Raw genomic sequence first — 56,407 nt, forward strand, 5'->3', positions numbered from 1 at the left:
GCGGGAGAGGGGTTGGGGGAGAGGGCACGGCGGTTCAATTTGCGGCAGATGGCAAGCAGAACCTCACTACCCTCTCCCCCGGCCCCTCTCCCATTTCATGGGAGAGGGGAGCGAACAATCTGCGAACGCCACCGATCACATCTGCAGGCACAGATACTTGATTTCGAGGTATTCGTCGATGCCATGGCGCGAGCCTTCGCGGCCAACGCCAGACTGCTTGATACCGCCGAACGGCGCAACCTCATTCGAGATCAGGCCCGTGTTCAGCCCCACCATGCCGTACTCCAGCGCTTCCGCGGTGCGCCAGGCACGTGCGATGTCACGCGTATAGAGATAGGCGGCCAGGCCATACTCGGTGGCATTGGCGGCGGCAACGGCCTCGTCATCGTGCCTGAAGCGGAACAGCGGCGCTACCGGCCCGAAGATTTCCTCGCGCGCCATGCGCATCTCGGCTGTGGCGTCGGCGATTACGGTCGGCGTGTAGTACGTGCCGCCAAGCGGATGCCTGCCGCCACCGGTCAGCACGCGCCCGCCCTTGGACGTCGCATCGTCGACCAGCGAACTGACCTTCTCGATCGCCGCATCCTCGATCAGCGGGCCGACCACCACGCCGGCCTCCAGGCCGTTGCCCACGCGAAGCTGGCCGGTGCGTTCGGCAAACTTCGCGGCGAACGCGTCGTAGATGCCATCCTGGATGTAGAAACGGTTCGCGCAGACGCAGGTCTGGCCGCCGTTGCGATATTTGGCGACGATGGCGCCTTCCACCGCGGCATCGACATCGGCATCGTCGAACACGATGAACGGCGCATTGCCGCCAAGCTCCAGCGACAGCCGCTTCACGGTCGGCGCCGACTGCGCCATCAGAATGCGGCCAACCTCGGTCGACCCCGTGAACGAGAGCTTGCGCACGATCGGGCTGGAAGTCAGCACGCCGCCAATCGTCTTTGCATCGCCCGTGATGACCTGCAGCACGCCCGGGGGAATGCCGGCCCGATGCGCGAGTTCGGCCAGCGCGAAGGCCGACAGCGGGGTCAGTTCGGCGGGCTTGATCACGATCGAGCAACCCGCTGCCAGGGCCGGGGCCACCTTGCGCGTGATCATCGCGGCGGGGAAGTTCCACGGGGTGATGGCGGCGCACACGCCAACTGGCTGGCGCAGCGTCACCAGGCGCTTGTCGGCGGCAGGCGTGGCCAGCACTTCACCGTCCACGCGCTTGGCTTCCTCCGCAAACCATTCGATGAAGCTTGCGGCATAGGTGATCTCGCCCTTGGCTTCCGCCACCGGCTTGCCTTGCTCGCGCGTCATCAGGTAGGCCAGGTCGTCCGTGTTGGCCAGCATCAGGTCAAACCAGCGGCGCAGGATATTGGCGCGCTCCTTGCCGGTTTTGGCTGCCCAGCCTTTCTGGGCCTTCTCTGCGGCGGCAATGGCGCGCTCCGTTTCCGCGGCGCCGAGATCGGCAACTTTGGCGATGATTTCGCCGGTGGCCGGGTCAGCAACATCGAATGTTGCGCCAGAATCGGCGCCGATCCATTGGCCATCGACATAGGCCTGCTGCCTGAAGAGCGAAGCGTCCTTGAGTTGCATGGCGAAATCCTCCGGTTGATTTCCTTGAGATAATGTCGTTCAATAGATTGAACGTTATTCGGTATGCTGAACGGTGACGGTATCTTACGCCCATGACGGGGAGACTGCCAGTGGGCCAGAACCGTTCCGATACAATCGCGCCCATGCCAAAAACAGCCTATGCCAGAGCCGCTTCCGATGCACCAGATGCTCCCGACGCCGCACCGGTGATCAAGTCCACCTCGCCGGCCGTCGTGCGCGCGGTCCAGGTGCTGGACGCCATTGCGACAGCGGCGGAACCGCTGAGCCTGGCCGACCTGACCCGGCTGATCGGGGCGCCCAAGAGTTCGCTGCACGGCATGTGCGACACGCTCGTCCAGTTGCAACTGCTGAAGCGCCTGCCCGGTGGGGCAATGGCGCTTGGGCCGCATGTGATGAGTTGGGCCAACGCGTTCCTGTCGCAGACACAGATTGCCGAGGAATTCCGAACGCTGTGGGACCAGAGCGATGCGTTCCATGACGCTACGGTCACGCTGTCGATGCTCGATGGCGCGGAGGTCGTCTACCTGGCCTGCCAGAATGGCGATCTCCCGCTCGGCGTGACGTTTCGCATCGGCATGCGGCTGCCCGCACCTTATACGGCCACGGGCAAGGCCATGCTCAGTACCGTGCCGACCGCCGAAGTCCGGCACCTGTTCTCCACGGGCATGCCGGCGCCGCTTACGCGCGCGAGCGTGCCCACGGCGCAAGCGCTGATCGATGAACTCGATCAGGTACGAAGCCTTGGGTATTCGATCGACAACGGGCAGATGCGTGACGGGATGACGTGCTTCGGCGCGCCCGTGTTCGACGCCACGCGCGCACGCGCGGTGGGGGCGATTGCAGTGAGCTACCTGACCAGCGAGATCGATGCGCCCACCGGCGAACGCATCGGCACGCAGGTGCGCGCGCTGGCCGATGAACTTTCATCGCGGCTTGGCGCAGGCCGCACGCGCCAAACGCAGGGTTGAGATCCTCAGGACCTCCATCGTCGCGCTTTCATTTCGTTTGCGCCCAGTCAAAGGCCTACTATCGTCGTATCGCTAGCATCCGGAAACTCCTTTTCCGGATCCGATGCGATGACTCAAGCTCCGGCGGCGCACGCGCGCCGTCCTCAACTGGTGGCGCCGGCCGGCTCGCTGGCAGCGTTGCGCACGGCACTGCAGCACGGCGCCGATGCGGTCTACCTCGGTCTGCGCGATGCCACCAACGCGCGTAATTTCGGCGGTCTGAACTTCAGCGAGGACGATATCCGTACCGGCGTCGCGGAGGCCCACGCACGTGGCGCCGAAGTGCTGTTCGCCATCAATACGTTCGCGCAGATGGGTCACGTCGATCAGTGGCGACGGGCCGTCGATGCGGCCGCCGCACTGGGCGCCGATGCGGTCATCATGGCCGACCCCGGCCTGATCGCCTATGCCGCGCAACGCCACCCGTCGCTGCGCATCCACCTGTCCGTGCAGGGCTCTGCCACCCACGCCGACGCCATCGAACTGATGCGCGAGCAGTTCGGCATTCGCCGCGTGGTGCTGCCGCGCGTGCTCACGGTGACGCAGATCGCGAAGCTCGCCCGCCAGACCGATATCGAACTGGAAGTATTCGGGTTTGGCAGTCTCTGTGTGATGGCGGAAGGCCGCTGCCTGCTGTCATCCTACGCCACCGGTGATTCGCCGAACAACAAGGGCGTCTGCTCGCCAGCCCATGCGGTGCGCTGGGACGAACACGATGGCACGATGCACGCGCGGCTCTCCGGCATCCTGATCGACAGCTACGGCCCCGGCGAGCCGGCTGGCTATCCAACGCTCTGCAAGGGCCGCTTCACGGTTGAAGGCGAGCGCGGCTACGTGCTCGAGGAACCAACCAGCCTCAACGCCATTTCGCTGCTTCCCACGCTGATCGATATCGGCATAGCGGCCATCAAGATCGAAGGCCGCCAGCGCAGTCCGCGCTACGTGGCCGATGTGGTCGGCGTGCTCCGCGCGGCCATCGACGACGCGTGCCGAGACCCGAAACGCTTTGCGCCGCGCCAGGAATGGCAGGCCGCACTGGGGCGGCATGCCGAAGGTGATCAAGTCACGCAAGGCGCCTACGAGCGCCCCTGGCGGTAGGAAACCGTTTCAGAACGATTCTGGCGTCGTTGCGCGGCCTGGCCGTACCACTTGTACTGTCTGCGGCCGCGCGTCTAGCCAGAACCGCTTCGCTTCGTTCTGAATCGGTTTCCAAGAGTCGCTGAAATCCATAAGCCGGAACCTCACATGGCAATGTCCACACACCAAACTCCTTCGTTCCGCATTTCCCTTGGTCCCTTGCTCTACTACTGGCCGCGAGCGACCGTGATGCAGTTCTATGCGACGGTTGCGGACAGTGCCGTCGATCGCGTTTACCTTGGCGAGGCAGTCTGCACGCGCCGCCACGAAATGCGGCACGCCGACTGGCTCGATATTGCGCAGATGCTGCGTGAAGCGGGCAAGCAGGTTGTGCTGTCCACGCCGGTGCTGGTCGAGTCCGACAGCGACATCGCGGTCATGCGCCGCGTCTGCACGCAGGAGGATTACCTCGTTGAAGCCAACGACCTTGGCGCCGTGCGCTGCATGACAAGGCGTCCATTCGTGGCAGGCCCCCATCTGAACGTCTATCAGGCCGATACACTGGCGTGGCTGGCCTCGCTCGGCGCAACGGGATGCACCGTGCCAATCGAGATGGATGGCCAGACCATGGCATCGCTCTCCATGGCCCGCCCCGCGGGGCTGGAGCTTGAAGCGATGGTCTGGGGGCGCATGCCGCTTGCGTTCTCGGCACGCTGTTTTACCGCGCGCCACCACCGCCTGCGCAAGGATGCCTGCGAGTTCCGCTGCCTCGATTACCCGGACGGGCTGGTTGCCGCCACGGGCGAGGGCCAGGCGTTCTTCACGCTGAACGGTATCCAGACACAATCGGCTACCTGCCTTGACCTGTGCGCCGAAGTCCCGCAGATGGCGGCGGCCGGCATCGACCTGATGCGCATCAGCCCGCATGCGTCCGGCACGTTCGAAGCGGTCGCGCATCTCGATGCGATTCGTAACGGCCTGCGCGCGGCGGCACCGAGCCCGGTCATGCCTGCCGATGCAACGCCGAGCAATGGCTACTGGTCTGGCAAGCCCGGCATTCAGTGGATGAATCAAGAGGAGGCCGGGGCATGACGATCCTGACTGGACTGATCTCGCGCGTGCATCGGCGGCTGCCCGCGCCGGCGCGCGCCGTACCATTCGTGCTGACGCTGGAGGCGATGCGCCGCTCTGGCTGGCTGCAGCCGCCCGAGGCGCTGAACGGGCATACGTTCAGCCTGACGGTCGAAGATATTGGCCTGGAGGTGCGGTTCCGGTGTGCAAATGGCCGCTTCGTGCCGGGCCCATTCCATGGCGCCGCAACCGACCTGACGCTGCGTGCCAAGGTGGCTGATTACCTAAAGCTGATCAGCGGCGATGCCGATACCGATACGCTGTTCTTCCAGCGGCGCCTTTCCATAAGCGGCGACACCGCGCTCGGTCTGGAGGTCAAGTACTGGCTCGATGCCGCGCCGCGGCCGGCCTGGGTTGGATCATTTGCGGCACGGCTTTCCGTGCTGTTTCCCGCCACCGGCACCTCGTGATCGAAGTGCCGCTGCAGTGGCGCGGCAGCACGGCGATGTTCAGGCAACCGCCATGCTGCCGTAGCGCGTGCCGCGCTGCTTGAAGCAGTGGCTGGCACGGAGCACGGCGTGGGGCATCGCGGCAAGCCCGCCGATCGCATCGAACCGTGCCAGGGTCATGTCGAGTTCATGCATGCTGCGCGCATGAACCATCGCAAACAGGTTGTATTGCCAGTTGGGCAGCCGCCGTGGACGCCGGTAGCACAGGGTGACATGCGGCAGGGTGGCGATGCGCATGCCGATGGCATCGACGCGGGCATCTGGCACGTTCCAGACACACATCGCGTTGTATTTGTACCCGAAGTGGTGATGGCGCAGGATGACGCCGAAACGGCGAATCACGCCGTTTCCGCGCCACAGGGCCAGGCGGCTCAGGGTTTCGCTTAAAGATAGCCCGCAACGTCTGGCCAGGGCGTGATAGGGCTGCGGTGTCAGCGGCAGGCCTGCCTCCAGGGCAGCTACCAGGCGCCAGTCGCAGTCTTCCATCTCGGGCCGCGTTGCGAATGCTGGTGGCGCGCGCCTTGCGAGCGGCTTTTTTGCGCGACGGCCTTTTCCCAGCGGGAAGCCAAGGTCGATGTGATATTCGCGCTCTAGCGGCAGGTCGATCGGCCTCTGCCCAATATCGAACGCGATGCTGTCGAGCACGGCATCGAGCTGCTCGCGGTTGCGCGCGCCGGCGACAAACCAGAGGTTGTAGTGGTGGCCGATGCGGGCATAGTTGTGGCTGACCGCCGGGTCGGCGCTCAGTCGATCCGCAACGCGTTCCATGCGGGCGGCCGGAATGGCCAGCGCGGCCAGTGTGCTGGCACCAATCGAGTTGGGCGCGAAGACCGCGCCGATACGGCTGATGCGTCCACTGCCGAGATCACGCGCAAGCAGGCTCAGGACTGTGCGCTCGGACAGGCCGAGTGGGGATGCGGCACGCTGATAGGGACGGGCGTCGAGCGGAAAGTCGTGCTGGATCCGGTCGTAGAGTTCGGTTTCATCAAACATGGCGGGCGATCGAAGCAATGCACGGAGACAATCGCGGGTGCCATGAAGTTGGCCTTCGTGTTGGCCGTGGCCAGAGGGTCCGTGGAAGGACCGATGACGCCCGCATCATCGGGCATCATCGTGAAGAACCTCCGGACCCTCGTTGACCGGTATCAAGCGAGATGTAGATGCCTGGCCTCAGGACGCGTCGGCCGCCAGACCGATGCCGGGCGCCTTGCCTACATCGGGCGCATTGCGTTCCATGTGTACGGCCAGCAGGGCAATACCCAGTGCAGCCAAAGGCGCGAGTGCAGCTACCCACGGCAGCGCGGCAAGCCCGGGGCCATGCGCCACAACCACGCCGCCAAGCCATGCGCCGATGCCATTGCCAAGGTTGAATGCGGCGATATTGAAGCTCGAAGCCAGGTTCTGTCCGGCGCCATGGGCGTGGCGCAGCACGCGCAACTGCAGCGGCGACACGGTCGAGAATGCCGCGATGCCCAGGATGCCGACGAACGCCGCCACTGCCACACGGCTGTGCAGCGAAAACGTCATCGTTGCAAGCACCACGGTCAGCATCGCCAGCGCGCCCAGCAGCGCGCCGGTGGGCCGGCGATCCGCCATGCGCCCGCCCAGCAGGTTGCCGATGATCATGCCGCCGCCGAACAGCAGCAGGATCGGCGATACGGCGGCTTCGCCGTAGCCGGTGACCTTGGTCAGCAGCGGTTGCACATACGTGATGACCGCGAAGATGCCGATTGCCTGCAGTACCGTCATCAGCAGGCCCAGCAGTACCTGCGGGCGGACGATCGTCTTCAGCTCGTCGACCAGACGCACCTGCGTGCTGTCGTCGCGGCTGCTTTGCACCAGCAGTGCGATCACCGCCAGCGAGATGATCCCGATCACCGTCATCGCCCAGAACGTCGCGCGCCAGCCAAACTGCAGACCCAGCCAGGCGCCGGCTGGCATGCCAAGCAGCGTGGCCAGTGTCAGGCCCGAGAACATGACGGAGATGGCCGATGCGCGGCGGTTGGCCGGCACCAGGCCCGTCGCCACCACGGCGCCAACGCCGAAGAACGTGCCATGCGTGAGCGAGGTGATCACGCGCGCAATCATCAGCGTGGTGTAGTCGGGCGCAAGCGCGCACGCGGCGTTGCCGACTGTGTAGATCAGCATCAGCGCCATCAGCACGGCCTTGCGCGGCATGCGGCGCGTGAGCAGTGTCAGCACCGGCGCACCGGCGAACACGCCAAGCGCGTAGCCCGATACGAGCATGCCGGCGGCGGCGATCGTGATGCCCAGGTCGGCCGAGACCTGCAACAGCAGGCCCATGATCACGAATTCGGCGCAGCCGATGCCGAACGATCCGGCGGTCAATGCATACAGTGCAACGGGCATTCGCTCGCGCGAGCCGGATGCGGCGGGGTGGGAAGCCTGGGGCGCGGCCATGTGGATTCTCCTGCGAGTCCTTCCAAGAAGGCTGCAGTCTGGGTCTTCTCCATCTTGTGAAAAACGGGCAATATCAATAATCAGTTTCAATGAAATATTGATAATCATGGATCGCATAGGCGACATTGCGCTGTTCCTGCGGGTTCTGGATCTCGGTTCGATCAGCGCCGCCGCCCGCAGCCTGGATCTCTCGGTGGCGGTTGCCAGCCAGCGGCTGCAGCGGCTGGAGCGCGATCTTGGTGTGCGGCTGCTGCACCGCACCACGCGCCGCCTGCATGCCACACCGGAGGGCGCGGTATTGGCCGAGCAGGGCCGTGCGCTGGTGGAGGATCTTGAAGCGCTGTCGGGGTCGTTGCGCCAGGCCGGTGCGGGCATTGCGGGCACGCTGCGCGTGACCACGTCGGCAACGTTCGGGCGGCTGTACATATCGCCGCTGCTGCCGGAATTCCTGCGTACCTACCCGAACCTGAACGTCAGCATGCATCTGACCGACCATGTCCTCGATCTGGTCAGCAGCGGTTTCGACCTGGCCATTCGCATCGGCACGCTGGAGGACTCGACACTGGTGGCGCGCAAGCTGGCCGACAACCAGCGGCTGCTGTGCGCCTCGCCCGATTACCTGCGTGAACACGGCTGGCCGCGTACGCCGCAGGATCTTGCCAATCATCAGTGCCTGATCCTGGTTGGGAGCCAGGGGCGTGCCGATGTCTGGCGGCTCGGCGACGGCGCAGGGGGCGAAGTTGCCGTGCGGGTGCGCGGCCGCGTGGAAGCCAATACTGGAGAACTGCTGGCCGACGCCGCATTGGCCGGTCTTGGCATCGCCATGCACTCGGTGTGGCATGTCTGCGACGACCTGCGCGCCGGTCGTCTGGTACAGGTACTGCCCGACTATCCGCTCGCCACCAACGGCATCTACGCCGTTATGCCGCAACGTCGTCTGGCGCCGCCACGCGTGCGTGCCTTTGTCGATTTCCTGGCCGAGCGCTGGCGTGACAATCCGCCCGGCGGGGCCGATGGCGGCCCGGCCTTGGGGCGCGCCCATTCATGACGTACATTGATTAGTTCACGCATCGGGACCGGAGGAAGATCGGTCTGCTGAAATTTTGAGCAGTCCAGTGCGATGCCGCACATACAGGGCCCGCGCGAGTCGTCGGGTCAGGATATCCACAGAATCTGTGGATATCCTCAAAGTGTTACAGCGCACGCCGGGGAAGATGCTGCCCGGCTATGCTTTGGCGTCATTCTCGGTCAACTTTCGGCTTTGTGCTTGCTATGCGCTCGATCCGGTTTGCTGCCATGTCTTGCGTCCTTTCCGCTGCCGTACTGGGCGGTTGCATGACGCAGTATCGCGTGCCTCCCGACGCTCCGTACGCCAGTGTGCGCGTGATGACCAGCACCGACGACCGGACGACGTTCAACGTGCTGGACCCGTCCAGCTGCCCCAAGGCGCCCTGGCCACTGGTGCTGGCGGGCACGGGCAAACAGCTTGCGGCGATGGGGCGTGACAGGGGATTGGAAATGGCCGGCAGTTCGCCCGAGCCGCCGTCGCGAACGCGCGAACGCAAGGTGGCAGTGGGCAAGCGGCTTTATGTTGCCGTGACCTCGACGGCAGCGCCGCCGGCAGAGGAGGTTCGCTGCGCGGCAGGGGTGTCATTCATCCCGCAGGCGGGCGCGCAGTACGAGATCCGGTATTCAAGAGATGAAAAGGCCGAGCATTGCTCGGCCCGTGTGCTGCGGCTGCAGCCGGCGGAAGACGGCAGCGCAACGGTGGCGCTGGAGCCGACACAGCAGGGTTTCCGCGCGCTGCGCAGCGAATATCTGTGCGAGGCGCGCTGATTGGCGTGCCTTGCGCCGCGTGCCGGGCGCCAGCCGCGTGATTACGCCTGTTCGATCAGGAAGCGCTCAGGACGCTTGCCGAGCCAGGCCGGTGCGCGGCCGCGACCCGACCAGGTCTTGCCGGTCTTCGGATCGAGATACTTCGGCGGCAGCGACGACGTCTTGCGTGCCGCAGCGGTACCGGTGCCGGTGCCGCTACCGGCCGGACGCCCGCGACGGCGCTTCGGTGCAATATCTTCGACAGTCAGATCGTAATCCGCCATGAGTTGGCGAATCTGTTCGATCACGCCAGCCACTTCATTGGCACGGACTTCATTGAGCTTGGCTTCCAGAGCTTCTTTTTCAGCCAGCAATTGCTTGTAGGTCGGCATTTTTTGGATCCCCGTTTCAGATTGCATGCGGCATGTTACAGACTTCGTAACGCCACCGCACTATAGAAAATAGTACAAATAAATATCCGGAAAAGCACGATTCAAACACAAGCTGCAAAAATACCGTGTTGGATGTGCTGCAATTCAGTGCATAGCTCGCGCAAGGCAGCCCGATATCGTGAAGGAATTCTTCCGGCTGGCGCTGAGCCGCATGCTAACCAAAACGCGGCAGATTGACCACCCGGATTATTGTGAATTCGTATCGCCGCTAGCCCGATAAGCGGATTTCGATGGTTGCACCGATCGGATTTCGATTGGGGGACGATTTACATGATGTCTTCGCCGCCAGTGACTGTCGGCGCCGATATTCTTGTCAGGTTTTCGGCGCGACTGGAATCTGGCTGCGCCAGGGCATGCGCAATCGGGGAGGGAAAACGAAAAAAAAAGCCTCCGGGGGAAAGTACCCGGAGGCTCGGAAATCCACCGGTGATCCCAGGTGGAGGAGACATCTTTATCGGTGATTGGCCGCTCTGTCAGATCGCCCAGCCACCTGCATAGAAAGTGACCAGTGCCACGGCAATGGCCACTGTGCCGATATTCAGCTTGCGCCATTCGCCCGAGACGATGCGGCCGACCACCAGCGTGCTGAAGCCAAGCATGATGCCGGTGACGATATTGCAGGTCAGCACGATAAATACTGCGCAGACCAGGCCCGAAAGCGCATCGACCAGATCGTCCATATGCAGGCGCGAAACGCTCGACAGCATCAGCAGGCCCACGTACATCAGCGCCGGAGCTGTGGCGTAGGACGGCACCAGGCCGGCCAGCGGCGAGAAGAACATCACGGCCAGGAACAGCAGGCCAACGGTGACTGCGGCCAGGCCCGTGCGTGCGCCCGCGGCCACGCCCACCGTCGATTCGATATAGGCCGCAGCGGGGGCGCCGCCAAAGAAGGCCGAAAAGATCGAGCTGACCGAGTCGGCGGTAAGCGCGCGGCCGCCGTTGTGGATGCGGCCCGTGGTGTCGAGCTGGTTGGCCTGACCGGCCACGGCGCGGATCGTGCCGGTGGCGTCGAAAACGGCGGTCATCACCAGCGCCAGCACACTAGGCAGCACGGCGGCGGACAGCGCGCCGCGAATGTCCATCGCACCGATCAGCGACGTGTGGCCCGGCGCCGACAGCGACGGCAGCGCAAACACGCCAGTGAACTTGACGGACGGGTCCAGCACCAGGCCAAGCGCGGAGATCGCCACGATCACCAGCAGGATGCCGCCCGGCACGCGACGGCGCTCAAGGCCGAAAATCGCGGCCAGGCCCAGGACCGACATGATCACCGGAAGCGACGTGAAATGCCCCAGTGCCACAGGCAGGCCCGGGCCGGGATTCTTGACCACGAGTCCAACGTCATTCGATGCGATCAGCAGCAGGAACAGACCGATGCCGATGCCGGCGCCGTGCGCCACGCCCGCAGGCAGGTTGCGCAGGATCCAGCTACGCACGCCGGTGACCGAGATCGCCGTGAACACCACGCCCATCAGGAATACCGCGCCCAGCGCAACCGCGGGCGACAGATGCTGGCCCAGCACCAGGCCGAAGGCCATGAACGCGGTCAGCGAGATGGCGCAGCCAATGGCGATTGGCAGCTTGGCCCACAGGCCCATCAGCACGGAGCCGAATGCCGTGGTCAGGCATACGGCGACGAAGACCGCGCTGGTATCGAATCCGGCTTTGCCGAGCATGCCGGGAACGACGAATACGGCGTAGACCATCGCCATGAAGGTGGTGATGCCGGCGACGATCTCGCGGCGCTGCGTGCTGCCGCGCGCGCTGATCTGGAAATACTGGTCGATCTTGCCTTCCGCGCTGGGGCGAGCGGCATCCGCGTCCGTGACGGACGGATAGGGCTGTTCGATCATGATTGACTGTCTCCTTGCAGGGGCACCGCGCACGTCCGCGTACGGATCGGGCGTCGGCCTCGTCTCACGTGGTTCCGGTTGCGAGGGCAGAGTTCCCGTCGGCATCGGTTGGTCCATGGGCATGGACCAGGGGTGCGGGTTGCTCTTTCCTCGGTGTCCGGCCATCGGGCCGGGGCCGGTCGGCCACCTCTGACGGGCGGGATCCGGCGAGGCTCAAAGGTAGGCCAGCGCAACGCCCGCTTCATCATCGGTGGGACATGCGGAACATGCCGGGTGCCGAATAATCCGGGGTTTCCGGTGCTTTCCACGGCTCAGGGATTTCCCTCGGTGGCGCACAAGGCAGCAAGCCGGGCGCGGTATCCGTCACAACCGCCGTCACAACCACCAATTCGGCCCACCGGCAGGCTAAAGGTTGAAGTGGCCGTGGCCGATAGTCCTTCGGCAACACCCGTAATCACCTACCCCAGCGGAGCATGAGCATGACCAGCGCGATGAGAGACATCGACGAGCGCACCAACCTGACCAACAACAACCAGTTCGAGTTGCTGTTGTTCCGACTGGGAGAAGCGACACACAGCGGGCAGTCCGAACTGTTCGGCATCAACGTGTTCAAGGTCCGCGAGATCCTGGTGATGCCGCAGATCACGACCGTGGTGGGTGCCGAGCCGTCGATCCTGGGCATGGCCGATATTCGCGGCCAGGTGATCCCGGTCATCGACCTGCCGCGCCTGCTGGAGTGCAAGCCGAAATCCGGCCTGAACATCATGCTCGTGACCGAGTATGCGCGTTCGACACAGGGTTTCGCCGTCGAGGCGGTCGAGGAAATCGTCCGCATGGACTGGAGCCAGGTAGTTTCCGCCGAAACCAGCGTGAAGGGCGGGCTGGTAACCAGCATCGCCAGGCTTGACGCAGGTGGCGAGAATCCGCGCCTCGTGCAGGTGCTCGATGTCGAGCAGATCCTGCGCGACGTGCTGCCCACGCGCCAGCCCGATGTCGATCCGGCCACCGTTGGCCCGGCACTGAACATCCGTCCGGGCAGCAAGGTACTGTGCGCCGACGACTCCGCACTGGCGCGCGGCCTGATCGAGAACGGCCTCAAGGCGATGGGCGTGCAGGTGGTGATGACCAAGACGGGTCAGGAAGCCTGGGACATGCTGGGCCAGATCGCCGACTTGTCCGCCAGCAAGGGGCAAAACATCCGCGACGAGGTCGCGCTGGTGCTGACCGACCTGGAAATGCCGGAGATGGACGGCTTTACGCTGACGCGCAAGATCAAGGCCGATGCGCGGCTGAAATCGCTGCCCGTGGTGATTCACTCCTCGCTGTCCGGCGAGGCCAGCGAGGAACACGTGCGCAAGGTCGGCGCGGACGCCTATGTGTCGAAGTTCCTGGCCAAGGACCTGGCCGAAACGATTCGCGGGGTACTGGCGCGGCATCCTTGATGGGTGCGACGATGCGCGTGATTGCCTTTTGACGCGCTGGCCCTCTCCCCCGACCCCTCTCCCGCGTGCGGGAGAGGGGAGACCACCAAGGGCATGTCGAATTCTGTCGGTTGGCTCCCCTCTCCCGCTCTGCGGGAGAGGGGCAGGGGGAGAGGGTTCAGCGCATCAACAACCACGGCGCGCCTACAGCACCAGCACAATCTTCCCGCCCTTCACCGCGCGCGAGCAGCAGGCCATCATCCGATTGTTCGCCTCGCGCTCGGTGCGCGTCAGCACCACGTCGCGGTGATCGATCTCGCCGGCCAGCACGCGCACTTCGCACGATCCGCACAGGCCTTCCTCGCAATCGCTTTGTACGTCGATGTTCGCGCTGCGTAGTGTGGCCAGCAGCGTTTGATTGGCAGGTACTTCGAGCGTCAGCCCCGAGTCTTTCAACTCGACCGTGAACGGCTGCTCCCTGGCGGGGTCAAGGGTGCCCAGCGTCGAACTGAAGTGTTCAACCCGTAGTGCATCCTCGGGCCACGCGGCACACAAATTCTCCAGCGCTTCGATCATGCGTGCCGGGCCGCAGGCATAGACCTGCGTGTCCGCGTCGGGCGTGCCGAGCAATTGCGCGAAGTCGGCGCGCTGGCCTTCGTCGCGCGCGTAGACGTGCAGGCGGTCGCCATGCAGCGCGCGCAGTTCGTCGACCATCGCCATGGCAGGCCGCGCGCGCCCGCAATAGTGGAACGTGTAGTCGATACCGAGTTCGCGCGCACGCCGCGCCATGGCGCTGACAGGCGTCACGCCAATGCCCCCGGCAACAAAGATCGCGCGCCGGCAACCTTCGTCCAGCCGGAAGTGGTTGCGCGGGCCACGTACCTTGAGCTTGTCGCCGGCGTGCAGGCTTGAGTGCATCCAGGCGGAGCCTCCACGGCTTTCAGGCTCGCGCAGTACTGCAATCTCGAACGCGCCCGTATCGGCGGGGTCGCCGCACAGCGAATACTGGCGCGAGATGCCCGTGTTGCCGCATTCGACGTCGATATGCGAGCCCGGCGACCAGCGTGGCAGCGGCCGGCTGTCTGGCGACACCAGCCGGATCTTCACCACATTGTCTGCGGCGTGCTCGACGCGCTCGACCACAAGCGTGCGGCCTGTGGTCCCGCCGGTCGGCTCACCAATGCGCACGGCGTCGCGCGGGGCCAGCACGGACGGATCGGTGCGCTCCGGGTTCCGTGTCGGGTCCCATTCGACCCACAGGTGCTCCGGTCCACGGAACGAGGTATTCGGCACGTAGGTGAAGCGCTGTTTGGCCAGGCGCATGTGGGGCAGGCGGCGGGTCAGTTCCTCCAGGAAGATCTGCATCTCCATGCGCGCGAGGTTCTTGCCCATGCACTGGTGCGAGCCGTAGCCGAACGTGAGCTGGTCGCTGGCGTTGTCGCGATGAATGTCGAACAGGTCGGCATCGGCAAAATGGCGTTCGTCATGGTTGGCGGACGACGTGACGATCAGCAGCTTGCTGCCCGCCGGCAGCGCAATGCCGCCAACCTCGGCGTCACGCGTGACAATGCGCCGCCATGCCGCCACCGAGCCGTTGTGGCGCAGGCATTCCTCCACCGCATTAGGGATCAGCGCAGGGTCTTCGCAGATTTCGCGCCAGACGTCGGGGTGTTGCAGCAGCAGCTTGATCGCATTGGCCGATGCGTTGGCCGTGGTCTCGTGCGCCGCCACGATGCCGGCCATCATCATCGAGTGCAGATAGGAATCGGTGACCACCTCGGGCAGCTCACGCTGCTTGCGCAGCCCGTACTGCATCCAGCCGGGGCCGGACGGGTCCTCGCGCATCTTGTCCAGGATGCGGCCGGCCAGTTGCCAGAAATTGCCAACGGCATGGGCCACGGCCACCTGCTCCTCGGGCTTCGGCCGGCCCCACGTATTGACCGTATGGGCGATCGAATACTGGCGCAGCATGTCCATGTCTTCCTCGGGCACGCCGAGGAAATGCAGCGCCACGGTCAACGGCACTTCCCAGAGCATCTGGTCGACCAGATCCGCGCGGCCGTCGTCGATAAAGCGGTCGACATACTCGCGTGCAAGCTTGCGCACCATCGGCTCGTGGTGAGCCAGTTCAGCAGGCGTGAACGGCTCCATCAGCGCGCGGCGGCGCGGCATGTGCGCGGGCTCGTCTTCATTGACGAGCGTGCGGTTCATCGCGTAGCCGTATGACGCCAGCACGGCGTTGGCTTCGTCGCCCGTCGGCGTGATCTTCTCCAGCGCGATGGATGGGCTGAAGGTGATGTTGTCGCGGAAAATCGCCTTGATGTCGTCGTAGCGCGTCACCACCCAGTAGCCAAGCTTCGGGCTGAAGAACACCGGCTCCTGCTCGCGCGACCAGCGCACATACTCGGGCGGGTCCTGCTGGTAGCCGTCTTCAAACGGATCGAACGCGGCGGCCTGATGGCTGACCGGGCAACCGTCGGGCGCGCGCAGCGCGCTATGGTCGATGGGGCAGCCGCCGCTGCGGGCCGGCGCGTTCGTCTGCGACATGGCTTAGTCCAGGGAGATCTTCAGGTCGTGAATCAGCTTGGTCCAGCGCGTGGTTTCATTGCGCAGCAGGTCCGTGTATTGCGCGGGCGAGTTGCCCACCGGCTCCACGCCGAACTCGACAAGCTTCTTGTTGATGCCCGGGTCCTTGATCGCGGCCACCACCTGCTTGTTCAGCGTGGCAATCACGTCGGGCGGTGTGGCCGCGGGTACCACCATTCCAACCAGTGCGGCGGCTTCTACGTTCTTGAAACCAAGCTCGGCGAATGTCGGCACGTCAGGCAACTGCGGCAGCCGCGTGGCGTTGGCCACTGCCAGCGGGCGTACCTTGCCGCCCTTGATAAAGCCTGCGCCGGCCGCGTAGTCGACCATCATCGCCGGGATCTGGCCGGCGGCCACATCGGAGAGTGCCGGCCCCGCGCCCCGGTAAGGCGCGTGCGTCATGGTCAGGTGCGCTTCCACCTTGAGCAACTCCATCGCCAGATGATGGGGGCTGCCTGCACCGGCCGAGCCATAGTTGATGCCGCCCGGCGTGGCCTTGACCTGGGCGATGAATTCCTGCGCCGTCTTTGCCGTGCTGCCCGGACCCACTACGAGGATCATCGGGAACCGACCGATCAGCGTGACGGGCGCGAGGTCGCGGGTCGGGTTATAGGACAGCGTCTTGTACAGGACGGGGTTGAACACCAGCGTGCCGTTGTCGGCGGAGAGCACTGTGTAGCCATCGGCCTGCGAGCGCGCGGTCTCGGTCGCACCGATCGCCGTGTTGCCGCCAGGCTTGTTGTCCACGACCACTGGCTGGCCGATTTTTTCCGACAGCCCCTTGCCGATCGTGCGCGCCAGGAAGTCCGAGCCGCCACCGGCGGCGTACGGCACGATCCAGCGAATGGGCTTGGTCGGATAGGTGTCGGCGGCGTGCGCGGCGGCGGTGAAGGTCATGCACGTCACGGACGCAACGGTCGCGACGGTCGAAACAAGCAGCGCTGCAGGCTGAAAGCGGGGCATCGGGTTGTCTCCTCGGTGTTTGGCCGGATGGTATTTGGCCTGTTTTGCGTAAATCATATACGCATTGCGTAATCGTTGAATTGAGGGTTAACCTCAGCCGCCATGTCTACGACACCCGACAAATCCGCCCCCGCCGCGGTTCCAGCCCCAGCCCCGCGCCCGCGCGAGCGCCGCCAGCGCGTGCAGGCCGCCGAAACCGGCATGGCCGTGCTCAAGGGGCTGGCGCGCCTGGGCGGCCGCGCCAGCCTGACCGCCATCGCCGCGCAGATCGACGAAAGCCCGGCCAAGGTCCACCGCTATCTGGTGAGCCTGATGGAGGAGGGGTTTGTGGCGCAGGAGGCGGGCACGCAGCAGTACCACCTTGGCTTCGAGGCGCTGCAGATCGGGCTGGCGGCGATGCGGCAGGCCGACCCGCTGCGTCTGTCGGAGGCCTCGCTGATCCGCCTGCGCGAGCGGCTGGAAGTGACATGCTTCGTCGCCGTGATGGGCAACAAGGGGCCGACCATCGTGCGCATCGAGGAACCGGGACTGCCGGTCACGGTGAACGTGCGTGTCGGATCGGTGATGCCGCTGCTGTGGTCGGCCACCGGGCGCGTGTTCCTGGGCATGCTCGACGAATCGAGCGTGCAGGCGCTGGCGCTTGCGGAACTGGATGCGCTGACGCCGGACCAGCGCGCGCTGCTCGATGCGGACGATCCGCTTGGGCAATTGCGCGAACCCGTGCGCGCGCAGGGCTGCGCGGCGGTACGCGATACCAATCTGAAGGGGATCAGCGCCGTGGCGGCGCCGGTGCGCGACTACACGGGGCGTGTCTGCGCGGTGCTGACGGCGCTGGGCGCGACCGGTGGCTTCGATGCTTCGATAGACGGGCCGGTCGGCCGCGCGGTGCGCGAGGAAGCCGCGGCGATCAGTGCATCGCTGGGCTACCCCGCATGACCATGCTTACTCGGGGCGCTTCGGGATATTGATGGCGCGCTGCACGGCGGGGCGGGCCATGAAGGCGTCCAGAACGCGCGTGACTTCCGGGAAGTCCTGGATGCCAACCAGATCGCCCGCTTCATAGAAGCCCAGCAGATTGCGGACCCACGGGAACGTGACCATGTCGGCGATCGTGTAGTCGTCGCCCATGATCCAGCGGCGGCCGCGCAGGCGATCGTTCAGTACGCTGATCAGGCGGCGGGATTCGGCCACATAGCGGTCACGCGGGCGCTTGTCCTCGAAGTCCTTGCCGGCAAAGCGGTTGAAGAAGCCAACCTGGCCGAACATCGGGCCGATGCCGCCCATCTGGAACATGACCCACTGGATCGTCTCGTACCGCAGGGCCGGATCGGCCGACATGAACTTGCCGGTCTTCTCGGCCAGGTAGATCAGGATCGCGCCCGATTCCCACAGCGCCAGCGGCTTGCCGCCCGGACCGTTCGGGTCGATGATCGCCGGGATCTTGTTGTTCGGGTTCAGCGACAGGAATTCCGGCGTCAACTGGTCGTTCTTGTCGAAGCGGACCAGGTGCGGTTCATACGGCAGGCCGGTTTCCTCGAGCATCAGCGATACCTTGATGCCGTTGGGGGTATTCAGCGAGTAAAGCTGCAGGATGTCCGGATGCTGCGCCGGCCATTTGCGGGTAATGGGAAAGGCGGACAAGTCTGCCATGTGATCCTCGTGATGATGAAGGCGAGACGAGGATGGTAAACGCTTCGCGCGGAGGCTGCAGAAGCGTGGTTCCCGGGGCTCCCCCCCGGGAACCCGGCCTTAGTCCGCTGACACGGGGACCAGCGGCCGTGCCGGGCGCACTTCCTCTTCGGCAACTGGCAGCGCCGGGAACTTCATGTCGGCGTAGCTCACGAAGCGCGACTTGCGCGCCACGCGGTAGCCAAGCCAGACCAGCAGGAAGATCGGGATGCCGACATACGTGGCGGCCACGCCTACCCAATCGACCTTGCCGTCCGCGAATGCCTGGTAGTTCTGGCCCAGCGTGACGATCAGGCACAGCGCGAACGCAAAGATCGGGCCGTATGGGAAGAACGGCGAGCGATAAGGCAGCCGGTCAAGGTCGAGCCCCTGCGCCACGAAGCCCTTGCGGAAACGATAGTGGCTGACCGCAATGCCAAGCCAGGCGATAAAGCCGGTCATGCCGGACAGGTTCAGCAGCCAGAGGTAGACCGACTTGCTTTCGAACAGCGAGGTCAGGAAGCACAGCGCGCCAACCGCCGTGGTGGCCAGCAGCGCGACCAGCGGCACGCCGTTGCGCGTGAGCTGCGCGAAGATGCGCGGCGCGCGGCCCTCGGTGGCCAGGTTGTAGAGCATGCGCGTGGACGCGTACATGCCCGAGTTGCCTGCGGACAGCACGGCGGTCAGGATCACCGCGTTCATCACGCCGGCGGCAAAGGCCAGCCCGGCATGGCGAAACACGAGCGTGAACGGGCTAACGCCCACCGTCTGCACATCGCTCTTGAGCAGGCTCGGATCGGTGTACGGAATCAGGATGCCGATGATCAGGATTGCCAGCACGTAGAACAGCAGGATGCGCCAGAACACCTGCCGCACCGCGCGCGGAATGGTCTTTGCCGGGTCTGCTGATTCGCCAGCGGCCACGCCGATCAGTTCGGTGCCCTGGAACGAGAAGCCGGCGATCATCGCCACGCCGATCATCGCGGGTAGCCCGCCGACGAAGGGCGCATCGCCAGCAGTCAGGTTGGCCAGCCCATCGACATGCGCAACGTCGCCGCGCAGGATGCCGAAAATCATCAGCGTGCCGATGCCGATGAACGCGATTACCGTGACCACCTTGACCAGCGCGCACCAGTACTCGGCTTCGCCGAAACCGCGCACTGAGATTGCATTGAGCGCGAACATCAGGCCCAGGAACAGCGCGCTCCACAGCACGCCTGGCGTATCGGGGAACCAGTACTGCATCACAAGCTGCGCGGCGGCAAGCTCCACCGCAATCGTCACGGCCCAGTTGTACCAGTAGTTCCATCCAAGCGCGAAGCCGAAGCCTTCGTCCACGTACATCGCGCCATACGTGGCGAACGAACCGGACACCGGCATGTAGGCCGCAAGCTCGCCAAGGCTGGTCATCAGGAAGTAGACCATCGCCCCGATCAGGACATATGCGGCAAGCGCACCGCCCGGGCCTGCCTGCGCGATGGTGGCGCCCGAGGCGACGAAAAGCCCGGTGCCGATCGATCCGCCAATGGCGATCATGGTCAGATGGCGTGCCCGCAGCGTGCGGCGCAGACCGGGCGCGGGGGCGCTGGGTGTTGAATTCGTATTGGACATAGGCTGCCGGCCGTTGAGGTGGGCGGCATCATAAGAGAAAACGCGGGGCGGGAAAAGAACAAGGCCCTCGAACCGTGGTTTCGTCGCGGATCAGCATTGCCAGACAGGCTGATTGCACATCGGAATCAGAAGCGTGGTTGTCATCGATCAACCCTTGACCGATGGCCGATGAATGCAACCGCCATGACCTGTGCAAGACTCTGCGTTCCGGTTTCAAGGGCAAGGCGCGGCCGCTGATCGCGACGCCAATTCTTGCCAGCCGGGCCACAAGAAAACACAACAGCAGCACCTTCAGGGAACACAGAACGGTCATGACTCAGCGATGCCTCGGCACCGAAGGGGTGCCCGCGCGTGTGCACAGCGCGCAGCAGTTCTCCGGCAGTTCTCCAGACAACATCCAGTTCATAGCATTTCCACGAAATAGGGCTGACCGCTCATGAGCGAACGCCCGCCGCTTGCGCTGGTCCCCGAGAACGGTGAGACCAGCGGTGACGCGCGTCTCAACGCCGTCGATACCGGTATCGAGTGCCTGTGCCTGATCGCGCGACTGCATTCGCTGCCGGTCGAGGCTGCGCAGATCAGTCATGAGTTTCGAGCGGGAGCGACGCTGACCACGCAGGAGATGCTGCTGGCCGCCAGAAAGCTCGGGCTATCGGCAAAGGCGAGCCGCCTTCGCGCCGATCGGCTTGGCAAGGCTTCGCTTCCCGCGGTTGCCGTGGGCAAGGACGGCACCTTCGTGGTACTTGCCAAGCTGGAAAATGGCCAATGCCTGATTCATGACCCACGCGCCCAGCGCGCCGAGGTACGTTCGTTCGACGAGTTCGAGGCTTGGTGGAACGGCGAACTGATTCAGTTCGCGTCGCGTGAATCGATGGCGGGCGAGCTTGCCAGGTTCGATTTCACGTGGTTTATCCCGGCCATCGTCAAGTATCGCCGCCTGCTAGGCGAAGTGGTGGTGGTGTCGGCGGTTCTGCAGATATTCGCGCTGATCACCCCGCTGTTCTTCCAGGTGGTGATGGACAAGGTGCTTGTGCATCGCGGCTTCACCACGCTCGATGTGATCGCTGTCGGCCTGCTGGTGGTCATCCTGTTCGAGGTCGTGCTGACGGGTTTGCGCACGGGCCTGTTTGCCCATACCACCAGCCGTATCGATGTGGAGCTGGGCGCCAGGCTGTTTCGCCATCTGCTGGCCTTGCCGCTCTCCTACTTCCAGTCACGCCGGGTTGGCGACTCCGTGGCACGGGTACGGGAACTGGAGACGATCCGCAATTTCCTGACGGGCAACAGCATCACCGTGGTGCTGGACCTGGTGTTCTCGGTGATATTCCTCGCGGTGATGTTCCATTACAGCGGCTGGCTGACGCTGATCGTGGTGATTTCGCTGCCGTGCTACGTGCTGCTTTCCGCGCTCTGGACGCCGCTGCTGCGCGCCAGGTTGCACGAGAAGTTCAACCGCGGCGCCGAGAACCAGGCGTTCCTCGTGGAAACGATCGGCGGTATTGACACGATCAAGGCGATGGCGGTGGAGCCCCAGTGGACGCGCAAGTGGGACAACCAGCTTGCCGCCTATGTGTCGTCGGGCTTTCGCACTACCACGGTGGGCACGCTGGCCAATTCCGGCGTGACGCTGGTCAGCAAGCTGGTCACGGTAGCCACGATGTACTTCGGTGCCAAGCTGGTGATCGAAGGCAGTCTGACCGTGGGCCAGTTGATCGCATTCAACATGCTCGCCGGACAGGTGGCGCAACCGGTCATGCGCCTGGCCCAGCTATGGACCGATTTCCAGCAGACCGGGATCTCCGTGCAGCGCCTGGGCGACATCCTGAACACCCGTACGGAAGGCACCGGCGCGAAAACCACGTTGCCGCCGGTGCGCGGCCAGATCACGCTGGACGCGGTGGTGTTCCGCTATCGGCCCAACATGCCGGAGGTCTTGCGCCGCGTCTCGCTGCAGGTGGAGGCGGGCGAGGTGATCGGCATCGTGGGACGCTCCGGCTCGGGCAAGAGCACGCTGACCAAGCTGATCCAGCGCCTGTACCTGGCCGAGCAGGGACGCATTTTCGTGGATGGCATTGACCTGGCCATGGTCGATGCGACGTCACTGCGCCGGCAAATCGGCGTGGTGCTGCAGGACAACACACTGTTCGCGCGTTCGATTCGCGACAACATCGCACTGACCGATCCGGGCGCGCCGCTGGACGCCGTGATGCGCGCCGCCAGACTTGCTGGCGCGCACGATTTCATCGCCGAACTGCCGGAGGGATACGACACGCTGGTGGGCGAGCACGGCGCCACGCTTTCAGGCGGGCAGCGCCAGCGCATTGCAATAGCGCGTGCGCTGATGGTCAATCCGCGCATCCTGATCTTCGACGAAGCCACCAGCGCGCTCGACTACGAGTCCGAACGCGTTATCCAGGACAACATGAAGGCCATCTGCCGCGGCCGCACGGTGCTGATCATCGCGCATCGGTTGTCCGCCGTCAGGGAGGCCAACCGGATCATCGTCATGGACCGGGGCGAGATCGTCGAGGTCGGCTCGCACGACGAACTGATCGCGAAGGCCGATGGCCACTACGCGCGACTTCACGCGTTGCAGGCCCGATGATGAAGCACGCTACCCTGTACTTCCGATCGATCGGGGACCTGCTGGCGCGATACGGCCGGGCGTTTGCCCACGCGTGGCGGGAGCGCAGGCAGCACGATGCCGGCACCTACCGGCGAGGCGAGGCGGACTTCCTGCCCGCCGCGCTATCGCTGGTGGAGACGCCCCCATCTGCCGCACCGAGAGTGGTCCTCTGGCTGCTGATGGCCTTCGCCACCATCGCGTTGGCGTGGGCCATCTTCGGCAAGATGGACATCGTGGCCTCGGCGCAGGGAAAGATCGTGCCGAACGACCGCACGAAACTGATCCAACCGCTTGAGACCTCCAAAGTCACGGCGATCCACGTGACCGACGGCCAGGCCGTCAAGACCGGCGACGTGCTGATTGAACTCGATCCCACCGCCGCACAGGCCGACCAGCAGCGTCTAAAGGTGGAGCGGGTAGCGGCCACACTCCAGATGGCCCGCTCGCGCGCCATGATCACCGCCATCGAGCAGGGGCGCCTACCGTCGCTGGCCCGCCCTGAGAACACGCCCGAGGCCGATTTCCTCGATGCCACACGGCTGCTGGACGGGCACTACGCCGAATACGCCTCCCGCCGCATCCGCATCGAAGCCGACCTGCAACGACGAACCGCCGAGCGCCAGTCCACGCTGGAACTGGTCCGCAAGCTCGAACGCACCGTGCCGCTGGCCCAGCAGCGCGCAAACGACTTCAAGACGCTCGTCGAGAAGAACTTTGTCTCGAAACACGGCTACTACGAGCGCGAACAGGTCCGCATCGAGCAGGAGGCCGACCTGGCCGCGCAGCGCAGCCGCCTGAACGAGATCGACGCGGCCATCACCGAAGCACGCAGCCAGCTTGCCGCCCTCTCTGCCGAAACGCGGCGCGCGCAACTCGACAGCCTCAATGACGCACAACAGAAGCTCGCAGCACTCGAGCAGGAGCTGCGCAAGGCGGACATGCGCACGACGCTGACCCGGCTTGTGGCGCCAGTCGACGGAACGGTCCAGCAACTCGCCGTGCACACGGTGGGCGGCGTGGTGACAGAGGCCCAGCCGCTGATGATCGTGGTGCCCAAGGACAACCCGGTCGAAATCGAAGCTTTTCTGGAAAACAAGGACATTGGTTTTGTCACTACGGGCCAAACAGCGACGGTGAAGGTGGAGACGTTTCTTTATACGAAATACGGAACGGTCGACGGCACGGTTACGGCGGTGTCGGGGGATGCCATTAACGACGAGAAACGGGGGTTGATTTATGCGACGCGCGTACGGCTGGAGAAATCCGTGATGAATATCGACGGACGGGAGGTGAGGTTATCGCCGGGGATGGCAGTGACGGTGGAGGTTAAAACCGGGAAACGGCGGGTGATTGAGTATTTTTTGTCGCCGTTGATGGTGTATGGGGCGGAGAGTTTGAGAGAACGATAACCGCAATTATGGAGAAGGGGTGCCAGCGAAATTTGTGGCGAGTGGATTATGAGATTCGAGATTTTCTTGTTTTAAGAGGGGGCGATTATTCATGAGTGCGAGTCGAGTGTGGGGTGTCGTGATTGCAAGTGTTGCTGCGTTCGTATTCCCGCTTGTGGTCGCGTGGCCGCTTGTATTGCATCCAACGCCAATGGATTTGTTGTCGGTAAGGTTTCCTCTGTGAAATCGTTGAGTGAGGAATGATACAAAAATATTCGAGATATGGAGAAATACTTAAGCATCGCAAATGTATTGCTTCTGCTTCTTGCTTGTTCTCTGGGTCTCCTGGTTGGAACCAGCGAGTTCGTTCAAGGATGTCTTCATGGAAAGGCAGAAATTATGTCGTTTTTTGTGGTTGTTCTTGCCGGTTTCCGTTTCATTGTGGAGGTCAAGGCCATGCGGATGATTCCATTGGAATATCGAAAAGTATGGATCACAGGTAATCCATTTGTTAGGGAAGTTATTTGTAGGCTCTTTTTCGTCTTCTTTGGGGGGTGGTGGATTCTTGGGAGATTCAAGTTGGGGGCGTTGCTGAGTCACGTCGTTCTGGCTGTGGTGGTCTCATTTTTGGTCGGCAGTTTCTTTGAAGCTATCAGGCTTCTAAGAGGAGGTAAATAATGGGTTCCGGAAAGTATGTCGGGATGGGGTATCTGGCTTGCCGAAAAAACTAAGGATCATAGATACATAGGATGTATGTCGGGCGGCGACAAAATCAACTCGACGCGGTCCTCGATATTGTCGTTCATTCTGAAATGGTCTGAGCTATGACGAGAATCGATGAAAATATTGGCGTAAAAGAATATTTCGTGGCGAGCAGTAAAACATTAGATGGCTTGGTGTGTTTTGTGCTGTCTTCTTTGAGTCTGCTAATGGCCGTCGGCTTGTTGCTCGGATATGAGTTTTTACCACTTCGGGTTGCTAATGGCGATGGCAAGAAAATTGTCCTGCTAATGTCATCTCCAATATTATTGTTTTTGATATTGGTGCGGTTACGGCAGCTTCCATTTTCCGATGGTGGATTTTCCGTTGTGATCCGGGCAGTGCTTTGTGCTGCATTTTTTTGGTTTATCAACTTCTACAATGGTGATCTATGAGTATTCTGCAAATGGCTTTGTAATTTCCATAAGGTTTCTGATAAGCGTGGTGACGGAGGCCCTGCCGCTGATGATCGTGGTCCCCAGGGACAACCCGGTCGAAATCGAGGCCTTTTTGGAAAACAAGGACATTGGTTTTGTCACTACGGGCCAAACAGCGACGGTGAAGGTGGAGACGTTTCTTTATACGAAATACGGAACGGTCGACGGCACGGTTACGGCGGTGTCGGGGGACGCCATCAACGATGAGAAACGGGGTTTGATTTACGCGACGCGCGTGCGGCTGGAGAAATCCGTGATGAATATCGACGGACGGGAGGTGAGGTTATCGCCGGGGATGGCAGTGACGGTGGAGGTTAAAACCGGAAAGCGGCGGGTGATCGAGTATTTCCTGTCGCCGTTGATGGTGCATGGGTCGGAGAGTTTGAGGGAGAGGTAGGAGATTGGTCATGAACAAGAACACGAATCCGGTCATGAAGGCGGAGCGGAATGCCCGCTATCAGCAGCCTGGCGATGTAATCGCCATCGACATCGCCGACAAGGCGCTCGTAAGACACGCGCTCACCGTCGGGATCGTTACAGGCGTACTGGCCCTGGTGCTACCTGAGTGGCCGTGGATGTCCCACACCTGGTGGGTGGAGTTCGCTGTCGGACTGTTCCCGGCTGCCGGCAAGGTCGCAGCGATCTCTGTGCTGCCGGCGGTGACTAAGGTGGTGCTGACAACTGGAATGCTGCTTGCAATTGTCGGGGCGCTGCACTTCCTGATATGCGTCGACGCGTTCTTCCCACGGGCAAGAAAGGGAATGCGTAACGTCAACGGCAGGCGGTTCCAGATCGCATGGCGAGGGACGATGGGAGCGATGTTCTTAGGCCTGCTCTTGCTACTGCTCCTCTACTTACCTCTTTTCCGAGACAGTCCCCTTTCATTTGCCGACAGTCACTCGAGAGGCCAGATGTTCGTGGCAAGCATGACGAATTCCCGTGTCGGGCTCTCTATGGCCGCAGGGACGATTGCCTTCGCGTGCCTAGTGCTCTGGTATGGAATCTTCTATGCCGCCTCTCTCGTTGTGGCTGTTCTCGTAGTCCCTCAGCGATTAAACCCTTCTCACGGAGATCAATGAAATGAATACGTCAATGAGCTATGAGGAATTTCGTAGGGGCGTTGTCAGTTACGTGCGACGTGATCGGTTGCGAGGAATCTCGTCGGAGATCGAGATGATGGATGGAATCAAAGCAGGAATGCAGCAAGCGATTGAGTAATCCCTGTCGCCATTGTTGATGCAAGCCTAGGAGGATTTTTGGGAAAGGTAAGTCACCAATCATGCACAAGAATTTGAGTATAACAATACACAATGAAAGTGTCACCAGTGCGCAATCTCTTAGCGATGTGGCCGCGATCAAAGTCGCTGACAAATTGCTCTTGAGGCACGGGCTAGCCATTGGGGTTCTCACCAGCGTAGTGGCTCTGGCGCTACCCGAGTGGCCGTGGATGTCCCACACCTGGTGGGTCGAGTTTGCTGTCGGATTGATCCCCGCTGCAGGCAAGGTTTCATCGATCTCTGTGTTGCCTGCTGTGACACAGGTGGTTATGACAACGGGAATGCTGCTGGCGATCGCTGGAGCACTGAATTTTCTGATACGCGTAGACGCATTCTTCCCTCGGGTGAGAAAAGCGATGCGCAACGTGAACGGCAGGCGCTTCCAGATCGCATGGAGAGGGACGGTTGGCGTGATTTTCTGTGGTCTTTACTTGCTGTTTTTCCTCTATTTCCCACTGGGAGACCAGCCCATCTCGATGGCAGAAAGTCACACAAGAGGTCAAATGTTTGTGGCAGCCATGACAAATTCTCGTACCGGATTCTCGGTAGCAGCCGGCACCATGACTGTTGCCTGTCTCTACTTTTGGTACATGTTCTTCTATATAAATTCTCTCATCGCAGTCGTCTTCATATTCCCTCAGCGAGTCAACTTGTCTTACGGAGATTAATAAAATGAGTACGTCAATGAGCTATGAGGAATTTCGTAAGGGCGTTGTCAGTTATGGGGGCGAAGACCGGTGGCGAAGATTTGCGTTATGGCTGGTGGTGATCGCCGAGATCATGAACAGGGGCACGGTGAGAGATTGAGCATTCCTTGTCGCACTTGATAGTGCAGAGAACAAAGGGTTCGAGGGAAGGGTGAGTCATAGAACATGGATAAAAACTTGAGCAAAGCAATGCAATACGGCTGTGGTGTGGGCCTGCAATCTGCGGGCGATGCTGTTGCCATCAATGTCGCAGACAAGGCACTTGTCAAACATGCGTTCATCGTTGGGATCGTCACCGGCGTACTGACGTTGGTGCTACCTGAGTGGCCGTGGATGTCCCGAACTTGGTGGGTGGAGTTCGCTGTCGGAATATTCCCTGCCGCCGGCAAGGTTGCTGCGATCTCCGTGCTTCCTGCGGTGACACAGGTGGTCCTAACAACCGGAATGTTGCTTGCATTCGTCGGGGCGCTGAATTTCCTTATACGTGTAGATGCATTCTTTCCACGGACGAGAAGGGCAATGCGCAACGTGAAGGAAAGACGCTTCCAGATTGCGTGGCGAGGGACGATGGGCGTTATCGTCGCCAGTCTCCTCCTGCTTTTGATTCTTGACTTCCCTCTACAGAATCATCCGATCTCACTGGCCGACAGTCACTCGAGAGGGCAGATGTTCGTGGCAAGTATGACGAACTCACGTTTCGGCCTCTCGATGGCCGCAGGCACGATTGCTTTCGCAAGCCTAGTTCTCTGGCACGGTGTCTTCTATCTCGCTTCTCTCATCGTGGTCGTTTTTGCGTTCCCTCACCGGATGAACCTTTCTCACGGAGATCAATGAAATGAGTACGTCAATGAGCTATGAAGAATTTCGTAAGGGCGTTGTCACTTACGGAGGCGCGGTCGCCAGTGCATGGTCCGAGGGTGCCAAGAAGTATGCGGAGCGGGTGACCAAGCTCGCCAAGGAAACCGGAGAGGCCGCACTGAGCGCGCAGCAGCACTATGACGCCTTCGCGAGATCCCAGGGCGAGGCATTTCGCGAGGCCGCCGCGCGCGCGAACACATGGGCGGAGGCAGCCGAGAAGGCAGGAAACCGCGGGATTGGCAACATCATGCGCAAGTACGCAGTGCTTTCAGATGCGAAGGCATCGCAGATCCTGGACGGCATGATCGATAGCCGGAAGTGGCTCGAAGGCGAGCTTAGTGCGGCCCGAGCCGCCAGCGCTGAGGCGACGCAAACGTTTGCTCGTGTGGGCGGAACGCTCGGAAAGCTGGCCGGCCCGGCTGTCGATGCGGCGCAACTTATGGCAGGCGCGATTGAGTACGCACGCACCGGCAATTCATCCACATTTGAGTCTGCGTGCATGAGCATCGCGCTCGGCTGGGCGGCGGCCGGCGCCATGGGCTGGCTAATGGCCGGAGTTGGCGTCGTCGTTGGCATGCCCGTAGCGTTTCCCGCAATTGCGATTGGGATTGCGGCCGGCGCGGGCTCCTATTTCGGAGGTGCGTTGTGGCCAGAAACAAAAGAGTACTGGCTCGACAGCGAATTCCTCCGCGGCCTTACCAACAACATAGGCGACGTCATCACTGGTATCGCCGACACCTTCAAGCGCGCTGAAACTACCCGCAGCCCGATCATTCTCGACCTGGACGGCGACGGCGTCGAAACGATCGGCACCGGCTCCGGCGTCTACTTCGACCACGACAACAACGGCTTTGCAGAGAACTCGGGATGGGTGGGCAAGGATGACGGCATCTTGGTATGGGACCGTAATGGTAATGGCCAGATCGACGACGGCACGGAGCTGTTCGGCAATAACAGCACGTTGTCAAACGGCCAGAAGGCTACCAACGGCTTCCACGCATTGTCCGAACTGGATAGGAACAAGGATGGCAAGGTCGATGCATCGGATGCCGATTTTGCCAATCTGCGCGTTTGGCGCGACACCAACAGCGATGGCGTGGTGCAGCAGGGCGAACTGCTGTCGCTAACGGAAGCGGGAGTCAAGAGCCTGGACGTTGCGTACACCGAACCGGGAAAGCTCAATGCAAATGGCGATGGGCCTGCTGGCGTGATCGATGGCAATGGCAACCAACATCGACAGGTTGGCAGCTTCGAGCGAACGGACGGCACCCGGCACACGATGACCGATGTCTGGTTCAAGGTGGATGGCGCCAAGACAATTGAGCGCGAGCTGGTCGCCGTTGACGAGTCCGTCGCAGCTCTGCCGAATCTTCAGGCCGCAGGTAATGTACGTAGCCTGCACCAGGCCATGATGCGCGACAGCGGCGGGCATCTGAAGAATCTGGTTGCGCAGTTTGCCGCAGCCGAGAACAGCGCGGCCCGGCAATCGTTAATGAACGAACTACTCTTTCGCTGGGCTGGCGTGCACGATGTGGATCCCACCAGTCGTGCTGCAAGCCAGATCTATGGCAACGTCATAGGCGATGCCCGCAAGCTGGCGACGCTCGAGGCGTTTCTTGGCGATTCCTATCTGGGTACGTGGTGCTGGGGGACGCGCGATCCGAACCCTCACGGCAGCGCCGCGCCGCTTCTGCTGGAAGCGTACGACAAGCTTGCCGACTACATGTATGGGCAGTTGATGCTGCAGACGCATTTCCGCCCGATTATTGAAGGGATACGGGTCGAGGTCAGTGACTCTGGCGTTTCGCTGAATGTATCCGGCGCAGTAAAGCTTCTACGGGAAGCATTTGCGACCAAGGGCGACGCAGGTGCACTCTACATGGCGGAATTCTCTGAGGCACTGAAGACTGCTGGAGCATTTGGATCACAAACTTTGCAGCTATTCCGCAATTCGAGTTGGGAGGGGGAATCCATCTTCGATCAGCATCTGTCGATGCTTGGTTCTGCGGCAATATTCGGGGGTGCCAGTTTCGATCGGCTTATAGGGACGGCAAAGGCCGAGTATTTGTTTGGGCTGGCTGGCAACGACTGGATGTGCGGATTCGGCGGCAACGACGTGCTCGATGGCGGAGACGGAGACGACCGGCTGGACGGTGGCAGTGGCGACGACGTGCTGCTGGGCGGAGCGGGCAACGACTATCTGGACGGTGGCCGTGGCGATGACGCGCTCAATGGCGGTGCAGGCGATGATGTTCTGGCCGGTTGCTATGGCAATGACACGCTGCTGGGCGGCGAGGGTGATGACGAACTGTACGGCGAAGCCGGCAACGATTCGCTCGATGGTGGCACTGGCGACGACTACCTCGACGGCGGCACCGGCAACGACACCTACCACTTCTCCCGCGGCGACGGCGCAGACGTCATCCACGACTACGACACCACCGCCGCCAACACCGACATCCTCGCCTTCGGTTCAGGCATCACGGCAGACCAGCTTTGGTTCCGGCGCGTCGACGCCGGTCTCGAAGTCAGCGTGATTGGTTCATCCGACAAGACCACGATCCAGAACTGGTACTCGGGTTCGGCCTACCGGATCGAGCAGTTCAAGACAGCCGATGGAAAGGTGTTGCTCGATACGCAGGTTGAAAACCTGATCAGTGCGATGGCCTCGTTCAACCCGCCCTCTGCCGGGCAGAGCACACTGCCCCAAAATTACCACGATGCATTGCAAGGGGTGATCGCCGCTAACTGGAAGTAGGGCGGCTTCCGATCACGGTCGCTCAAAAGACGAAGGCCACCCGAAGGTGGCCTTGCAACTTCAAAGGCGTACGTCAGCCGTATCAGCCGAATCAGGCCTTCAGCACCTGCCCGATTGCATTGGCGACAACACCAACGTTGCGATCGTTCAGGCCGGCCACGCACATGCGGCCCGAGCGCAGCACGTACACGCCGTGCTCGTTCTTGAGGCGGTCTACCTGGTCTGCAGACAGGCCCGTGTACGTGAACATGCCGCGCTGGGTGATGTAGCGCGACAGCTTTTCGCCGGTCACGTGCTCGCGCAGCTGGTCGTGAATCGACTGGCGCATGCGGGCGATGCGGTGGCTCATTGCTGCCAGTTCCTGCTCCCAGCTTGCGCGCAGTGCGGGCGTGGTCAGCACGCGGGCCACCACGCGAGCGCCGTGGGTCGGCGGGTTGCTGTAGTTGGCGCGCACGGCGCCAGTCAGCTGGCCCAGCACGCGGCTGGCTTCGTCGGCGCTCTGGCAGACCACCGAAAGGCCGCCGCAACGCTCGCCGTACAGCGAGAAATTCTTCGAGAACGAATTGGCCACCAGGCACGGCACGTTCTGGCGGGCCAGTTCACGCACGGCGAAGGCGTCGTCGTCGAGGTTGGAACCGAAGCCCTGGTAGGCCATGTCGACGAACGGCAGCAGCTTGCGTGCCTTGAGTACGCCGATCACCTGGCGCCACTGGTCTTCGTTCAGGTCCACGCCGGTCGGGTTGTGGCAGCACGCGTGCAGCAGCACGATGCCACCCTGCGGGATTGCTTCGATCGCCGACAGCATCGCGTCGAACTTCAGGCCGCCGGTGGCTGCGTCGTAGTACGGGTAGGTGTTGACCTTGAAGCCGGCGCGCTCGAATACCACGCGGTGGTTCTCCCAGCTCGGATCGCTGATCCACATTTCCGCTTTCGGGAAATAGCGCTTCAGGAAATCGGCACCCACGCGCAGCGCGCCCGAGCCGCCCAGCGTCTGCAGCGTGGCAATGCGGCCTTCCGCGCGTGCGGCGCAGTCTTCGCCGAACACCAGCGCCTGCACGGCCTGGCGGTAGGCGGCGATACCGGCCATCGGCAGGTACGGGCGCGGGCCCATGTCCGACAGCAGCGCGGCCTCGGCTTCGGCCACGGCCTGCATGACGGGCAGGCGGCCTTCGTCGTCAAAGTAGATGCCGATGCTCAGGTTGACCTTGTTGGTACGGGGGTCCTGTTGAAAGTCCTCGTTGAGCGAGAGGATCGGGTCACCCGGGAAGGCTTCGATGTGTTCGAACATGGGATGCGTCTGGCTTTTTTGGTTCAGGGGGCGGCGGCCCATGCTACGCACAGGCCGCACAGACGGACTACTGGACTACTGAAATTACTGGATCTGGGCGTTGGCGGCGGGCATGGCCGAGCCGGCGTTTTTCTGCCGGAGGCGATAGCTTACGCCAAGTACGGCCATCCAGACCGGAATCAGGTAGACCGAGATGCGCAGACCCGGCGTCAGGAACATCACCACCAGGATGCCAGCCAGGAAGGCCAGCGTCAGGTAGTTGGTCAGCGGGTAGCCCAGGCTCTGGAAGCGCGTGGTCTTGCCGGCGGCCTGCTTGGCACGGCGGAACATCAGGTGAATGATGCTGATCATCGCCCAGTTGATGATCAGGGCCGATACCACCAGACCCATCAGCAGTTCAAAGGCCTGGCCCGGCATGAAGTAGTTGATCACCACGCAGATGCCGGTGGCGATGGCCGAGACGGCCAGCGCGGTCAGCGGAATGCCGCGGCGATTCACGCGCAGCAGCGAACGCGGTGCGTTACCTTGTTGCGCCAGGCCCAGCAGCATGCGGCTGTTGCAGTAGACGCCGCTGTTGTACACGGACAGCGCGGCGGTCAGCACCACGACGTTCAGCACGGTTGCCACCAGGTCGCTGTTCATCGCGTGGAAGATCAGCACGAACGGGCTGCCGCCGGTGACGACCTTTTCCCACGGGTACAGCGACAGCAGCACGGCCAGCGCGCCCACGTAGAAAATCAGGATACGGTAGATGACCTGGTTGGTCGCCTTCGGGATGCTCTTCTCGGGGTTGTCTGCTTCCGCCGCGGTGATGCCCACCAGTTCAAGGCCGCCGAACGAGAACATGATCACGGCCATCGCCATCACCAGGCCGCTGAAGCCATTCGGGAAGAAACCGCCGTGCTGCCACAGGTTGGCAACACTGGCTTCCGGGCCGGCGTGGCCAGATGCCAGCAGGTAGGCGCCAAAGACGATCATGCCGACGATGGCCACGACCTTGACGATCGAGAACCAGAATTCCATCTCGCCGAACGACTTCACGCTGGCAAGGTTGATCGCGTTGATGATCAGGAAGAACGCCAGCGCGGAGACCCAGGTCGGGATGCCAGGCCACCAGTACTGGACATAGATGCCCACGGCGGACAATTCGGCCATGCTGACCAGGATGTAGAGCACCCAGTAGTTCCAGCCGGACATGAAGCCGGCAAAGTGACCGCAGTACTTGTTGGCGAAGTGGCTGAACGAGCCGGCGACGGGCTCGTCCACGACCATTTCGCCAAGCTGGCGCATGATGAAGAACGCCACGATACCGGCCAGCGCGTAGCCGAGCAGCACCGAGGGGCCGGCCAGCTTGATGGTCTGGGCGATACCCAGGAACAGGCCGGTGCCGATGGCGCCGCCCAGCGCGATGAGCTGGATGTGACGATTCTTCAGGCCGCGTTTTAGCGTGCCCTGATTGTCGGGAGCGTGCATGAGTTGTTTCCTCTACCCATTCTTGTGGAATGTCAGGCGCGTCTCTCTGGAGGTGGACGCTTGTAGATAAAGCGCACCGGCGCGGGTTGCGCCGGGCGCAGGGTATGCGCCGCCATCCGGGGGGATGCCGGCACAAATCTGGATAAACGAGGATAGGGGGGCGATTGCCCCCGGAGGATCAGACCTTCAGCGTGCCGCGTTCGATCTGGTCGCGCTCGAGCGATTCGAAGAGCGCCTTGAAGTTGCCTTCGCCGAAGCCATCATCGCCGGAGCGCTGGATGTATTCGAAGAACACCGGACCCAGCACAGTCTTCGAGAAGATCTGCAGCAGCAGGCGCGGCTTGCCGCCTTCGGTCGTGCCATCCAGCAGGATGCCGCGGGCCTTGAGCTGGTCCACAGGTTGGCCGTGGCCCGGCAGACGCTTGTCCAGCGCCTGGTAGTAGTAGTCGTTCGGCGCGGTCATCAGCTCGACGCCAGCCAGTTGCAGGCTGTCGATGACCTCGAGCAGGTTGTCGACGGAGAAGGCGATGTGCTGGATGCCTTCGCCGTTGAACGCCATCAGGAATTCCTCGATCTGGCCGGCGCCCTTCGACGATTCCTCGTTCAGCGGAATGCGGATCTTGCCGTCCGGCGCGGTCATCGCCTTCGAGGTCAGGCCCGTGTACTCGCCCTGGATGTCGAAGTAGCGGATTTCGCGGAAGTTGAACAGGCGCTCATAGAAGCTGGCCCAGTAGGCCATGCGGCCACGGTAGACGTTGTGCGTCAGGTGGTCGATCAGCTTGAGGCCGTGGCCCTTCGGATGGCGGTCCACGCCTTCGATGAATTCGAAGTCGATGTCATAGATCGACTTGCCGTCCTCGAAGCGGTCAATCAGGTACAGCGGCGCGCCGCCAATGCCCTTGATCGCGGGCAGGCGCAGTTCCATCGGGCCGGTGGCAATCTCCACCGGCTGGGCGCCCAGCATCAGCGCGCGGTTGTAGGCCTTGTGCGAGTCCTTGACGCGGAACGCCATGCCGCAGGCGCTGGGGCCATGCTCGGCGGCGAAGAAGGCGGCGGGGCTGTGCGGCTCGTTGTTGACGATGAAATTGATGTCGCCCTGGCGGAACAGCACCACGTCCTTCGAACGGTGACGCGCCACCAGCGTGAAGCCCATCTTCTCGAACAGCGGTTCCAGGACGTTGGGCGTGGGCGAGGCGAATTCAACGAACTCGAAGCCCATCAGTTGCATCGGGTTTTCAAACAGGTCAGCCATGGTCTGTACTCGGGGGGCGAATGCGGGGTGGAAATAATATTGCGGCAGGGAAGCGGTATGGGGGCACTCTGGGGGCACTTCGAGGCGCTTCCTGTGCTGCTCGACATGCGAAAAGTTTATATGTCGCCCAGCTAAATAGGATTTCCTTAGGGGCGCAGGAAAACCCTCGGATATGAGATAAGATTTCGCCAAACTGCCAGTCTAGGAAATCAAAATGCAACATCCGGAACTTGACCGCACGGATCGCCGCTTGCTCGGTGTGCTGCAGGAAAATGGCCGCGCGTCCAATCTGGACCTTGCCGAGGCGATCAATCTGTCTCCGGCGCAAACCTTGCGCCGTCATCGGCGCCTGGAGGAAGGGGGCATCATCAAGCGCTACGAGGCGCGCCTGGACAGTTCGGCGCTGGGCTTCGGCGTCACAGCGTTCATCCATGTGACGATGGAGCGCGGGCATATCCGCGACCTGTCCAAGTTCAAGGGACTTGTGGCGGAACTGGCGCAGATCCAGGAGTGCTTCTCCGTGACCGGCGATATCGACTACGTGCTGAAAGTGGTGGCCAAGGATCTGAAGTCTTTGTCCGACTTCCTGCTGGACACGCTGATGCGGATCCCCGGCGTAAGCGGCGTGAAGTCGAGCGTGTGCCTTGACGAGATCAAGTGCACAAGCGCCATGCCCTTGGATCTATAGCGGCCGCCGGGTGTCAGCGGCCCGGGTGCTTATTGCGCAATGCGCCGCATGGCAGCGGCAATGTCCTTTGTGTCGTCCGGGCGCACCAGCCGCGCCACTTCCTTACCATCGCGCAGGAACACCAGCGTCGGCCAGAGCTTGACGCGAAACGAGCGGCCAAGCGGGCGGCCGCTGCCGTCCTCTACCTTGATGTGATGGATGGCCGGGTAACCGCTGAAGGCGTCCTCGATCAGCGGCTGGGCCCGCATGCAGTAGCCGCACCATGGCGCCCCAAACTCAAGCAGCGTGGCACCCGGCAGGGCGTCGATCTCGGCGCGGGCCGGCTCGGTGGCGACAAAGCTCTTGCTCATGCTCATTGCGGTGGGGCTCCTTGATGCGTTCTGGCGTGCGTCCCGCGCGTGCGGGCGGCGTGGCCATCATTCTGCCAGCGGCCACGGATTCGTGTGCGGCATCCTTTTCCTGCTGGGCGACTCGCCGGTCTTGGTGCGGATCTGATCTAAGTCAACTGTGCCTCTGATTAGGCTATCTACTATTGATGCATTCTCAATGCATCTTTTGTGGATGCCGCACCCAACCGAAAGGAATCACATGTCACAGCACGTTTCCACCGCTTCCAGCCACCAACTTGACCTCCGCTCGATAGCGCCGCGCGACCGTCATCCGCTGATCTTTTCGACGTTTGCAAAGCTCGACGTCGGTCAGGCGCTGGAACTGGTCAACGACCACGATCCGCGGCCGCTCCAATCGCAGTTCCAGATCGAACGACCCGGCCAGTTCTCCTGGAACTACCTGGAGCAAGGGCCGGCCACATGGCGTGTGGCGATCACGAAGACGGCGTCCGCCGCCAAGGCCGGACAGTGCTGCGGAGGCTGTGGCGGCGCCTGAACGGGGTTTTCGGGAGTTGTGATCGGCGACGAAGCCGGACGGGAAACTACACTGGAAAGCTACCCGACCCGGAGCGGCGCCGATGGGCCATCTCAAGATCGCAACGTTCAATATCAACGGCGTCCGCGCACGGCTGGAGTCCTTGCTGGCGTGGCTAGAACGCGAAAGCCCTGATGTGGTGTGCCTGCAGGAGCTGAAATCCGTCGATGACGCATTTCCGGTCGACGAGATCCATGCTGCCGGCTACGGCGCGGTCTGGCTGGGCCAGAAGTCGTGGAACGGCGTGGCGATTCTTGCCAGGGGGGTAGACCCGGTCGAAGTGAGGAGAGCCCTGCCCGGTGACGACGATGACACGCAGAGCCGGTATATAGAAGCCGCGGTTGGTGGTGTGCTGGTGGCCTGCCTGTACCTGCCCAACGGCAACCCCCAACCGGGCCCCAAGTTCGATTACAAGCTTGCGTGGTTCGAGCGCTTGATCCGGCACGCCGCCGGGCTCTACAAGAGCGGCCACCCGGTGGTGCTGGCCGGTGACTTCAACGTGGTGCCGACGGACGAGGACATCTACAACCCGCGCTCATGGCTCAAGGACGCGCTGCTGCAGCCTGAAAGCCGCGATTGCTACCGCCGCCTGCTCGCGCAAGGCTGGACCGACGCACTGCGCACGCGCTATCCCGATACACGCATCTACACGTTCTGGGATTACTTTCGCCAGCACTGGGAGAAAGACTCCGGGCTGCGCATCGATCATCTGCTGCTGAGCCGGGAACTGGCGCCGCGCATGCGCGATGCAGGCGTGGACAAGTGGGTGCGGGGAGAGCCGCACGCCAGCGATCATGCGCCGGCGTGGGTGAAGATCGATGTCGGCGAAGCGAAAGCGGCAAGCGCCGGTGCGGCAGGCAAAACAACGCCCGCCGCGAGAGCAGGTCGGCGGGCGTCGGGCACGTGAACGTGCCAAAAGCAGGAATTACGCGGCGACGGCTTCGTGCTGGTCAATGGCGCAGATCGAGCCGCCCACGGCGCCAATCAGCATGTTCGCCGCTGCTTCAAGCCGGTCATTCGACCCGGACATCCGGGCAGTAATCAGCCCATTCTGAATCGCGCCATACAACACCTTGGCCAGCAACTGCGGCGGCACCGGATAGCGCTCACCGCGCTCGGCCTCTGCACGCTCTAGCAAGCCGGCGATGAAATTCTCGTTGGCCTGGAAGTGTTCTTGCAGCAGCGTGCGGACCGATTCCGGCAGCACCATCACTTCAGCGGCCAGCATGCCGATCAGGCAGATCTGACCCAGGTCGATCCCGTTGCTCAGTGGCAGTACATACCGCTGCGCCTGTTCCACCAGCGGGAGGCTCGTGTCGATTGCCGCGAGCCGCGCCTTCGAGGTCTTGCGATACTCGCGCACAACCTCAAGCACCAGGTCATCCTTCGAAGGGAAGTAGTAGTGGATGCTAGACGTCTTCACACCGACCAGTTCCGCCAAGTCGCGGTAGCTGAAACCGTTATAACCTCGGCGCCGCATCAGCACGGAAGCGTGTTCAAGCAGTTGTTCGCGTACGGATACCGTTTTCATGGCGACTGTCTCCGGTTTTTGGTTTGCCGGAGACCCTCCAGTATTTCGCCGTCCCTCAGATGGACAGCGACTTTGCAACCAGCGAGACAAGGGCGCCGCTGCCGAGGCAGAGCACAACCCATCCGCCCAGGATCAGGGCACTGTCACGCAAATTCATGATGAAACTCCGTTTCGGTTTCTGGCTGCCAGCCAGGCTTCGCGGCCGGGCTGGCTAGCCGGGACTCAGGCGTTGGCGCCGTCGGTGTACGGGTCGAACTTGCCGGCCTTGGCACCGTCCGTGTACGGGTCAGCCTGGCGGGCGGGGCTGGCCGACACGCCAGTGCGATCCAGGCCGGCGACCATGCGGGCGCCGTCGGTGTACGGGTCATACTTGCCGGTCTTGGCACCGTCGAGGTACGGGTCGAACTTGCGCGACGGTTCGCTCGACACACCAGTGCGATCCAGGCCGGCGATCGTGCGGGCGCCATCGGTGTACGGGTCATACTTGCCAACCTTGGCGCCGTCCGTGTACGGATCAGCCTTGCCGACGCGGGCGCCATCGGTGAACGCATCGACCTTGCCTACACGTGCGCCGTCGGTGAAGGCGCTGCGCTGGTCGTTGACGCGGAAGCTGTAGCCGTAGACTTCGCCGGCCTTCTGGGTGGCGGGGGCGGCCTGGGCGGCGCCGGTCACGAAAGCGGCGGCGAGGGCGGCGGCGGTGAGGATGGTCTTGGCGTTCATGATGCTCTCCTTGCGAAGTGCCGGGCGATCTCTTGGTTTGAGGTGGATCGCGGGGCCAAAGTGTGTGCTGCGAATGTCGGGGTCTTTGTTTGGGCCTTGCTGCTATCTACTGCTAGATAGATACTCAGGGCTAAAAAAAAGACCGCCTCCCGGTACTGACTAACTACTTGGTGTTGCGTGGATCGGCGGGTTGCTGCGGGTTTGTTTGCTGCATCGCGTCGTCCATGACGTGGATATTATCTACTACTAGATAGATAAGCAAGGGAAATTTGGAGAAATTGCGATGTCGGGAGTCGAGGGGTTGCTCTAAGGCCGCCAAGGCCATCCGCTAACCCTATGAATATCAAAGAAAAACGGCGTTGACTCCTTGGCGGATTCAACGCCGTCTTGCTGGGCTGGGTGCTGCTGCTTACCGCTTGCCGATCGTAAAAGCGATCTCGCCGACACCTTCGACACCACCCGTGACAACGTCGCCCGGGTTCAGTGCACCGACGCCGGCAGGCGTGCCAGTGAAGATCACGTCACCAGGCTGCAATGCCACGGCTTCGGAGATATAGGCAATCACGTCGGCGACGGGCCAAATCAGTTCGGACAGGTCACCCTGCTGGCGTACCTCGCCATTGACCTTGAGCCAGATTGCGCCCGTCGACGGATGGCCGACGCTCGACACCGGATGCAGCGGCCCGCACGGGCCCGAAGCGTCGAACGCCTTCGACCAGTCCCATGGGCGGCTCATCTTCTTGGCGACGTCCTGGAGATCGCGGCGCGTCATGTCCACGCCCACGCCGTAGCCCCACACCAGATCCAGCGCCTGTGCCGGGCTGACGTTGGTGCCGCCCTTGCCGATGGCGACAACCAGCTCGATTTCATGGTGAAGGTTCTCCGTCAGCGACGGGTACGGCACGGTACCTTCGGCTGCCACCACGGCATCGGCAGGCTTGGTGAAGAAGAACGGCGGTTCGCGATCGGGGTCCTTGCCCATCTCGCGCGCGTGCGCGGCGTAGTTGCGGCCGACGCAGAACACGCGGCGGATCGGGAAGCGGGCCTGGCTGCCTGCCACGGCGACGCTGGCCTGCGGGGTGGGCTGGATGACGAAGTCGGTCATGTCTCTTATGTCTCTTTCTGTCCGGGGAAATCGGTGGATGGATGGCTCGCCGCCACGTTACTTCGCGAATACCTGGCTCAAGTCGCCGAATGCCTTGAACTCCAGCGCGTTGCCCGATGGGTCCAGGAAGAACATCGTTGCCTGCTCGCCAACCTCGCCCTTGAAACGCACATGCGGCTCGATCACGAACTTCGTGCCGGCGGCGCGCAGCTTGTCGGCCAGCGCTTTCCATTCGCCCATCGGCAGGATCGCCCCGAAGTGCCGCACGGGCACATCGTCCCCGTCGACGGCGCTGGTTGAGCGATGGCCGCATTCGTCCGGCGAGAGGTGCGCCACTACCTGATGGCCGTAGAAGTTGAAATCGACCCAGGCATCGGAGCTGCGGCCTTCCGGGCAGCCCAGCAGATCGCCGTAGAACTGGCGTGCGGCGGCAAGATCGTGAACGGGGAAGGCTAGATGGAACAGCGGAATGGCATTCATGGCGGGGGCTCTGCGTGGGGTGGCTCTCAGTGGTGTCGTTGATTGTAATCAGCAGAACTCGTAATATGAAACGAATCATTTTTTGACTGAGCATCGAAAATTTCGATGCTTGAAGCCCGCCTTGCTCCGATATTTCAAAACCTTTCTGATCGCCGCAGAGACTGGCTCGTTTTCTGCCGCTGGGGCACGCCTTGGCCTGACGCAGTCTGCTGTCAGCACGCAGATCCGGCGGCTGGAGGACGACCTTGGCTGCACATTGTTCGACCGCTCGGGTAAATCCGTGACGTTGAGCGAAGAGGGCCGGCAGATGCTGGCCGATGCCTCCCGACTCGTTTCGATCTATGAATCGATGAAGGGCACGCGCTCGCAGCGCGATATCGCGCCACTGGACCTGGGTGCCGTGTCGACCGTGCAGGCGAGTCTGTTGCCGCGCGCTATGCAGCGTTTCCGCACGGCGTATCCCGATACACACGTCAATATCGTGCCCGGCATGTCGACGCAGCTCCTGACACAGGTGGATGCGCGCGAACTCGACATCGCGGTGCTGGTCAAGCCGAGGCTGGGCATTCCGCCCGAACTGAAGTGGGTGCCGCTGCTCAAGGAGCGTTTTGTGGCGGTGGCGCCGCGCGGGTCGCCCGGCGACCTGAAGACCTTGCTGGCCACCGTGCCGTTCATTCGCTATAACCGCCACTCCACCGGCGGCCAGTTGGTGGACCGCTACCTCAAGCGCCACCGGCTATGGGTGCAGGAGGGCATGGAGCTGGACGAACCGGCCGTGATCCTGCAGATGGTTGGCGAGGGGCTCGGTTGCGCGATCATTCCGGCGGATTTGGTGCCACTGAGGCAGACACCAAATATCGAGGAAGTGCCGATGCCGGGCGCGCCGCTGTATCGCGAGATTGGCGTGCTGGTGCGGCAGTCGGCGTTGAAACGCGCCACCGTCGCGGCGCTGATAGACGCGTTCGTGGCCGGGTGCCACGAACGCTAGGCCATGATCCTCAGGCGTTGACCGTCTGTGGCGCGGCGCCGCCTGCCTGTGGCGCAGGGCGCCGTACCATCAGTGCCAGCAGTCCTGCCACAAGGCAGGCGCCACCGGCCACATAGAGCGCCGGTGCATAGGTCAGCCATGCCGTGCGCGACAACCCGGCGCCGAACGCCGCCGTGGCTGCGCCGATCTGATGTGCGGCGAACACCCAGCCGAAGACCATCGCAGCGCGCTCGCGACCGAATACACTGCCTGCCAGCTTGATCGTCGGCGGGACCGTGGCCACCCAGTCGAGCCCATAGAACATCGCGAACACGGACAGGCCGTAGAGCGTGAATTCCGAGTGGGGCAGCCAGAACAGCGACAGGCCACGCAGCGCGTAGTACCAGAACAGCAGCTTGCGGTTGTCATAGCGGTCCGACAGCCAGCCCGACAGAATCGTGCCAACGAAGTCGAATGCGCCCATCATCGCCAGGGCCGATGCCGCCGGCACCGCCGACATGCCGAAGTCCGCGCACAGTGCGATGAAGTGCGTCTGGATCAGGCCGTTGGTCGATAGCCCGCAGATGAAAAACGTGCCGGCGAGGATCCAGAACGTCTGCGTACGCGCGGCATCGCGCAGGACCATGAACGGGCCGCGCAGTGACAGGGGCATTGCGGGAGCCGCGGCGGCAGGCGCTGTGCCAGGCAGTTCACCGAACGGTGCAAGGCCTATGTCCGCAGGGCGATTGCGCATGAGTGCGAATACCAGCACCGCCAGCGCCGCGCAAGATGCCAGCACCGGAAGCACGGCAAAGCGCCAGCCCATGTGTTCGATCAGCCAGGCGGCTACGGGCAGGAATGCAAGCTGACCAGTTGCGGAACTGGCCGTGAGCATGCCGATGACAAGCCCGCGCCGCGCCGTGAACCACCGGCTGGCGACGAGTGCCGCCAGCACCATCGCGGTCATGCCCGAGCCGATGCCGAGCATCAGTCCCCAGGCAACGAACAATTGCCAGAGCTGCGTAGCCATCGTGGCCATGGCCATCGAGCCGGCAATCAGCGCCAGTGCCACGCAGACCACGTTGCGGATGCCGAAGCGTTCCATCAACAGTGCCGAGAATGGCGCCATCAGGCCGAACAGCGCAAAGCGGAACGCGAGGATCGATGAGACCTGATCGGTGCTCCATCCCATTTCGCTGGTCAACGGCTTCAGGAACGCGCCTGGCAGGCCGAGCGCGGCGGCTGTAGTGAGCATCACGCAGAACGTGATGGCGGCGACGATCCACGCATAGTGGATGCCTCGGCGGTCGAGCCGGCTCGATAGGGTTTGCGCAAACATGGGTCTCCCCGGGGGCGTTGTGAGAATGTGGTGCCTGGATTCAGGCCGTAATGGGTTTGGCGGAGGCAAGCAGCCTCGTGCGCACCGCGTCGAGAAGCTCGTCGGATAGCGCGTCGCCGCGAGTCGCGCGTGCCATCGTCATGGCGCCGACGAGCATGGCGACCTCCGCCAACGCGGCGCCGCGCGCTGCGTCGCCACCGTTTTCATCGTCGTCACCGTTGTCATCGTCAGGTGCCGTGGACTCCCAGAGGCCGAGCAACGTCTTGAGCCCCTGCAGGTATGCGGCGTGAACCGGCTTGCCGCTGGCTTCGCGAGCCACGTCGCCGGTAAGGGCCGGGGCGGCACAGCCATCACCCGCGGCATCCCGGTGGGCCGTGGTCAGGTATTGATCGACGAGGCTCTGGCGAGCCGCTTGCCGGTCCCCGTGAGCCTGATCGATCCGATGCTGCCAGCGTCCCGCCGATTCTTCGAAGGCCAGTGCGCAGGCCCTGGCAACCAGTTCGTCCTTGGAAGCAAAGTGACCATAGAAGCCGCCATGCGTGAGCCCCGCGTCGGCCATCACCTGGGCGACCGATATGCCATGCAGGCCATGTTCGCGAACCAGTCGTGCCGATACCGCCTCAATGGCTGCCTTGTGTTGCTCGGCTACCGCCCTTGATGCACGCGCCATTTGACGCCTCCTTCCAGATTCCGAAATTGCTGCTTGACGGCAGTTTAGATGATGACCATACTTTATTCAATAGATGTCGATCATCATCAAACGGCGAGTTGACCGTGAGGTGGCATCAAGTTGCCGACGACGTCTGTGGAAACCCGCACATCTGACTCAACTGACTCAACTGACTCACTGAAGGAGTTCTTTCATGTTCAAGCTGTTTGATATGTCTGGCCGCGTGGCGGTCGTCACGGGGTCTACCAAGGGAATGGGTCTGGAAATGGCGCGCGCGCTCGGGCAGGCCGGCGCACGGGTGGTCGTTTCCGGCCGCGATGCCGCGGTCAGCGAAAAGGTTGCTGCCGAACTGCTTAAGGAAGGCATTGATGCCACCGGTATCGCCTGCGACATCAGCGACACCGCCAGCGTGCGCGCCTTCGCCGATAGCGTGCTGAAGGCAGTTGGCCGCGTGGACGCGCTGATCCTGAACGCCGCGGGCAGTGGCGTGGCAGGCCCGATCCTGGAGCAGGGGCCTGAGCAGTTCGACGAAGTGATGGCCGGCAACGTGCGCGGCAACCTCGTGCTGGTCAACGCGCTGGCGCCGCAGATGATCGGGCGCAGCGACGGCTCGATCATTTTCATGTCGAGCATCGCCGCACGACGCGGCTCGGCGTTGCTGCCGCTGTACAGCATCTCGAAGGGTGCGGTCGATCTTGCCATGCGCAGCCTGGCCCACACACTGGGGCCGCACAACATCAACGTGAACAGCATCAATCCAGGACCGGTCCGCACCGATTTCTCGCGCGATGCGCTGTGGGGCAACCCCGAGCGCGAAAAGGCGCTGTCGGCGGCAATTCCCATGCGCCGCATTGCCGAAGCCCGCGACGTGGCGGGCCTGGCCGTGCTGCTGGCATCGCCCGCAGGCCGCTATATCACGGGGCAGACAATCGGTCTCGATGGCGGCGCGACTGCCTGACGGTACCTTCGCCCGACTTGCGACGCCCGGCACCGGCGCCCGGTGCCAGGGCGGCACTGCTTCCACGCCGGGCGTAGTGTCGCACGTGCTTCACTGCGTGCTGATGCGTCTCAGGTTGCCCGATGCGGGTGTCATCACAGCGGCGGGGGCGGGCGCCGGCATTGGCGGTGCGGGTTCCGTCCGAACCGCGCGAGGCTGGCGCGCCGGTGCGATGCCTTCGGCGGCGTTGAACGCTTGCCCGTTGTCGTAGCCGGTGGCCACGGCCTCCAGGTATCCGGGTGCGAACTTTTGTTCGGGCGTGACCTGTGTGGTGGGTGGCGACACTGGCTGCGCATGCGCCGCCGTGTGGAAGCAGAGCACAAGCACGCGCAACAACAGAATCCAGCTACGCAATCGATAACGGATGGCGGGCACGTGGCCCGGGCGCGGCGGCGCAATGACGCCCGGCCGCAACTGGGGCGGGATCTTCATGACAGTTCTCCGGGGGGAGCGAATGGCTCCGTTGGATGGGATGAGCAGCGGCGCCGCGCTCGATCCTGCTTTGCAGAGAACGTGCCAGTGGCAAATGAGTGGGAAAAGCGGAGGGGAAAGCAGCTACATGCGCAGTTCACGCGTCTGGGCGGGCACTTTTCGCGAGTGATGCGGTGGCCGGCAGCAAACGGTCGCAGGCCCGTGGTTGGGCGCCGCCCAACAGTCTGTCAGGCTCGGTCTGTCAGGCCTGCGCCAGTGCCACCGCGCCGGACAGTCGTTCCGTGACTGCGCGCCGAACCCCGGCGGGCGCGTCCTTGAGAAGCCTCGGCCAGTCGGCCTTGGCTTGGCGCACGGTTTCCTTCGCGATCGCCAGCAGCCGGGCACGTCTGAGCAGGCCGGCGGATCGCACCATGGCGTCGAGATCGTCCAGCGTGAAAGTGCGCAGGGCCTTGTCGATGGCGCGATTGATGCCGTAGTCGGTCACGGGCACGTCGTCAAAGAATGCCGTTACGCACACGGGATCGTAGAGGGGCGAGAGGATTGGCCTCTTGCCGTCCGGATAGCAGACCGCCCAATTCTTTAGGTGTGCATCGGTATTGCCCATCAGCAGGAACGCGACAAAGCGCTTGACGAATTCCTGCGTGTCCGGCGCCGGTCGTGCGGAAAGCCGGTCCAGAACACGCAGTACGTTGCCGTAGTCATGTGCCAGCGAGCGGCCGTACTTGTTTCGCGGGGCGTAGCCAAGGATCTGGGCGAACTCCTCCATATGCACGCGATGGCCTCCTGGCGCCCGGTCGAACCGCTTGACGGCCAGGATGCGATCGAAAGGCACCTGCTCGGGGAGTTCCGCCTCCTCGCGCGAAATGATCGATGCTTCGGCGCATTCCAGGCCCAGCGCGCGGCATAGTGCATAGCCCGTGAACTCGTTCTCGACAAGATCCGGGTGGCGCGCGGAGGGCAGCTTGAGGATGAAGTCGCCGGCCTCGCCGTGGCGCTTGACGACATAGCGCCTGCCTTGCTGGATCGCGGAGAATTTGGTCACCGCGCCCGGAATGGCTGCGGCGTCTTCCACCGGCTCCTCGACGAATCCGGGTTCGAGCACGTCCAGCCCTAGCGCCGTGTGCCAGTTGCGCACGATTTCCGGCACGCCTTCGGCTGGTGGCACGGGTTCCACTTCAACGGCTCCAGGCAGGTCGTGCCCGGCTGCCGCCAGCAGTTCGAATTCATCATCCGTGGTGCATCCACGCTCCCTGGCCAGCCGCTCGCGATTGTGACCTTCGGGCAGCAGGTTCTGGAAAAACACCGGCCAGTGGCCGTCCGAACGGGCTACGCGTGCGTCACGCAGCGCAGTGAGGATGGCCCGCGTGGCGGCTTCGGTCTCGCCGACGTAGCCAAGTGACAGCGTGGGACGGTTGGCGTCCTCAACGTAGTCGTGATCGAACGAGACCCGGAGAATGTCACCGTACTGGGAGAGATAGCCGATGCCACGGCGCCCGGTCGGCGTATGGAGGAACAGGCGCAGATAGCGAATCGACGTGGTCATTTCGCAATCAAGGTGTCTACGATCGACGGCGGTGCGTCGCCACCGGGTGGCTGGGCCAGATAGCGGCCACCGGAGCGGACGAAGTTCTCGAGGTCTGGCCGTAGCACGGTTGGCACCAGCATGACGTCCATGCCGAGTGCGCGGGCCATCTCGATAACCGTGGACAACTTCGGGTCGATCTCCCGGCTTTCGGTGCGCTGGACAGTCATCCTGGAAAGCCCCGCCCTGGACGCCAGTTGCTGCTGGCTGACGCCCGCCGCGCGGCGCGCGGACTCCAGCTCGGTCTGTAAGTCGATGCTCATTGGGCTACTCATTTTGCATGAAATGCATGTTCAGAGTAGCAGTCAGTCGCCCATCCTTCAAGCTGAAATGAGTAGTTCACTGATCATTTTATGAAAAATGATCAGTTTATGTAGCGGGCGTAGGGCTGGGTCGTGGGGATGGCTCTAGAGCTGACCTTGAGGGCTGACGATGGCCGGCTGCTGCTTGTCCCGGGGTGAACTACTCGAACTGGTGGAACTGGTGGAACTGTATGAAAAGTACTTTGCCTTGGCGCCTTTGGCCCAGTAGGCGACCACGAGCCCCTTGCCGTCACGTGCGTAGAGCATTTCGATGCTGCCGTTCGTGGCAGCCCATTCCGCGTAGCCGTTTTCGGCACTGGCATCGGTCTTGCGCTTCGATTCGTAACGGGCATCGAGCTTCCTGACCACATCGTCCATCGCGGACCGGTCGAAATTCAGGGTGACGAGCGCCACGGTGTCCTGGTTGTCACAGTTGACGGTTGCCTTGGTCAGGCCCGGCAGTTTGAACCGGTCCAGATTTCGAAGCTCGATCGTGTCGCCACCGGCCCACGGCGATGTGCCTGTTCTGACGCGATTGGGACCCGGGGTCATACGCGCACATTTGGTCTTGCCGAGTTCGACGCCGAGTGGCGCGGCAACGTTGGGGGTTTCGGCGTGGGCGGCCAGGCTGGCAAGGAGCGCAGCGCAGAGTAAGGGAAACGTCTTCATCAAGGTGGCTGTGAATTCACGGATGGTCAGCCACGATTTTACGGCCGAAGGAAGGCCTGCCTTGAGAATGAGGCGTCAGATGACGTGATGGAGTGGGGCAGCAGGGGTTTGGTATTGGGTCCGGGCTATGTCGGATGGCTATGGCCATGGTGGTCGCCGTGCGCATGGTTCGACGCTGGCATCGGGATGTCAGCGCTGCAACTGGGCGCTGACTCGTCGTGCGTATGCGGCTCCAGCGCGCCGGGCACACGCCGGCTCGACAGGCCATCCGCACGCAGCCACGCGAGCGTCGCTTCCGCTGCCCGGTCAATCAGCTCGCCGCAACGCGTGTAGTCGTAGGGAGAGATGTCGAGCGGACAGAGCGGCGGCACCACAGCAATCTGGGCCTGCTCCGACCAGCGCTCGAGATCATGCACAAGCTGCCGCGCCACCAGCAGCGACAGCGCATTGAACGCGTGCTCGACCGCGCCGCGCGGCGGCCGGCGCTCGGCGCACGCAAAGCCGGCTGGCAGCACAATGATGCGCGTCGCACCAAGCCGGATCGCGGTGGAAACAGGCGTGTTGTTGGCCACCCCGCCATCGATCAGCTTGCGTCCATCGACTTCCACCGGAGGAAAGACACCCGGAATGGCCGCGCTGGCCAGCACGGCCTTGACGATGTTGCCGGAAGACAGCACGACCTCGTCGCCCGTGTTCATGTCCGTGGCCACCACGTAAAGCGGCACGGCCGAATCTTCGAGCCTTGCCTCACCGAAGTTGCGGTTAAGCAGCCGTTGCAGTCCGAAGGACTCCACCAGGTGCCCACGGTTGCCCGCGATCATGCCAAACATGCTGCGCCACGACCACGGCAGCACCTCCGCCCGCGTGATGCTGCGCCACAGGGTTTCCAGTTTTGTCGTGCCTTCCACATGCGGATGGCACGCAAAGTAGGCGCCGTTGATCGCCCCGGCCGATGCGCCGATCACCAGATCGGGGGCGACTCCCCAGTTCACCAGTTCCCGCAACATGCCGACCTCGATGGCGCCCAAACTGCCGCCGCCGGCGAATACGAATGCAGTCTTTTCCATGGATATCAACATGAAGGGCCAGGTCGCCCGTCAGCTTTTATGTGATGGTCGTCGGGACAGAATAGGCCACTTCGGGCCGGGCAAAAAGGGGGGGCAATGTTGATGGTGCCCCGCTTCATGCAACCAGTTCGGTAAGTTGCTGCCTGAATTCAGGTGCTAAGCGGCTGGCGCTCCTGGCCAGATTGACCTGCATTGTCGTATTGGCGATCTCGACGAGGGTTGGGTCAAGGTCGTAGTTGCCGCGCTCGGCCAGCCACGCCAGCACATCCGCCAGATGCCAGACGGACGCGGCACCGTCGTGTACGGGTACCGGGAACGACTTCGCATGTGAAACCATGAGCTTGCGCATGTTCTGCCGTGTCACGCCAATGGCATCCGCGACATCGGTCAGGCCAACGAAATCCGGTGTGGCTTCGATCAATCGCGCATCGGCGGCGATCCTTCGAACATCCGCCAGCGCGCTGAGAATGGCATCGCGCGCAGATGGGGCCTCGCGCGTGAACATCAGGGCAAGGCGGCCCGGCAAGCCAACGCCTGCAAGCGCGTCATCACAGCCGCCGGCGCCCAATCGTTCCGCTATCTCGTCAAGATTGTCGTCTGGCGGCGATAGCTGGTATTTCAGCGTGAAGGTGTATTCCATGTTGTCCTCTCAATGGGAGACTCCAGGGGGCGCTTTGTGACCTTGATGGATCGAGCAGTGGTCAACCACACGGCGCAAATGGCGCGCATGGTTGGATGGGTTGCGTGGCGTGCTCCAGATGCACACGATGCAGAACTCGCCACAACGGCAAGTGGAACTGTTGTATGGGCAATAAAGCTTGCCCCATGCATGGGCCCCACCTTGTTCGCATCGCCAGAATTCGCTTTCCGCGTATCGGAGTGCGGCTTCCACTTCTTTCTTCGGGTGTTGGCTTCGATCCATTCAGGGCTCCAACGATAGGTTGCTTTGAATAAGTTGTCAACTGACAACTTATGTTTGCACCTTCGCATCTGCGAAAGTGTGATCGAAGGCTAACGACTATGTTGGTGCGTGTCTGAAATTGCCTTTAAATTGGTACCATTACGCGCGAAAATGTTAAAACTGTTCTGCAATTAACCGCCAAGAGTTTTCTCCGTCGACACTTTTGAATGCCGGCAGACAGGGGCCCAATCCGAAATGCGGAAATATGGATATCGCGCCGATTGCCAATGAGGACACCGTGAACGGTACGCACCGAGCACCATGTTGCGGGCGTTGATGGAGGCGCAAAAAAAGAAAGCCGCTTCATTCCGAAGCGGCTTCCAGGAGGGTCAGGAGGGTCAGGAGGGTTCAGGAAGGTCAGGCGGGCTCAGCCACGCTCACGCCGCCAGCGCTTCGTTGGCGGCCTTGACTGTGCGTTGCTGCGGCTGCATCGTGCCGTGCTCGCGATAGTTGACGTGCCACGCGAAGGCTTCCTCGAGCAGGTGGGGCGTTTGCCCCCCGCGCAGGCAGGCACGGCGGAAATAGTCGAGCAGTCCATCGCGATAGGCGGGATCGGCGCAGTTCTGAATGACCTGCAGCGCGCGTTCGCGCGGTGCCAGGCCGCGCAGATCGGCCAGCCCGTGTTCGGTGACGAGGATGTCGACGTCGTGCTCGCTATTGTCCACGTGCGACACCATCGGAACGATGCTCGAAATCTTGCCGTCCTTGGCCACCGACTTGGTCACGAATACGGACAGGTAGGCATTGCGCGCAAAATCGCCCGAACCGCCAATGCCGTTCATCATGTGCGTGCCGCCGACGTGCGTGGAGTTGACGTTGCCGTAGATGTCGCACTCAAGCGCGGTATTGATCGTGATGAGGCCCAGGCGGCGCAGCACTTCGGGGTGATTGCTGATTTCCTGCGGGCGCAGGATCAGGCGCGACTTGTAGCGCTCGATGTCGTCGAGGACGCGGCGATATACCGGCGCCGACAGCGTCATCGAGGACGCCGAGGCAAAGCGCAGCTTGCCGGCATCGATCAGTGAAATCGTGCTGTCCTGCAGCACCTCCGAGTACATCGTCAGGTCATGGAACGGCGAGTCGGCCAGGCCGTGCAGCACCGCGTTTGCAATGGTGCCGATGCCGGCCTGCAGCGGCTGCAGCGAGTGGGATAGCCGTCCGGCGCGCACCTCCCGATCGAGCAGGCCGATCAGGTGCCCGGCGATCTGGCGCGTTTCGCCATCGGGCGGCAGCGCGTTGGACGGGCTGTCGTCGCGCTGGGTGATCACGATGGCCGCGATACGTGACGGGTCGACGGGAATGTAGGGCAGGCCGATTCGCTGCTCGACGGAAATCAGCGGAATCGGCTGACGATACGGCCGCTGTACCGGGAATGCGATGTCATGCAGGCCTTCCAGCCCGGCTGGCATGTTCAGGTTCAGTTCGACGATCACCTTCTTGGCCATCATCGCGAAGCTGGCCGAGTTGCCGACGGAGGTGGTAGGTACGATGCCGCCCGTCTCCGTAATGGCGGCGGCTTCGATCACGGCGATGTCCACCGGTGCAAGCTGGCCGCTGCGCAATTGTTCGACGGTCTCGCCCAGATGCTGGTCGATGAACATGACTTCGCCGTCGTTGATCTTGCGGCGCAGCGTGGCGTCGGACTGGAAAGGCAGGCGGCGCGCAAGCACATTGCTTTCGGCCAGGATCTTGTCGGTGTCGTTGCCGAGGGACGCCCCCGTGATCAGCGTGATACGCAGCGGGTCACTTGCCGCGCGGCGTGCCAGTGCCACCGGCACGGCCTTGCAATCGCCGGCGCGCGTGAATCCGCTCATGCCGACCGTCATGCCATCCTGAATCAGCGTTGCGGCCTGATCGGCCGACATGATCCTGTCCTGGAGGGCGGCCAGGCGAATGCGATCGCGGTACATCTCGTCTCCTTGCTAGCTGGGGGGCTGTCTGGTCTCCGCCGCAGCGCCGCAGACCTTGCGGGTGCCGGCGGGGTGCGCGTTTTCATGGGCGCGCAGCACAGTGTAGCGACCGCTTAATATTCTCACCATGATTTAAATCACTGGATCCAAGTCGCTTTTTTCATCGTTATCCGGGGCAGTGCCGGCCCGCCAATACGGCGATGCCGGGCGGCCCCTACCGCCACGTTTGCCTAAAATCTTCATGTGTATTTCGAGCAAGGGCCGATTACTATCGATCCTTGCGCGGCCGGCGGCGTCCGGCCATCTGACGATTGCAAGGGGGATGCATGGAGATCACGCAGGCGACTTCGGAAATCGATGCAAGTCCCGAGACTTCGGGGGGAGACGTCGGCCACGAGCCGGTCTCCGGGCTGGAGGCGCCATACTCGCTGCTGGAGTCTCGCAGCCACCAGATGTTTCCCACGCTGACCGCGGCCGAGATCGACCGGATCCGACGCTTTGGCGAACTGAGGTCATGGCGCGCCGGGGAGATGCTTTTTGTCACGGGCGATGTGGGCCGCGGCATGTACGTTGTCCTGTCTGGCCGCGCACGCATCATCCAGCGCGATGGGCTGGGCAACAGAAGCACGATCACCGAAGAGGGCCCCGGGCAGTTCCTGGCGGAAGTTGGCCAACTGACTGGCAAGCCGGCATTGGTGGATGCACTGGCCATAGAAGACACCGTTGCGCTGGTAATTGCCCCGGACCGGTTGCGCGCACTGCTGGTGGCCGAAGCGGATCTTGGCGAGCGCATCATGCGTGCGCTGATCCTGCGCCGGGTTGGCCTGATCGAGCGGGGCAGCGGCCCGGTACTGGTCGGCAAGGGCACGCAACCGCTGTTGCTGGCGCTGCAGGCTTTCCTGCGTCGCAATGGTCATCCGCACAGGGTGATCGACATCGATACGGATCACGATTCCACCTGTCTTCTCGACCTCAGCAACGCCCCGCAGAGTGATTTTCCAATGGTGATCTGCCCCGACGGCAGCGTGCTGCGCGCGCCCGATGAGGGGCAGCTTGCCAGTTGCCTTGGGCTGGTGCCGGAATTCGATCCCGACCATGTCTATGACGTGATCGTGGTCGGCGCCGGTCCGGCGGGGCTGGCAACGGCCGTGTATGCGGCTTCAGAGGGGTTGTCGGTGGCGGTTGTCGACTGCCGCTCCCCCGGTGGTCAGGCCGGCGCCAGTGCCCGCATCGAAAACTACCTGGGCTTTCCCACCGGCATTTCCGGCCAGGCCCTTGCAGGCCGGGCACTCGTGCAGGCGCTCAAGTTCGGCGCGCACCTGGCGATTCCGCTCGAAGCCAAGGCGCTTCATTGCGGCGATCAGCCGATCCGCATCGAACTGACAGACGGCCGCCTCATTCCTACGCGCACCGTGGTGATTGCCAGCGGCGCGCAGTACCGTCGTGCCGATATCGAATCACTCCCTCGCTTTGAAGGCCGCGGCGTCTACTACTGGGCGTCGCCGGTTGAAGCCAAGCTTTGCAAGGATGAGTACGCGATGCTGGTCGGTGGCGGCAATTCGGCGGGGCAGGCAGCGGTGTACCTGGCATCGCACGCGAAGGAGGTGCATATCCTCGTGCGAGGCGAAGGGCTGGAGGCGACGATGTCTCGCTACCTGATCGACCGTATCAAGGGTCTGCCGAACGTATATCTGCACACGCACGCGCAGATCACTGCGATGGAGGGCGAGGAATGGCTGTCGACGGTGCGCTACAAGGAGCGTTCCCAGGGCCCCGAATGCATCGCGATGCCGGTGCGCCATGTATTTCTGTTCATCGGCGCCGCGCCGAACACCGAGTGGCTGCGCGCGTGCCATGTCGAAACCGATGACAAGGGGTTCGTCCTCACCGGTTTCGATGCCCATCACTCGTGTACCGAGCGCGCGGACTTCACGCTGGAAACGAGCGTGCCAGGCGTATTTGCGATCGGCGACGTGCGTTCGGGTTCCACCAAGCGCGTAGCCGCCGCCGTGGGCGAGGGGGCCGGGGTCGTCGCGCAGATCCATCGCTACCTTGCAAGCCTGGAGCCTGTTCGGGCGGCAGCGCATTCCTGAATGGCAGGTATCACGGGGATCACCTCCGAAAAGGCGGCGGCCGCGCGCACTACGCTCCGCTGACCGCGCAGGGCCGCGCGGGACCGATGTCCCAGGCCTTTCGGCCCGCAAGCCGACGTCCCGCCCAGAACCGGGACTTGCGCCTCATGCCGTGAACACCGGCGCTGTCAACAATGCTTGCCAGCGCCGGTTGTGGCAAAGGCGATCCCACACCCGCGTGTCTCATCCATTTCCGGTCGCCTGTACGAGGCCATGCCGTGCCGGCAATGCCGCCCGGTCCTCGATTGGAGCTGGAGTATCGAGATGCGTATGAATCCCGCCAAGACCCTGTTCGCAACATCCGCACTGGCCGCTGGCCTGTGCGCCAACCCGGCACACGCCGGCGCGTTCAGCGAAGTTTTCATGTTGTCGAATTCGCCGACGCACGCAGGCGTGTCCGCGTGCAAACGGGGCGGCTTCGATCCGTACACCGACGGCACACGAGTAGTCGGGCCGCGTGACCCTTATACCGATGGAGGCAACCACAACGGGCCGCGTGACCCCTACACGGATGGCGCGCGCAATGTCAGCGGCCATAGCGACTGTGCATCGCACAGTGCCTGAGCCAACCACTCACGCGCGTTGCAGCGCGCATTGACCCGGGAGCATGAAGAGAACGCCCGGCCACGGCCGGGCTTTGCATACTGGCTGCGAGGCACCGCGCATGGTGTACCTCTTGCGGCGCGCGCAACGTGCGCCACGTCTGGCCTTCCGCACTTCGCGGGGCGGGGTGGCAATCCTGTTGCCCGCGCGCCGGACATCGTTGTCTAAGATAGGTGAGTCGCCCGGCCCGACCGGACGCGGTGAGCCTGTGTCCCGGCATGCCGCTTCGCTCGCATCCTGCGCCGCGTGTGACCCCGCCATGCCGATGCTCAAGCAACAGATTCGCCTATGCACGACTCCGGATCGCGTACGCCTGGCGTATGCGATCACCGGAAGCGGCCCGCCACTGGTCAAGGCCGCGAACTGGATGAGCCATCTCGAATTCGATGTGGGCAGCCCGGTCTGGAGCCACATGTTGTGTGCGCTCTCAGAACAGCACACGTTGATTCGCTATGACGAGCGCGGATGCGGCCTGTCCGATCGCCATGTCGACGACCTGTCGTTCGAGGCATGGCTGCGCGACCTGGAAACCATCGTCGATGCAATGGGCGTCGATCATTTTCCACTGCTTGGCATCTCGCAGGGGGCCTCGATCGCCGTGGCCTATGCCGTGGCGCACCCCGGACGCGTCAGCCACCTGATCCTGTATGGCGGCTACGCGCGTGGACGGATGAAGCGCGATCCCGGTCCCGAGATGCGCGAAGAGGCCGAGCTGATGATCCGCCTTGCGGAGATCGGCTGGGGCCAGGAGAACCCCGCATTCCGCGAATTCTTCACCATGCAGTTCATGCCGGGCGGCACGGCGGAACAGCACCGCTGGTTCAACGAGCTTGAGCGGGTGTCGACTTCGCCCGTCAATGCCGCGCGCTTCATGCGTATCTTCAACGATATCGACGTCGTCGATCTGCTGCCGCAGGTGTCCTGTCCCACACTGGTGATGCACGCGGTGGGCGATGCGCGCGTGCCGTTCGACGAAGGGCGGCTGATCGCCAGCATGATTCCCAACGCGCGGTTCGTGCCGCTGGACACTGGAAATCACCTGCTGCTGGAAACGGAGCCGGCGTGGCATCGCTGGATCGAGGAGGTGCGTGCTTTTCTGCCAGCGCCGGAGTCAGGTAGTGACCCTGCGTTTGGCACGCTTACGCGGCGCGAGCGCGACATCGTGGTGCTGATCGCACAGGGGCGCGACAACGCACAGATTGCCGCTCACCTCGGACTTTGCGAGAAGACCGTGCGTAACCACATCACCAGCATCTTCTCCAAGCTGGAAGTGGAGAACCGCTCGCAGGCCATCGTGCTGGCGCGGGAATCGGGCTTTGACCGGGTGCGGGTCTGACGTTTCCAGGAGGCGCCATCGAAACGATTCCGGCGCGCCTGGCCAGAACCGCTTCGCTTCAGTTTGATGACGCCTCGAAGGCCCGTCCGTCAGCGGCCCAGCACCCAGCCGGCCAGCTCGCGCAGGTCGGCATCGCTGACGCTGGCGAACGACGGCATCGGCACGGGGCCCCATTTGCCGCTGCCGCCGTTGCGGATGCTCTGCATTACGGCGCCAATGGCATTCGGCTGGCCCGCGTACTTGGCCGCAACATCGTGAAAGGCGGGGCCAACCACCTTCTTGTCGACCGCATGGCAGGCAAGGCAGTTGTTGGCGGCCAGCAGGCTGCTGGCGTCATGCGCCTTGGCCGGGGCCGGTGCAGCCTGTGCCGCTGTTGCCGCCGGCTTGGCCGCAGCGGTGGCGGTGGCCGCAGCCGCAGCCGCTGCCGTCGTTGCCGAGCGTTCCGCCCCGTACGTCTTGACCATGTAATCGGCGATTACGGGGATGTCTTCGTCGCGAAGCGGCGCGCCATAGGCGGCCTTCATCTTCTTGACCGTGGCATCCCAGTAGGCGCGGCCCAGCGAATGCGGCTGGCTGGATGCGTACTGCGCGGAATGGCAGGTCATGCAGTTCTGCTGCACCAGCTGGTAGCCGGGCAGGTCGCTGGGCTGATAGCTGGCCGTCTCCTGCGGAAGCTGGATTTCCAGTGCGTGCGCTGCCGGAATGGCAGCCAGTGTCAGCGCCAGCGATGCTGCAATGTGTTGCGCGGAGAAGCGCGCCGAGAAGCGTTTGCGGTTGGTCTTGTGCATGGCGGGTTCCTCAGACGGCTTTCACACGCGTGGTTTCCACCACGTTGCGCATATAGCCAGGGGGGTTCCACAGCGCAGTCATCGGCTGGCTTTGGCCGATGCGGTTGACCGCACGCACACGCAGGTCATAGTTGCCCTTGCGCGACGGACGGAGCACGGCGCGCCATTCACGGAACGAGTACTTGCCAAGATCCTTGCCCAGCGTGGCTTCCGTCCATGTGTGGCCGCCATCGGCAGAGAAGGCGACCTCCGCAATCCCGTAACCGCCGTCGAAGGCAATGCCCCGCACCACGGTCTCGCGGCCCGCCGGCACGGATGC

At 62.9% G+C, this 56,407-nt stretch carries 55 protein-coding genes (1 of these 55 cut by a window edge); 25 read left to right on the top strand and 30 right to left on the bottom strand.

Features of this window, described 5'->3' with window-relative positions; genetic code table 11:
* Positions 1-135: 135 nt before the first annotated feature.
* Positions 136-1,584, bottom strand: coding sequence for an NAD-dependent succinate-semialdehyde dehydrogenase (locus B552_RS0110075; RefSeq protein WP_019448893.1), 1,449 nt, complete (start codon positions 1,582-1,584; stop codon positions 136-138).
* Between the two features lie 143 nt (positions 1,585-1,727).
* Between B552_RS0110075 and B552_RS0110080 the strand changes: the two genes are divergently transcribed.
* The 4 genes from B552_RS0110080 to B552_RS0110095 all read left to right on the top strand — a co-directional run bounded on the left by B552_RS0110080 (position 1,728) and on the right by B552_RS0110095 (position 5,230).
* A complete protein-coding gene (locus B552_RS0110080; protein WP_083860272.1) occupies positions 1,728-2,573 on the top strand; it encodes an IclR family transcriptional regulator in 846 nt (281 codons plus the stop codon).
* Between the two features lie 108 nt (positions 2,574-2,681).
* Positions 2,682-3,710: a peptidase U32 family protein gene (locus B552_RS0110085; protein WP_019448895.1), complete on the top strand. Its 1,029-nt coding sequence runs from the start codon at positions 2,682-2,684 to the stop codon at positions 3,708-3,710.
* 147 nt (positions 3,711-3,857) lie between these two features.
* Entirely contained in the window at positions 3,858-4,781 is a 924-nt protein-coding gene (locus B552_RS0110090) for a U32 family peptidase (protein ID WP_019448896.1), read from the top strand.
* Positions 4,778-5,230 carry an SCP2 sterol-binding domain-containing protein gene (locus tag B552_RS0110095; RefSeq protein WP_019448897.1) on the top strand — a complete coding sequence of 151 codons (453 nt, stop codon included), beginning with the start codon at positions 4,778-4,780 and terminating at the stop codon, positions 5,228-5,230. The genes B552_RS0110090 and B552_RS0110095 overlap by 4 nt, the downstream gene beginning before the upstream one ends.
* 39 nt (positions 5,231-5,269) lie before the next feature.
* On the opposite strand, the gene B552_RS0110100 is transcribed toward B552_RS0110095, so the two are convergent.
* On the bottom strand, positions 5,270-6,262 hold the full coding sequence (locus B552_RS0110100; RefSeq protein WP_019448898.1) for an Lrp/AsnC family transcriptional regulator: 993 nt from the start codon (positions 6,260-6,262) through the stop codon (positions 5,270-5,272).
* Positions 6,263-6,439: 177 nt separating this feature from the next.
* The gene (locus B552_RS0110105) at positions 6,440-7,690 is read right to left on the bottom strand and encodes an MFS transporter (protein WP_019448899.1); all 1,251 of its coding nucleotides are present in this window, start codon (positions 7,688-7,690) and stop codon (positions 6,440-6,442) included.
* Positions 7,691-7,796: 106 nt separating this feature from the next.
* On the opposite strand from B552_RS0110105, the gene B552_RS0110110 reads away from it, so the two are divergent.
* Positions 7,797-8,738, top strand: a complete 942-nt coding sequence (locus tag B552_RS0110110) for a LysR family transcriptional regulator (protein ID WP_019448900.1) — start codon at positions 7,797-7,799, stop codon at positions 8,736-8,738.
* Positions 8,739-8,986: 248 nt separating this feature from the next.
* A complete protein-coding gene (locus tag B552_RS0110115) occupies positions 8,987-9,526 on the top strand; it encodes a hypothetical protein (RefSeq protein WP_237718187.1) in 540 nt (179 codons plus the stop codon).
* 41 nt (positions 9,527-9,567) lie between these two features.
* Here the strand turns inward: B552_RS0110115 and B552_RS0110120 are convergent, their stop codons facing one another.
* Together B552_RS0110120 and B552_RS0110125 are read right to left on the bottom strand one after the other, a co-directional pair.
* A complete protein-coding gene (locus tag B552_RS0110120; RefSeq protein WP_019448902.1) occupies positions 9,568-9,897 on the bottom strand; it encodes an H-NS histone family protein in 330 nt (109 codons plus the stop codon).
* 533 nt (positions 9,898-10,430) lie between these two features.
* Positions 10,431-11,813, bottom strand: a complete 1,383-nt coding sequence (locus B552_RS0110125) for an NCS2 family permease (RefSeq protein WP_019448903.1) — start codon at positions 11,811-11,813, stop codon at positions 10,431-10,433.
* Between the two features lie 479 nt (positions 11,814-12,292).
* Between B552_RS0110125 and B552_RS0110130 the strand changes: the two genes are divergently transcribed.
* A complete protein-coding gene (locus B552_RS0110130) occupies positions 12,293-13,255 on the top strand; it encodes a chemotaxis protein (protein WP_019448904.1) in 963 nt (320 codons plus the stop codon).
* A 183-nt stretch (positions 13,256-13,438) separates the two neighbouring features.
* On the opposite strand, the gene B552_RS0110135 is transcribed toward B552_RS0110130, so the two are convergent.
* Together B552_RS0110135 and B552_RS0110140 are read right to left on the bottom strand one after the other, a co-directional pair.
* Positions 13,439-15,781, bottom strand: coding sequence for a cytochrome P450/oxidoreductase (locus B552_RS0110135; RefSeq protein WP_019448905.1), 2,343 nt, complete (start codon positions 15,779-15,781; stop codon positions 13,439-13,441).
* Positions 15,782-15,784: 3 nt separating this feature from the next.
* Positions 15,785-16,717 carry a tripartite tricarboxylate transporter substrate binding protein gene (locus B552_RS0110140; RefSeq protein WP_237718188.1) on the bottom strand — a complete coding sequence of 311 codons (933 nt, stop codon included), beginning with the start codon at positions 16,715-16,717 and terminating at the stop codon, positions 15,785-15,787.
* A gap of 168 nt (positions 16,718-16,885) precedes the next feature.
* Here B552_RS0110140 and B552_RS0110145 point away from each other — a divergent pair, with 168 nt between their 5' ends.
* Positions 16,886-17,719 carry an IclR family transcriptional regulator gene (locus B552_RS0110145; protein WP_026035518.1) on the top strand — a complete coding sequence of 278 codons (834 nt, stop codon included), beginning with the start codon at positions 16,886-16,888 and terminating at the stop codon, positions 17,717-17,719.
* Between the two features lie 6 nt (positions 17,720-17,725).
* Here the strand turns inward: B552_RS0110145 and B552_RS0110150 are convergent, their stop codons facing one another.
* From B552_RS0110150 to B552_RS28825, 3 genes are all read right to left on the bottom strand, one after another.
* On the bottom strand, positions 17,726-18,433 hold the full coding sequence (locus tag B552_RS0110150) for a glutathione S-transferase N-terminal domain-containing protein (protein ID WP_019448908.1): 708 nt from the start codon (positions 18,431-18,433) through the stop codon (positions 17,726-17,728).
* 99 nt (positions 18,434-18,532) lie between these two features.
* Positions 18,533-20,062, bottom strand: a complete 1,530-nt coding sequence (locus B552_RS0110155) for an amino acid permease (protein ID WP_019448909.1) — start codon at positions 20,060-20,062, stop codon at positions 18,533-18,535.
* 28 nt (positions 20,063-20,090) lie between these two features.
* Positions 20,091-20,375, bottom strand: a complete 285-nt coding sequence (locus B552_RS28825) for a hypothetical protein (RefSeq protein WP_157160226.1) — start codon at positions 20,373-20,375, stop codon at positions 20,091-20,093.
* Between the two features lie 123 nt (positions 20,376-20,498).
* Here B552_RS28825 and B552_RS0110160 point away from each other — a divergent pair, with 123 nt between their 5' ends.
* The 9 genes from B552_RS0110160 (at position 20,499) to B552_RS0110205 (ending at position 30,872) form a co-directional block, all read left to right on the top strand.
* The gene (locus B552_RS0110160; RefSeq protein ID WP_019448910.1) at positions 20,499-22,667 is read left to right on the top strand and encodes a type I secretion system permease/ATPase; all 2,169 of its coding nucleotides are present in this window, start codon (positions 20,499-20,501) and stop codon (positions 22,665-22,667) included.
* Entirely contained in the window at positions 22,664-24,097 is a 1,434-nt protein-coding gene (locus B552_RS0110165; protein ID WP_019448911.1) for an HlyD family type I secretion periplasmic adaptor subunit, read from the top strand. The genes B552_RS0110160 and B552_RS0110165 overlap by 4 nt, the downstream gene beginning before the upstream one ends.
* Positions 24,098-24,358: 261 nt before the next feature.
* The gene (locus B552_RS0110170; RefSeq protein ID WP_157160227.1) at positions 24,359-24,754 is read left to right on the top strand and encodes a hypothetical protein; all 396 of its coding nucleotides are present in this window, start codon (positions 24,359-24,361) and stop codon (positions 24,752-24,754) included.
* A 146-nt stretch (positions 24,755-24,900) separates the two neighbouring features.
* A complete protein-coding gene (locus B552_RS28830) occupies positions 24,901-25,230 on the top strand; it encodes a hypothetical protein (RefSeq protein WP_157160228.1) in 330 nt (109 codons plus the stop codon).
* Entirely contained in the window at positions 25,217-25,669 is a 453-nt protein-coding gene (locus tag B552_RS0110175; RefSeq protein ID WP_019448913.1) for an HlyD family efflux transporter periplasmic adaptor subunit, read from the top strand. Before B552_RS28830 ends, B552_RS0110175 begins: the two co-directional genes overlap by 14 nt.
* 10 nt (positions 25,670-25,679) lie before the next feature.
* On the top strand, positions 25,680-26,351 hold the full coding sequence (locus B552_RS0110180; protein ID WP_019448914.1) for a hypothetical protein: 672 nt from the start codon (positions 25,680-25,682) through the stop codon (positions 26,349-26,351).
* Between the two features lie 200 nt (positions 26,352-26,551).
* Complete coding sequence (locus B552_RS0110190) at positions 26,552-27,217, top strand: hypothetical protein (RefSeq protein ID WP_019448916.1); 666 nt, start codon at positions 26,552-26,554, stop codon at positions 27,215-27,217.
* A 204-nt stretch (positions 27,218-27,421) separates the two neighbouring features.
* Positions 27,422-28,090 carry a hypothetical protein gene (locus B552_RS0110200; RefSeq protein WP_019448918.1) on the top strand — a complete coding sequence of 223 codons (669 nt, stop codon included), beginning with the start codon at positions 27,422-27,424 and terminating at the stop codon, positions 28,088-28,090.
* Positions 28,091-28,103: 13 nt separating this feature from the next.
* Positions 28,104-30,872 carry a calcium-binding protein gene (locus B552_RS0110205; RefSeq protein WP_019448919.1) on the top strand — a complete coding sequence of 923 codons (2,769 nt, stop codon included), beginning with the start codon at positions 28,104-28,106 and terminating at the stop codon, positions 30,870-30,872.
* A 91-nt stretch (positions 30,873-30,963) separates the two neighbouring features.
* Here the strand turns inward: B552_RS0110205 and B552_RS0110210 are convergent, their stop codons facing one another.
* The 3 genes from B552_RS0110210 to hppD all read right to left on the bottom strand — a co-directional run bounded on the left by B552_RS0110210 (position 30,964) and on the right by hppD (position 34,885).
* Positions 30,964-32,160: an amino acid aminotransferase gene (locus tag B552_RS0110210; protein ID WP_019448920.1), complete on the bottom strand. Its 1,197-nt coding sequence runs from the start codon at positions 32,158-32,160 to the stop codon at positions 30,964-30,966.
* Between the two features lie 84 nt (positions 32,161-32,244).
* Positions 32,245-33,633: an amino acid permease gene (locus B552_RS0110215; RefSeq protein WP_019448921.1), complete on the bottom strand. Its 1,389-nt coding sequence runs from the start codon at positions 33,631-33,633 to the stop codon at positions 32,245-32,247.
* Positions 33,634-33,811: 178 nt separating this feature from the next.
* Complete coding sequence (gene hppD, locus B552_RS0110220; protein ID WP_019448922.1) at positions 33,812-34,885, bottom strand: 4-hydroxyphenylpyruvate dioxygenase; 1,074 nt, start codon at positions 34,883-34,885, stop codon at positions 33,812-33,814.
* A gap of 214 nt (positions 34,886-35,099) precedes the next feature.
* Here hppD and B552_RS0110225 point away from each other — a divergent pair, with 214 nt between their 5' ends.
* Positions 35,100-35,573, top strand: a complete 474-nt coding sequence (locus tag B552_RS0110225; protein ID WP_019448923.1) for an Lrp/AsnC family transcriptional regulator — start codon at positions 35,100-35,102, stop codon at positions 35,571-35,573.
* 29 nt (positions 35,574-35,602) lie between these two features.
* Here the strand turns inward: B552_RS0110225 and B552_RS0110230 are convergent, their stop codons facing one another.
* A complete protein-coding gene (locus B552_RS0110230; RefSeq protein WP_026035521.1) occupies positions 35,603-35,929 on the bottom strand; it encodes a thioredoxin family protein in 327 nt (108 codons plus the stop codon).
* 232 nt (positions 35,930-36,161) lie between these two features.
* Between B552_RS0110230 and B552_RS0110235 the strand changes: the two genes are divergently transcribed.
* Positions 36,162-36,458 carry a DUF2249 domain-containing protein gene (locus tag B552_RS0110235; RefSeq protein ID WP_019448926.1) on the top strand — a complete coding sequence of 99 codons (297 nt, stop codon included), beginning with the start codon at positions 36,162-36,164 and terminating at the stop codon, positions 36,456-36,458.
* Positions 36,459-36,540: 82 nt separating this feature from the next.
* A complete protein-coding gene (gene xth / locus B552_RS0110240) occupies positions 36,541-37,404 on the top strand; it encodes an exodeoxyribonuclease III (protein ID WP_019448927.1) in 864 nt (287 codons plus the stop codon).
* Positions 37,405-37,422: 18 nt separating this feature from the next.
* Here xth and B552_RS0110245 read toward each other — a convergent pair whose 3' ends face one another.
* From B552_RS0110245 to B552_RS0110265, 4 genes are all read right to left on the bottom strand, one after another.
* Complete coding sequence (locus B552_RS0110245) at positions 37,423-38,028, bottom strand: TetR/AcrR family transcriptional regulator (protein ID WP_019448928.1); 606 nt, start codon at positions 38,026-38,028, stop codon at positions 37,423-37,425.
* Between the two features lie 222 nt (positions 38,029-38,250).
* Entirely contained in the window at positions 38,251-38,748 is a 498-nt protein-coding gene (locus B552_RS0110255) for a hypothetical protein (RefSeq protein WP_019448930.1), read from the bottom strand.
* 409 nt (positions 38,749-39,157) lie between these two features.
* Positions 39,158-39,853 carry a fumarylacetoacetate hydrolase family protein gene (locus tag B552_RS0110260; RefSeq protein WP_019448931.1) on the bottom strand — a complete coding sequence of 232 codons (696 nt, stop codon included), beginning with the start codon at positions 39,851-39,853 and terminating at the stop codon, positions 39,158-39,160.
* A gap of 57 nt (positions 39,854-39,910) precedes the next feature.
* Entirely contained in the window at positions 39,911-40,333 is a 423-nt protein-coding gene (locus B552_RS0110265; protein ID WP_019448932.1) for a VOC family protein, read from the bottom strand.
* Positions 40,334-40,454: 121 nt separating this feature from the next.
* On the opposite strand from B552_RS0110265, the gene B552_RS0110270 reads away from it, so the two are divergent.
* Positions 40,455-41,321: a LysR family transcriptional regulator gene (locus tag B552_RS0110270; protein WP_019448933.1), complete on the top strand. Its 867-nt coding sequence runs from the start codon at positions 40,455-40,457 to the stop codon at positions 41,319-41,321.
* 10 nt (positions 41,322-41,331) lie between these two features.
* Here the strand turns inward: B552_RS0110270 and B552_RS0110275 are convergent, their stop codons facing one another.
* On the bottom strand, positions 41,332-42,639 hold the full coding sequence (locus B552_RS0110275) for an MFS transporter (protein ID WP_019448934.1): 1,308 nt from the start codon (positions 42,637-42,639) through the stop codon (positions 41,332-41,334).
* A 40-nt stretch (positions 42,640-42,679) separates the two neighbouring features.
* Positions 42,680-43,309: a TetR family transcriptional regulator gene (locus B552_RS0110280; protein WP_019448935.1), complete on the bottom strand. Its 630-nt coding sequence runs from the start codon at positions 43,307-43,309 to the stop codon at positions 42,680-42,682.
* Positions 43,310-43,502: 193 nt separating this feature from the next.
* Between B552_RS0110280 and B552_RS0110285 the strand changes: the two genes are divergently transcribed.
* The gene (locus tag B552_RS0110285) at positions 43,503-44,267 is read left to right on the top strand and encodes a glucose 1-dehydrogenase (RefSeq protein ID WP_019448936.1); all 765 of its coding nucleotides are present in this window, start codon (positions 43,503-43,505) and stop codon (positions 44,265-44,267) included.
* A 90-nt stretch (positions 44,268-44,357) separates the two neighbouring features.
* Here the strand turns inward: B552_RS0110285 and B552_RS27395 are convergent, their stop codons facing one another.
* From B552_RS27395 to B552_RS0110320, 8 genes are all read right to left on the bottom strand, one after another.
* Entirely contained in the window at positions 44,358-44,738 is a 381-nt protein-coding gene (locus B552_RS27395) for a hypothetical protein (protein WP_019448937.1), read from the bottom strand.
* Between the two features lie 241 nt (positions 44,739-44,979).
* A complete protein-coding gene (locus tag B552_RS0110295) occupies positions 44,980-46,281 on the bottom strand; it encodes a type II toxin-antitoxin system HipA family toxin (RefSeq protein WP_019448938.1) in 1,302 nt (433 codons plus the stop codon).
* Positions 46,278-46,583 (bottom strand): helix-turn-helix transcriptional regulator, encoded by a 306-nt coding sequence (locus B552_RS0110300; protein ID WP_019448939.1) that lies wholly within the window; start codon positions 46,581-46,583, stop codon positions 46,278-46,280. Before B552_RS0110300 ends, B552_RS0110295 begins: the two co-directional genes overlap by 4 nt.
* Before the next feature lie 144 nt (positions 46,584-46,727).
* Positions 46,728-47,291 carry a hypothetical protein gene (locus tag B552_RS0110305; protein ID WP_019448940.1) on the bottom strand — a complete coding sequence of 188 codons (564 nt, stop codon included), beginning with the start codon at positions 47,289-47,291 and terminating at the stop codon, positions 46,728-46,730.
* Between the two features lie 125 nt (positions 47,292-47,416).
* On the bottom strand, positions 47,417-48,358 hold the full coding sequence (locus B552_RS0110310; RefSeq protein WP_019448941.1) for a patatin-like phospholipase family protein: 942 nt from the start codon (positions 48,356-48,358) through the stop codon (positions 47,417-47,419).
* Between the two features lie 115 nt (positions 48,359-48,473).
* Entirely contained in the window at positions 48,474-48,998 is a 525-nt protein-coding gene (locus tag B552_RS0110315) for a hypothetical protein (protein WP_019448942.1), read from the bottom strand.
* 9 nt (positions 48,999-49,007) lie between these two features.
* A complete protein-coding gene (locus tag B552_RS29175; RefSeq protein ID WP_083860271.1) occupies positions 49,008-49,280 on the bottom strand; it encodes a hypothetical protein in 273 nt (90 codons plus the stop codon).
* Positions 49,281-49,696: 416 nt separating this feature from the next.
* Positions 49,697-51,229, bottom strand: coding sequence for an acetyl-CoA hydrolase/transferase family protein (locus B552_RS0110320; RefSeq protein ID WP_019448943.1), 1,533 nt, complete (start codon positions 51,227-51,229; stop codon positions 49,697-49,699).
* A 326-nt stretch (positions 51,230-51,555) separates the two neighbouring features.
* Here B552_RS0110320 and B552_RS0110325 point away from each other — a divergent pair, with 326 nt between their 5' ends.
* From B552_RS0110325 to B552_RS0110335, 3 genes are all read left to right on the top strand, one after another.
* A complete protein-coding gene (locus B552_RS0110325; RefSeq protein WP_019448944.1) occupies positions 51,556-53,322 on the top strand; it encodes an FAD-dependent oxidoreductase in 1,767 nt (588 codons plus the stop codon).
* 303 nt (positions 53,323-53,625) lie between these two features.
* On the top strand, positions 53,626-53,925 hold the full coding sequence (locus B552_RS27400) for a hypothetical protein (protein ID WP_019448945.1): 300 nt from the start codon (positions 53,626-53,628) through the stop codon (positions 53,923-53,925).
* A gap of 298 nt (positions 53,926-54,223) precedes the next feature.
* A complete protein-coding gene (locus B552_RS0110335) occupies positions 54,224-55,300 on the top strand; it encodes an alpha/beta fold hydrolase (protein WP_019448946.1) in 1,077 nt (358 codons plus the stop codon).
* An 89-nt stretch (positions 55,301-55,389) separates the two neighbouring features.
* Here the strand turns inward: B552_RS0110335 and B552_RS0110340 are convergent, their stop codons facing one another.
* Positions 55,390-56,088: a c-type cytochrome gene (locus B552_RS0110340; protein WP_019448947.1), complete on the bottom strand. Its 699-nt coding sequence runs from the start codon at positions 56,086-56,088 to the stop codon at positions 55,390-55,392.
* A gap of 10 nt (positions 56,089-56,098) precedes the next feature.
* A protein-coding gene (locus B552_RS0110345; RefSeq protein WP_019448948.1) for a molybdopterin-dependent oxidoreductase crosses the window boundary here: on the bottom strand, positions 56,099-56,407 show its final stretch. It continues 921 nt past the right edge of the window; the window shows 309 of its 1,230 coding nt (coding positions 922-1,230); the start codon falls outside the window, past its right edge; its stop codon occupies positions 56,099-56,101.

The organism is Cupriavidus sp. BIS7 (assembly GCF_000292345.1).
Lineage (GTDB): Bacteria > Pseudomonadota > Gammaproteobacteria > Burkholderiales > Burkholderiaceae > Cupriavidus.

Coding starts and splice junctions, on each gene's coding strand:
- B552_RS0110130 (WP_019448904.1), top strand. CDS start 12,293: ATGACCAGCGCGATGAGAGACATCGACGAGCGCACCAACCTGACCAAC.
- B552_RS0110335 (WP_019448946.1), top strand. CDS start 54,224: ATGCCGATGCTCAAGCAACAGATTCGCCTATGCACGACTCCGGATCGC.
- B552_RS0110225 (WP_019448923.1), top strand. CDS start 35,100: ATGCAACATCCGGAACTTGACCGCACGGATCGCCGCTTGCTCGGTGTG.
- B552_RS0110105 (WP_019448899.1), bottom strand. CDS start 7,690: ATGGCCGCGCCCCAGGCTTCCCACCCCGCCGCATCCGGCTCGCGCGAG.
- B552_RS0110155 (WP_019448909.1), bottom strand. CDS start 20,062: ATGTCCAATACGAATTCAACACCCAGCGCCCCCGCGCCCGGTCTGCGC.
- B552_RS27395 (WP_019448937.1), bottom strand. CDS start 44,738: ATGAAGATCCCGCCCCAGTTGCGGCCGGGCGTCATTGCGCCGCCGCGC.
- B552_RS0110190 (WP_019448916.1), top strand. CDS start 26,552: ATGCACAAGAATTTGAGTATAACAATACACAATGAAAGTGTCACCAGT.
- B552_RS0110125 (WP_019448903.1), bottom strand. CDS start 11,813: ATGATCGAACAGCCCTATCCGTCCGTCACGGACGCGGATGCCGCTCGC.
- B552_RS0110180 (WP_019448914.1), top strand. CDS start 25,680: ATGAACAAGAACACGAATCCGGTCATGAAGGCGGAGCGGAATGCCCGC.
- B552_RS28825 (WP_157160226.1), bottom strand. CDS start 20,375: ATGACCGTTCTGTGTTCCCTGAAGGTGCTGCTGTTGTGTTTTCTTGTG.
- B552_RS0110095 (WP_019448897.1), top strand. CDS start 4,778: ATGACGATCCTGACTGGACTGATCTCGCGCGTGCATCGGCGGCTGCCC.
- B552_RS0110280 (WP_019448935.1), bottom strand. CDS start 43,309: ATGGCGCGTGCATCAAGGGCGGTAGCCGAGCAACACAAGGCAGCCATT.
- B552_RS0110300 (WP_019448939.1), bottom strand. CDS start 46,583: ATGAGCATCGACTTACAGACCGAGCTGGAGTCCGCGCGCCGCGCGGCG.
- B552_RS0110115 (WP_237718187.1), top strand. CDS start 8,987: ATGTCTTGCGTCCTTTCCGCTGCCGTACTGGGCGGTTGCATGACGCAG.
- B552_RS0110170 (WP_157160227.1), top strand. CDS start 24,359: ATGGAGAAATACTTAAGCATCGCAAATGTATTGCTTCTGCTTCTTGCT.
- B552_RS0110080 (WP_083860272.1), top strand. CDS start 1,728: ATGCCAAAAACAGCCTATGCCAGAGCCGCTTCCGATGCACCAGATGCT.
- B552_RS0110120 (WP_019448902.1), bottom strand. CDS start 9,897: ATGCCGACCTACAAGCAATTGCTGGCTGAAAAAGAAGCTCTGGAAGCC.
- B552_RS0110075 (WP_019448893.1), bottom strand. CDS start 1,584: ATGCAACTCAAGGACGCTTCGCTCTTCAGGCAGCAGGCCTATGTCGAT.
- B552_RS0110135 (WP_019448905.1), bottom strand. CDS start 15,781: ATGTCGCAGACGAACGCGCCGGCCCGCAGCGGCGGCTGCCCCATCGAC.
- B552_RS0110205 (WP_019448919.1), top strand. CDS start 28,104: ATGAGCTATGAAGAATTTCGTAAGGGCGTTGTCACTTACGGAGGCGCG.
- B552_RS0110230 (WP_026035521.1), bottom strand. CDS start 35,929: ATGAGCATGAGCAAGAGCTTTGTCGCCACCGAGCCGGCCCGCGCCGAG.
- B552_RS0110285 (WP_019448936.1), top strand. CDS start 43,503: ATGTTCAAGCTGTTTGATATGTCTGGCCGCGTGGCGGTCGTCACGGGG.
- B552_RS27400 (WP_019448945.1), top strand. CDS start 53,626: ATGCGTATGAATCCCGCCAAGACCCTGTTCGCAACATCCGCACTGGCC.
- B552_RS0110340 (WP_019448947.1), bottom strand. CDS start 56,088: ATGCACAAGACCAACCGCAAACGCTTCTCGGCGCGCTTCTCCGCGCAA.
- B552_RS0110235 (WP_019448926.1), top strand. CDS start 36,162: ATGTCACAGCACGTTTCCACCGCTTCCAGCCACCAACTTGACCTCCGC.
- B552_RS0110320 (WP_019448943.1), bottom strand. CDS start 51,229: ATGTACCGCGATCGCATTCGCCTGGCCGCCCTCCAGGACAGGATCATG.
- B552_RS0110255 (WP_019448930.1), bottom strand. CDS start 38,748: ATGAACGCCAAGACCATCCTCACCGCCGCCGCCCTCGCCGCCGCTTTC.
- B552_RS0110200 (WP_019448918.1), top strand. CDS start 27,422: ATGGATAAAAACTTGAGCAAAGCAATGCAATACGGCTGTGGTGTGGGC.
- B552_RS0110315 (WP_019448942.1), bottom strand. CDS start 48,998: ATGGAATACACCTTCACGCTGAAATACCAGCTATCGCCGCCAGACGAC.
- B552_RS0110245 (WP_019448928.1), bottom strand. CDS start 38,028: ATGAAAACGGTATCCGTACGCGAACAACTGCTTGAACACGCTTCCGTG.
- B552_RS0110295 (WP_019448938.1), bottom strand. CDS start 46,281: ATGACCACGTCGATTCGCTATCTGCGCCTGTTCCTCCATACGCCGACC.
- B552_RS0110100 (WP_019448898.1), bottom strand. CDS start 6,262: ATGTTTGATGAAACCGAACTCTACGACCGGATCCAGCACGACTTTCCG.
- B552_RS0110305 (WP_019448940.1), bottom strand. CDS start 47,291: ATGAAGACGTTTCCCTTACTCTGCGCTGCGCTCCTTGCCAGCCTGGCC.
- B552_RS0110110 (WP_019448900.1), top strand. CDS start 7,797: ATGGATCGCATAGGCGACATTGCGCTGTTCCTGCGGGTTCTGGATCTC.
- B552_RS0110215 (WP_019448921.1), bottom strand. CDS start 33,633: ATGCACGCTCCCGACAATCAGGGCACGCTAAAACGCGGCCTGAAGAAT.
- B552_RS0110175 (WP_019448913.1), top strand. CDS start 25,217: ATGGTGATCTATGAGTATTCTGCAAATGGCTTTGTAATTTCCATAAGG.
- B552_RS0110140 (WP_237718188.1), bottom strand. CDS start 16,717: ATGACCTTCACCGCCGCCGCGCACGCCGCCGACACCTATCCGACCAAG.
- hppD (WP_019448922.1), bottom strand. CDS start 34,885: ATGGCTGACCTGTTTGAAAACCCGATGCAACTGATGGGCTTCGAGTTC.
- B552_RS0110085 (WP_019448895.1), top strand. CDS start 2,682: ATGACTCAAGCTCCGGCGGCGCACGCGCGCCGTCCTCAACTGGTGGCG.
- B552_RS0110265 (WP_019448932.1), bottom strand. CDS start 40,333: ATGAATGCCATTCCGCTGTTCCATCTAGCCTTCCCCGTTCACGATCTT.
- B552_RS0110090 (WP_019448896.1), top strand. CDS start 3,858: ATGGCAATGTCCACACACCAAACTCCTTCGTTCCGCATTTCCCTTGGT.
- B552_RS0110260 (WP_019448931.1), bottom strand. CDS start 39,853: ATGACCGACTTCGTCATCCAGCCCACCCCGCAGGCCAGCGTCGCCGTG.
- B552_RS0110275 (WP_019448934.1), bottom strand. CDS start 42,639: ATGTTTGCGCAAACCCTATCGAGCCGGCTCGACCGCCGAGGCATCCAC.
- B552_RS29175 (WP_083860271.1), bottom strand. CDS start 49,280: ATGGATCGAAGCCAACACCCGAAGAAAGAAGTGGAAGCCGCACTCCGA.
- B552_RS0110160 (WP_019448910.1), top strand. CDS start 20,499: ATGAGCGAACGCCCGCCGCTTGCGCTGGTCCCCGAGAACGGTGAGACC.
- B552_RS0110310 (WP_019448941.1), bottom strand. CDS start 48,358: ATGGAAAAGACTGCATTCGTATTCGCCGGCGGCGGCAGTTTGGGCGCC.
- B552_RS0110150 (WP_019448908.1), bottom strand. CDS start 18,433: ATGGCAGACTTGTCCGCCTTTCCCATTACCCGCAAATGGCCGGCGCAG.
- B552_RS0110210 (WP_019448920.1), bottom strand. CDS start 32,160: ATGTTCGAACACATCGAAGCCTTCCCGGGTGACCCGATCCTCTCGCTC.
- B552_RS0110325 (WP_019448944.1), top strand. CDS start 51,556: ATGGAGATCACGCAGGCGACTTCGGAAATCGATGCAAGTCCCGAGACT.
- B552_RS28830 (WP_157160228.1), top strand. CDS start 24,901: ATGACGAGAATCGATGAAAATATTGGCGTAAAAGAATATTTCGTGGCG.
- B552_RS0110165 (WP_019448911.1), top strand. CDS start 22,664: ATGATGAAGCACGCTACCCTGTACTTCCGATCGATCGGGGACCTGCTG.
- xth (WP_019448927.1), top strand. CDS start 36,541: ATGGGCCATCTCAAGATCGCAACGTTCAATATCAACGGCGTCCGCGCA.
- B552_RS0110145 (WP_026035518.1), top strand. CDS start 16,886: ATGTCTACGACACCCGACAAATCCGCCCCCGCCGCGGTTCCAGCCCCA.